The organism is Mycobacterium sp. E2733 (assembly GCF_001667585.1).
Taxonomy (GTDB): Bacteria; Actinomycetota; Actinomycetes; order Mycobacteriales; family Mycobacteriaceae; genus Mycobacterium.
Genome location: NZ_LZJZ01000024.1, coordinates 1 through 54,544, shown reverse-complemented (window position 1 = coordinate 54,544; position 54,544 = coordinate 1). Strand labels below are relative to the sequence as shown.

The following is a 54,544-nucleotide window of genomic DNA, read 5'->3' as shown; positions in this document are numbered from 1 at the left end:
GACAGCTCCGGGTGTTGGTGCAGATTGCAGTAGAAGTCCTCCTGCCAGTCACGCGCGTCGCGCAGCCCCGCAAGCACCCGCGTGGACACCGAGTTAGTGGCTGTCGCCATTCTTGAAGTCCTCCTCCGTCTGGTGGGCCCCTGGCGTCGACCGGCGGGACTGACCCCGGGCCAAAACGGTTGCCGGCGACCAGGCGCCCACGGCGGGCAACGTCCAGCCACGCCACTGCGCGAGGGCGCACAACACCGTCCCGGTCAGTGCGCCCACCAACAGCCCGGGGGTCGGATGGTCGCGGTAGTTGAAGAGCACCAGCACGCCGCTCGCGGCGAGAGCGCACGTGGCGTACAAAGTGTTCCCACCGAAGATGCCTGGCACGCGACGCATCACGATGTCACGCGTCGCTCCCCCACCGACCGCCGAGATCGTGCCCAGCAGCAGCGCCGCCAACCAGCCGAGCCCCACGGCGAGCGTCTTGTGCGCACCGGTTGCCGCCCAGCACCCCAATGCCAGCGCGTCCACGACCGGCCACACCCAGTTCCACACCCGGCCCTCGACCCGGAAAACGAAGGCGATGGCCGCTCCCGCCAGTGCGGTCAACAGGTAGGCGTAGTCGGTGAGCGCGACCGGGGTGCCACGCTGCAGCAGAGTGTCGCGGATCATGCCGCCACCCAGGCCCGACAACACGGCGAGGGCCGCGAAGCCAACGGGGTCCAGCTTCTCCTTGCGGGCGACCACGCCGCCCAGCAGGGCGTTGCCGAACACCCCAGTCAAGTCGACCGCACGGAACAAGTCCGCCATTGTCAGGCCGGCTAGCGCCACACCGAAACCCCTTTCCCCGAAATGCACGGGTCAATCTCGCGTGTACCCACACGGACTCGGCCGACGCACCGGCGCGGGCGACCGTGCCGGTGTCCGCCGGAAGTCACTAAACTCTTTGCGGGGCAACAATTTTCGTGGCATAGCGCTAGGGCTGACCGGGCTTGAGCCGAACGAACAGGGCGTCGGCTTCGGTCAATAGGGTGTCGCCGTCGGTGAGCCGGCCGGAGACGAAGATCTTGCGCCCGTCCAACCTGTCCACCCCCGCATCGAACTGCAACTCCTTTTCGATGGGCACGATGTTGTGGTAATCGATCCTGAGGTAGGCGGTGCGCTAGCGTCGGCTCCCGGTCAGAAGAACCGCCGTCAGGCCGAGCACGGTGTCGAACAGCATGCCGAGTGAGCCGCCGTGCACCGCGCCGTTGCGCCCCAGATGGAACCGGGCGAAACGCGCCCAGCCGTGCACGCGGCCGTCGTCACCCTTGCGGGCAGACATTGGAACCGTCAGGACGTTGCCGCGCATCGGCAGGTCCATCCGGCGGCCGGAGGGCGCCGCCCACTCATCGGCGTCGTACGGGGCGAGCAGCGCCGACAGCTTCTCCAGCTGATTCGCCGCCTCGGTGATGACTTCGTCGGGGGCGTCTACGGCGCGGGCGTGGTCCTGCAGCTTGCGCACGGCGTCGATGAACCGGCCGTAGTCGGGGCCGCCCTTGGTCGTCGGCTCGGGGGGGTTGAACCCGCCGCCAGGGTGCCTGGCCTGTCCGCTGGTCACCGGGACACCGTATCCGGCGGTCAGACGGTCTTCTGACCTCCGGCGGTCGACAGCGCCTCGAACTCCTCGTCGCTCAGCTCGATCTCGGCGGCAGCGACGTTCTCCTCCAGGTGCGCCACCTTCGATGTGCCGGGAATCGGCAGCATCACCGGCGACCGTTTCAGCAACCAGGCCAGCGCCAGTTGCGACGGGCTCGCGTGGTGTTCGCCGGCGATGCGCTGCAGCGGGCCGTCGGGCGCGGCCAGCGGCCCGGCAGCCAGCGGGAACCACGGGATGAAGCCGATGCCCTGGCGGGTCGCGGCGTCCAGCAGCGGTTCGGCGCCCCGGGCGGACAGGTTGTACATGTTCTGCACCGACACGATCTCGCTGGTCCGCTGGGCCTCCGTGAGTTGGTCGACGTTGATCTCGGACAGGCCGATGTGGCGGATCTTGCCCTCGTTCTTCAGCGTCAGCAGCTCGCCGACCTGATCGGCCAGCGGGAAGTCGGGATCGATGCGGTGCAGCTGGAAGAGGTCGATGGTGTCGACGCCGAGGCGCCGCAGGCTCATCTCGCACTCCTGGCGCAGGTAGGTCGGGTTGCCAAGCGGGATCCAGACGTCCGGTCCGGTGCGCAGCAGCCCCGCCTTGGTCGCGATCACCAGGCCCTCGTAGGGATGCAGCGCCTCCCGAATGATGTCTTCGGATATGTAGGGGCCGTAGGAGTCCGCGGTGTCGATGAAGTTCACGCCCAGTTCGACGGCGCGGCGCAACACCCGGACGCATTCGTCGCGATCGGCGGGCGCGCCCCAGACTCCCTTACCGGTCAGGCGCATGGCGCCGAATCCGAGCCGGTTGACGGTCAGGTCGCCGCCGAGGGTGAAGGTTCCGGACGCTTGTGCAACGGTTTTCGAGTTCTGTGCGGTCACTTTTACGACCGTACGCCGGAAATGTCGTCGCGCATCTCGGCGTGGCAAGCTGGGCAAGTGGACTTAGGAGCGCTCGAGGAACTCCCGTTGACCTACCCCGAGGTTGGAGCGACCGCGTCGGGCGACTTGCCTCCGGGTTACGGCCACCTGCACACGGAGAAGCAGATCGGCACGGGTCAGCAGCGCTTCGAGCGGGCCGCCGACGCCGTCATGCGCTGGGGCATGCAGCACGGGGCCGGGCTGGGCGTGCGGGCCAGCTCCGACGTCGCGGAGGTCGGCACCGTTGTGATCGTGCGCATGGGGTTTCTGCCCGCGCCATGCCGGGTGGTGTATGTCGTCGACGAGCCCGACATCCGTGGATTTGCCTACGGCACCTTGCCGGGGCATCCGGAGTCCGGCGAGGAGCGCTTCGTCGTCCGGCGTGACCCCGTCACCTCCGCGGTGTTCGCGGAGGTGACGGCGTTCTCGCGGCCCGCGACCTGGTGGAGTAAGGCCGCGAGGCCGGTGGTGTCGGTTGCCCAGCGCGTCATCGCGAAACGCTATCTGCGCGGGGTCTGAGCCGGCCGGCTATCGGCGCCCGATGCTGCCGGCGTGCACGCCCTGCGCCAGCCGGGCGAGCGCGATGGCGCCGACCAGCAAACCGAAGTCGCGCAGTGCGACGTCGTAGAAGCCCGGACCGGTGACGAGGTCGAGGATGATTCCCGCCAGCCACGCCGCGACCACCCATGCGCCGAACCGCGGTACGACGGCGACCAGCACGCCGGCCACGATCTCGATGACGCCCACCAGATACATGCATTGATCGGCGGTCCCGGGCACCAGGTCGTTGATCCAGCCGGCCAGGTACATGCTCCAGTGATGCGGGTGGGTCAGGACGTTGAAGAACTTGTCCAGCCCGAAGACGATAGGCGCGACGGTGAACACGATGCGAAGGGCGTAGTACGCCGACAGTGCCGGGTCCTTCAGCTGGGCAGCGAGTGCGGGATTCGCGCGGGTAGTGGTCATGGATTCCTCCTTCTAACAGATAATAATCTGAACGTTAGAACCTGTAGACTGTAGCGTCAAGAGTTTTATCTGTTAGAAATGGCTGTTGACGTGGACGACGACTCCCTGGAGCGCGACGCCGCCGGCATCGGGGCGCTCGCCGATCCGGTGCGCCGCGAGCTCTACCGGTTCGTGTGCGCCCAGCCGGCACCGGTGAGCCGCGACCAGGCGGCCGACGCGGTCGGCATTGCCCACCACCAGGCCAAGTTTCACTTGGATCGGTTGACCGCCGAGGGCCTGCTGGAGAGCGACTACGCGCGCGTGACCGGCCGATCCGGGCCGGGCGCCGGACGGACGTCCAAGCTGTATCGCCGGGCGGGCCGCGACATCGCGGTCACCCTTCCCCAGCGCGAGTACGAACTGGCGGGACGGTTGATGGCGACGGCGATCGCCGAGTCGTCCTCAACCGGTCAGCCCGTTGTCGAGGTCCTCAACGGGGTCGCGCACGAATACGGGCGGACCATCGGCGCCACGCCGCGCCGGCCCGCCAGCGCGGCCGCGGGACTCAAGCTCGCCGTCAAGGTATTGAGCAGGTACGGCTATGAGCCCCGCGCCGTCGGTCGCAGGATCGAACTCGCCAACTGCCCATTCCACGCGCTCGCGCAGGAGCAGACCGAGCTGGCCTGCAACATGAACCACGCGCTCATCACCGGCCTCGCCGATGCCCTGGCGCCGCACGGACCCGACGCCCAACTGTGCCCCGGGCCGGACCGCTGTTGCGTCGTGCTCACCCCCGGCGACGGCTAGGCCGACGCTAGGAGCCCCAGGTGCTCAGCAAACGCTCTGCGCCCGAACACATTTCGTCAATCACCTCGGCCACCGACGCAGCGTCGGCAATCATCCCGACGCCCTGACCGGCGTCCACGGGGGCCACGCGGCGGTCGTCGGCGGCGATGGATGCGGCGAGGTCGTCGCAGGCCTGCCGGTTGATCGTGTCCTCTTTGCCCGACCATCGCTCGACGAAGTCGTTGGTCAGCACCCGGGACGGGAATCGCGCGGGCCACGGCCGGGCCTGGGCGACGTCGAAGGCCCGGGTGACCGCGGTGTCGGTGGCCCGGGCCGCGATCAGCGCGCGGCGGCTGCCGTCGCCGGAGAGCGACTCCGGACACGCGGCCAGGCGGGTACCCACCCAGGCCCCGCTCGCACCGGCGGCCAGCACGGCGGCCAGGCTGCGCGCCGAAGCGACACCGCCGCCCGCGAGCACCGGCAGCGAGACGGCGTCCAGCACGGTGTCGAGCAAGGGCAGCGTCGCGAGCTTCGTCTCGCCGTGACCGCCGCCCTCCGAACCCCGGGCGACCAGAATGTCGACGCCGGCATCGGCCGCCTGCCGCGCCCCGACAGCGTCGTATACCTGTGTGGCGGTGGCGATCCCGGCGTCGTGCGCCTTCGCGACCCAGGACCAGTCGGTCCCGAAACTGACCGACAGCAGGGCCGGCCGCGCGGCCAGGGAATCCTCGAGCAGCCCCGCCTCGGTGCGCATCACCCAATCGACCAGGCCGATACCGAACCTTCCCCGCACGTGCTGCAGCTGGGTTCGCAGCAGGTCCCTCGTGGCGACGCTGCCCATGCCGACCATGCCCAGGCCGCCGGCCGCCGTGAGTGCCGCGGCCAGCCGACCCCCCGCGACGCCCCCCATCGGCGCGTTGACGATCGGTACCCGCAGCCCGAATTCCCTTGACCAGGGCGTCGAAAGCATCCGGCTAGTGAACCGAGGGAATGGTCTTGAGCACGGTCAGCATGACCACCGAATCCTCGACCGCAAGCAGGGCGTGCCGTTGCGCCGGAATCGCGACATAGTCGCCGGTCTTGCCTTCCCAGGCGTCACCGTCGGCGGTCAGGCGGACGTGGCCCTGCAGCACCTGCAGCGTTGACTCACCGGGGCTGTCGTGTTCGGAAAGCTCATGGCCGCCAAGCAATGCCAGCACAGTCTGCCGAAGTTCGTGGGTATGGCCACCGTGAATGGTGTGGGCGGCCCGGCCGCTGTGCGATTCCTTGGCCTCGGCCAGCTTTTCGGACGCGAGGCTGGTCAACGAGATCGATTCCATAGCTTGAGTCCTTTGCGGTTGAGCGGACGCGATCAGGCCGTCAATAGCAGTATCCCCGCAACGACTAACGCGATTACCTTGACCACCTCGAAGCCGACGTACACGTAGTGGGCTCGGGAGCGCGGTCCGGCCGACCCGGCGAGCACGCTGTCCGATCGGCGGGTCAATCGGGGGCGTACCGCGATCAGCTGCACGGCCAGCGCGCCGGCAGCGACGAAAACCGCGGCGGCGATGCCCGTGGTCGTCAGGCCCCCGGCCACGATCGCCACGAGGACCAGGGCGAAGCAGACCTCGACGGTGTTGAGGGCCCGAAACACCAGCCGACCGATGCCGAGCCCGATCTGCAAGGTCACGTTGGGCGCGTGAAATTTCAGCGGGGCTTCCAGGAACGAGATCGCCAGCACCATGCCGAGCCACACGAAGGTGACCGCAACGGCGATCGCCGGTCCCGTGCTCATTTGGCCGCCTGCTGCGGCGCCAGATGCGCCACGCACAGATCCGGTTCCACGAAGGCGTCGAGCCGATCGACCGACACCGGCGCTTCCCAGGCTTCCATGGCGCCTTGCATGAGGCCCAGGTGCACCGGGCACACGACGGCGGTCCGGTTCTCCGCCAATTCCAGGAACGGGCAGTGCCGCAGGCCCACCTGTTGCTCCCCGTCGGCCGCCCGGCGCTCGGGCGCGAAGCCCAGCTCGTCGAGCATGTTGACCAAGTGGTCGATGGCGTCGTCGGCGCTGGCGGGTTTCGCGGGTACCGCTTCCAGGCTGCCATCCAGTTTGTGCCCCCAGGCCCGGCCCGCGGCCAACGCCTTGGCGCCGGCATCACGCTCTCCGGCGAACGCCACGGCCAAGATCTCGGCAAGCAGGCGATAGTGCCGCGTGCCGCCGCGATCCATCTGCCGGACCGCACGGAACATCAGCGGCGGGCGACCCGGCCCCTTGCGGTCCAGCTCGACGTGCTCCACCTGCCCGTCACCGACCAGGCTGTCGAGGTGGAAGCGGACGGTATTGGGGTGTACGCCCAGCACGTCGGCGATCGCGGCGATGCTCATGGGCTCGGGCGACGCCCGCAACACCCGCAGGACCTCGCGGCGGCGGCTGGCCGATTCCCCGGTCGACGTCGGCGACAACTTCACGCGACCCTCACGCTCCCTCTGCTTGGTCGGCCGTCGGCTGAGCGGCCACCAAAGGCGTGTCTACACCGAGCGGACCGATCTTGGCCGCCCCACCCGGGGATCCCAAGGGCGCGTCGCGACCCGGCAGCGTTTCGGCGAAGAACGCCTCATTGTCGGCCAGGTACGGTCTGAGTTCCTCAGGCAGGTCGTCTTCGTAGTAGATGGCCTCGACCGGACACACCGGCTCGCACGCGCCGCAGTCCACGCATTCGTCCGGATGTATGTAGAGCGCGCGGCCGCCCTCGTAGATACAGTCGACGGGACACTCCTCCACGCAGGCGCGGTCCATCACATCGATGCACGGCTTCCCGATTACGTACGTCATGGGCTAGAGTTTACACAACATTGCTTGTAAAAACGAGAGCGTTTGGGAGAACCGTGAATGCCCTTCTGAAATCGCCTGCGCGGCAGGCGGTCTGATGATCAAGTCACGATCCGATTCGCGACCTTCCCTGCCTGCGGCGGGCCGCGCCGACGACGCTGTCGCGGGCCATTGGCTGCTGGCCCGGCTCGGTAAACGCGTCCTGCGACCCGGCGGCGTCGAGCTCACCCGCACCCTGCTGGCCCGCGCCGAGCTGGCCGGCGCCGACGTGGTCGAGCTGGCCCCGGGCCTCGGCCGCACCGCCACCGAGATCCTGGCCCGCCACCCACGGTCGTACATCGGTGCCGAGGGGGATCCCGACGCGGCCACGGTGGTTCGCGGCGTGCTCACCGAACTCGGCGTCGAGAATGGCGCGGTCCGGGTCACCGATGCGGCGGCGACCGGATTGCCGGACGCAGGTACGGATGTCGTCATCGGGGAGGCGATGCTGACCATGCAGGGCGACGCGGCAAAGCACGCCATCGTCGCCGAGGCGTCGCGCGTGCTACGGCCGGGGGGCCGGTATGCGATCCACGAATTGGCCCTGACCCCGGACACGGTCTCGGAGGAGGTCAGCACCGACATCCGGCAATCGCTGGCCCGTGCGATCAAGGTGAACGCGCGGCCGCTGACGATCGCGGAATGGTCGCGGCTGCTCGCCGGCCACGGGCTGGTGGTCGACCACGTCGCGACCGCGCCGATGGCGCTGTTGCAGCCGCGCCGACTGGTCGCCGACGAAGGGCTGCTGGGGGCGCTGCGGTTCGCCCGCAACGTGCTGGTCCATCGGGACGCCCGCAAGCGGGTCCTCACGATGCGCCGCACATTCCGCCGGCACCGCAAGCAACTGACCGCGGTCGCCATCGTCGCCCACAAACCCTGAGTGACATGGCCTAAATGCTCTGCGCCGAAGTCGGTTTCGCGTCTTCCGGGTGGGCGAGCCGATAAACCTCGATGAGCCGCGCCACGTCGGTGGGCGTCACGATGCCGACCACCTCACCGCCGTCGAACACCAGGGCACGGCTGCGGGGACCGGCCGGTGCCATCCGCTCCAGCAGGGCGGTCAGCGGCTCCTGCGGCGCGCCGGACGGCACCTCGTGCAGCGGTTGGGCGACCTCCGCCACGGTGCTGGTGGCCCGCTGGGCGGGCGCGACCTCACGTAACCGCCGCAACGTGATCAGACCGGTGATCGACCCGCTCCGGTCGACGACCGGATACGCCGAGTGCCGGTCACCGAGCACATAGCGCTGGACGAAATCGTCGACGGTGATCCAACCGGGAGCGGTATGCGGCCGGGCGGTCATCGCGTCGGCGACGCGTACGCCGGAAAACATCTGCTGGGTCGATATCCGGGTCTCCTCTTCGCGACTGGCGGCGAAGATGAACCAACCGATGAACGCCAGCCAGACACCGCCGACCAAGCCGCCCAACAAGAATTCGGCCAAGCCCAATGCAATCAGGATGAATGCGACCACCCGTCCGGCGTGAGCCGCGCCGATGCTGGCCCGCACGCTGTCCCCGTGGCGGCGCCACAGGATGGCCCGCAGCACCCGACCACCGTCCAAGGGTGCGCCCGGCAACAGGTTGAACAACCCCAGCAGCAGGTTGATGACGGCCAACCAGGAAGCGACGCCGACCGCGATGGGAGCGGCGCGCACAGTCTGCAGGGCCGCGACCAGCCCGCCGAACGCGGCCGCCAGCGCGAGGCTGGTTGCGGGGCCGGCAATGGCGATCCGGAATGCCGCCTTGGGTGTCTTCGCCTCGCCGCCAAGGGTGGTCACGCCGCCGAACAGCCAGAGCGTCACGCTCCCCACCGACACCCCGGCGCGGCGGGCGACGACGGCATGTGCGAGCTCGTGCGCCACCAGCGAGGCCAACAGCACCAGCGCGCCGCACGCTCCGGCCAACCAGTAGGCGCCGTGCGAATATCCCTTGGCGGTTCCCGGCAGGGTGCTTGCCAGGCTCCAGGTGAACAACCACAGGATGACCAGCACGCTCCAGTGGACCTTCACCGGAAATCCGGCGATCCGCCCGATTGGGATCGCATCGCGCACCGCAAACCTCCAGAACCGTTGAGGCGAGACGGTACGGCTGCCGCCTCTTGCTCGAAAGTAGGGCGCCGCCGTGGCCGTCGCTAGGGCCGTAGGACCCCGCGCGGGCGGCCAATCGACCCGCTTGGGGCACGGTCAGAATTCGCACCGGCGTCCCAGGCAACCGCCGCTGAACGTGGCATCGGCGGCAAGCAGGGCCTGGTTGGAGCCGACGTATGTGAGCACCTGGCCGGCCCGGGTGCCGTAGCGGTAGACGGTGATGCCTTTCACCCTCGCCTTCCACGCGGCCAGATAGATCGCGCGGACATCGTCGACCGTCGATTCCGCCGGCAGATTGACGGTCTTGGACACCGCGGCGTCAACATGCCGCTGCACCGCGGCCTGCATCCGCAGGTGCCAATCCGGGGTGATCTCCGCTGCGGTGGGGAACGCCGCGCGAACCTCCGCCGGTACGTGTCGAGCCTCGCGCACGCCGCCGCGCCGGGCGATCTCGGCGATCAGGTCGGGATGGTAGAAACCCCGGTCGCGGGCGAGCCGGTCGAAACACGAGTTGACTTCGAGCAGGCGTCGCCCGATAACGGCACGCACGTAGGCGATCGCGAACATCGGCTCGATCCCCGCGCTGGTCCCGGCGATCAACGAGATGGTGCCGGTCGGCGCGATCGAAGTGAGCTGGGCGTTGCGCCGTGGCACCGATCCCGTAAACCGGCTGTCCGGGAAGGCCGGAAACGGTCCGCGCTCTTCCGCCAGTCGCTCCGAGGCGGCGTGTGCAGCCCGGTTGACGGTCCGGGCGATCCGGCCGGCCAGGCGAACCCCGCGCTCGCTGTCATACGGAATGCCCAGGCCCGCCAGCATCTCCGCCAGGCCCATGACGCCCAGCCCGATCTTGCGGGTGGCTTTGGTGGCTGCTTCGACTTCGGGGAAGGGAAAGCGCGTGACGTCGATGACGTCGTCCAGGAAGCGCACGGCCAGTTCCGTCACCGCTGTGAGCCGATCCCAATCGACGCCGCCGCCAGTGACCATCCGGGCAAGGTTGATCGAACCCAGGTTGCACGATTCGTAAGGCAGCAAAGGGACTTCCCCACACGGATTGGTGGCCTCGATCCGGCCGAGCGCCGGCGTCGGATTGGCGCGGTTGATCGTGTCGAGGAACACCAGTCCGGGGTCGCCGCATTGGTGTGCGGCCTCGCAGATCGCGGTGAACAGATCGGCCGCGGGCACGGTCGCGACCGTCGTGCCCGTCCTCGGGTTGACCAGCCGATGGCTGCCGCCGCGCCCGACGGCGCGCAGGAACCGATCCGTTACGCCCACCGACAGATTGAACTGGTTGAGCTCGCTCGGCGCGCCGGACTTGGCGGTGACGAAGTCGTAGATGTCGGGGTGCGATACGTCGAGCACCGCCATCGACGCGCCGCGCCTGCGACCACCCATCGAGATCACCGCGGCGGCGTGATCGAACAGCCGAAGGAACGACAGGGGCCCGCTGGCCGTCCCGCCGGTGCGGGCCACCGAATCGCCGGCGGGTCGTAGGTGGGTGAACGCGTAGCCGGTTCCCCCGCCGGCCTGGTGTATGTCCGCGCTCTGCGCGAGCGCGGTGAAGATTGAGTGCAACGAATCAGCAACTGGCAGAACGAAACACGCGGAAAGCAGCCCCAGTTCGGTGCCGGCGTTCATCAGCGTCGGCGAGTTGGGGAGAAACTCGAGGCCACGCAGCAGCGCCGAAAACCGTTGAGCCCACACCGCCGAGGACCCGGGCCGGAATTGCTCTTCGGCCCCCGCGACATGGTTCGCGACGCGGTCCATCATTTCGCCGGTCGATTCAATGGGCCTGCCGCGCTCGTCCCGCAGCAGATAGCGCTCGCCGAGCACCGTTACGGCGGCCACGCTCAATTTGAGTTCGTCGCGCACACCGATCAGCTCTTTGGTCGCACGCAATTCGGCATGGTGCCCGCGGTAGACGGCGTAAGCGCGGGCAACGCCGTCCAGGCCGGCCGCCGCCAGCTGCGCCTCGACCACATCTTGGATCTCCTCGACCCCCGGAATTCCCCGCCGGGCCTGACTCGCCAGCGCATCGGCCACGGACTTGGCCAGCCGGCCGGGTAACTCCGGCTCGCAGTGTCCGACCTCACGGGCGGCCCGAGCGATCGCCGTCTCGATGCGGCCCACATCGAAAGGCACCAGGCGTCCGTCCCGGCGCCTGATGCTCGACGGCCACCGCGCGGATCGCGCTTTCCCGACCATCGTTCGAGTATCCCCGTCACACCCAAAAGTCGTCGTCCAAAACGAGATAAGGACTTCCGCCCCTACCGCGGCATCGGCTCGCGTGGTCGGATCGAAGACGTCCATTTCAAGTAAATGACACCTGGAGAAGACAATGACGACCAGCCTGCCCGCGACGCAGAAGCCGCACATGCTGTTCCCCGAATTCGCGGATTTCTTCTCGGCGTTCCCGTCGTTCGCCGGAATCCGCCCGATGTTCGACACCCGCCTCATGCGTCTGGAAGACGAGATGGTCGACGGCCGCTACGAGCTGCGCGCCGAGATTCCCGGCATCGACCCGGCCAAGGACGTCGATATCACCGTCCGCGACGGTCAGCTCACCATCAAGGCCGAGCGCAGCGAGAAGAAGGAGTTCGACGGCCGGTCGGAGTTCTCCTACGGCTCGTTTGTCCGCACCGTGTCACTGCCGTCGAATGCCAACGAAGACGAGATCAAGGCCACCTATGACAAGGGCATCCTGACGGTCTCCGTGCCGGTCTCACAGCCCGCATCCGAGGAAAAGCACGTAAAAGTGGCGGCGAAATAGCCGGCTGAAGCCGGGGCCCGGGCGCTGTCGCCCGGCCACCGTCGCCGCTGTGCGCGCCGGCTCGGTGATGACTTTGGACCCTATCCGCAATCTGCGCGTGACGAAATAATGGCGACGTCTGACGTAACTTGGCTGGTGCGGTTGCGGCTGAACGAAGGAGCATGGCGGCTATGGGCGGTATTCCAACGTTGTCGTTGACCGACTCTGACGTGGACGCCCTGGCTTCGGAATTCCTGCAATCGCGATATCTGGGCCCGATCTATGCCGACTGGTCTCCCGATCGCCGCCTCGACACGTTCCTGCGGCGCCGCGGCCTGTCGCGCGTTGCCGACGACGGCGACCTGTCCAACACCGTCTTGGAACGCATCATGGCCCACGTGGGCCGGGCCTCGCAGCGGGCGCGAGGCTGACGCCTCGGCGCCTCGCGGCGCCGGGACTCAACTGGCAATGCCTACTGCCGCTTCGAGCTCGGCCAGGCACTCCTCGGTCGACGGTATGAATGTCTCGATATCGGGCACCACGTCGCGGCCGGCCGCATAGCCGAACCCGATCCGGTCGGCGTACGCGCACGTCGTGATGTTGAGTGCGTGACCGTCGTAAACCGTCGACACCGGATACATCTCCTCGATTCGGGCGCCGTTCCAATACATTTCGCCCACCGGGCCGCGGACGTGCGAAATGGGCAGGTTGTATCCGGTACGGATTTTCGGCGTGAACGGCAGCAGCGGGCCGATTGCCGTCGCGGCGATGCTGCCGGCATTCGTCAGCAGTGACGCCGCCGCTCCCCGTTTGGCCACCCAGTGCTTTCCCTCCGACATGGACCGATGGATCGCATTCAGCCTGGCTAACGGGTCCTCCAGATCGGTGGCCAGCGGACACATCCACAGTCCGAACCTGTTGCCGTGCTGGTCATTTCGCGTCTCGTGCTCGGGGTCGCGCACCGTGATGGGGCACGCGGCCACCAGCGGGAGGTTGGGCAGTTCTCCGCGGTCGCTCAGCCAGCGCCGCACAACGCCGGCCGCCACCGCGGTGAGCACGTCGTTGCCAGTAACTCCGGCCGCCTGCCGCACGGCTTGGATGCGATCTTTCGCACAGCTGCTCGCGGCAACGGCGCGCTCGGGGCCCACCCGGCCGTTGAACCGGGTGTATGGGGCCCCCAGGGGCAGCACCGTGGTGTGCCCGACCAGGGCATCGAGCACCGTTGCGACCTCGCCGGTGGCCACCCGCCCGATCAGACCCACACTCGACGCCGCCGCACCGGTCAGCGACCGCAGGGGCGCGACCAGTCGAGACACCAACCCGGCCGAAGCCGGCGGCGAGGGCTCAGGACGGCAATCGGCGTAAAACGGCGGCATCGACCGGCGGGCGGGATCACTGCTGAGCGCGTCGGTGATCATCTGAAACCCGGCCACCCCGTCGGTCACGCTGTGATGCACCTTGATGTAGAAGGCAAAGCGGCCCCCGTCCAGGCCGTCGATCAGATACGACGTCCACATCGGCCGGCTCCAGTCGAGGCGCAGGGCGTCCAGCTCGCCGATCAGCCGCCAGAACCCGTCGCCGGACACCGTGCGACGTTCGCAATGTCGGCTGACATCAACGGGATCCATGTGCCGCCAGACCCACATGCCACCGGTCTCCACACCGCGATGCGGATACCTGCGCAGCCTCGGGTCGATCGGGTCGTTCCGGCCGAGCGTCGTCCGATGCAGCTCGTCGACGTAATGGGGCCCGGCGTCGTCGGGTGGCGACAGGATCAGCACGGCGCCGACGTGCATCGGGTTGGAAACCCACTCCGCGGTCATCATCGCCGCGTCCAGCGGATCCAACGGATTCATCCTCCACCTCCGCTACTAAGCGGGGCGGTCGCGCCTGGGCACCGCCCCGTCCAGAAGACCTGACTGCTGCAACGCCGCCTCGAGGAACCGCTGTACGGGTCGCGCGCGGAAGAAGCCGGTATGTCCGCCGCGGTACCAGACGATTTCGGGCTTCCCCCAGTGTTCCCAGAGGCGGACCACCTGCTCGCGCGGATGCACCACCTGATCGGCGACGCCGGCGTAGATGAAGCGACCCGGCATCGGCACGAGCGGAGGGAGCGACAGGGGCGACGTCATCCGCCCGATGGGCTCGGCGGCTTCGAACGTCTGACGGCGCGGGTCGTCGGGGCCGAGCCCGGAGTGCCGACTCAGCAGCCCGACCAGGTCTGCGACCGGGACACCCAGAATCGCACAGGTGAGCCCGGTTTCGAGGCTGGCGACCAACGCGGTGATGTAGCCGCCCAGCGACAGACCGTTCAACCCGATCTGCGATTCCGGCTCTTCCCGGCGTATCCAGGACAAGAGCCGACGGATGTCCCACACCGCCTGCGCAGTCGCGTGCACATCGTCGAGGATGTCCTCTCCCGGAAACACCGCGCCCTTCGGCAGGCCCCGGGAGCGGGGGCCGTGCATCGGTAGGACCGGCATGACGACGTTCAACCCGAGATCTTCGTGTAACCGCCAGGCCCGGAACAAGGCGAGATCCAGGGCGGCCCGGCCCATTTCGGTTCCGTGCACGCACACCAGCCACGGGCGTGGTTGCGGATGGCGCAGCAACAGGGCGTACTCGCGATCGTTGGCGGTGTAGCCCGTCCAGCGCTGCGCGCCGGGTTCACCCGGCCGGGGCAGGTATCCGCTGTCGAAGAAGATGCGATAGTAGGACCGCCGGCCCGCTTGGACCTTTCGCACCACGACGTCCGAAAGTGGCGGCGGAGTGCCGAAGAATCTTTTTGGATTGGTCAGCCATCCCCGCTTACCGTAGAACTTCAGTCCCGCCGTCACCTCGCTCGTGATGCGTTCGAACTCCTCGGGGCGGCTGACCGGGCGCCGTGCCTTCAGGCCCAACAGGACGACTTCGTCGCGGAACGCCTGGGCGGCCAGGGCGAGCGTGGGTCGCGCGATCGGAAGCTCGTCGGGCGCTTGGCCGAGATATTCGCGCCACGACTCGGCGAGGTATCGACCGGTGCTCGTGAACGGTTTGACGGCACTGCCCAGGCCGACACCCGCGGGTGGGCTCAATGGCAAAGCGCCTGGGCGTCGAGAGGCGCCGTTGTTGGTGGGTACCGCCATGGTGGCAAATTAGCAGGCGCCGAAATCGGCGGGTTAGGGACTTACGGCCCGGTCGGGGCCGCGAAAGTCCTTGGCCGGCAAGCCGAGGGCAGGCGGCCGGTCTGGGCCATATGACCGGGGGCGAAGGGCCTTTTGTCACTCGCGCCGACGTCCGGCCAGTCGTAACCTCGGAGCGGTCACAAGCATCTCGGGAACCCTTGTTAGGAGTGAGATCATGACCGAGGCACCGCACAAGACCGAGCCGCGTTGGGCCGAGCTCTCCGACGACGTGCTGGAATCGGTCGAATCGGGCCGCAAGCACGCCATCGAGGCCGTCCGCAAGTTCGTCGACCAGATCAGTCCCGTGCTCCCCGAGCAGTCGCGACGCAAGACCGTCGTCGACGCCGCCCTGGACCTGGCCGACGACCTGGTCACCGCCCGCATCGAATTCTTCCGCAACGTGGTGCGCAGCGCCGGCCAGGCGGTGAGCAAGCACGACGAATAGATCGCTGCCGCAGCCTATTCGACGTCCGACTCCCCCGATAACACCAGGACGGAGTGCCGCACCGCGTGCTGCAATTCGACTGCGGCGGTCCAGCTGTCGCCCGAGGGCCTGATCGGCTCACCCACCGTGATATCGATCGATCCGTGTCGGGGGAAATGATGCTCCGGCCGCAGTATGGTCCGGGTCCCGCGAATCCCCAACGGGGTGATGGCCACGCCGGTTCGGGCGGCCACCACGAAGGCGCCCATGTGGAAAGGCCGCAACCCGGGGGCGCGGGCCAGTCGGCCTTCCGGAAAGATGACGAGCGACTGGCCGGCACGCACCAGATCGGCCAGCCGGTCGGTGTCCGCCACGCCGTGTTCACGTTCGTGGCGTTCCACGAACTGGTGGCCCAGCCGCCTGAGCACGAATCCGTTGATGCCCTGATGTTCAAGGACTTCGGCGGCGACGAAGTGAAACTGCTGCGGCATTTCCGACGCCAGCGCCAGCGGGTCGATCCAGCTGGGGTGGTTGGCCACCGCGATCGACGCGCCTGCGGGGAAAAGGTCGAGGCCGTGCACGGTGATCGCCGTCCCCGTGAGGCGAGCCAGCAACCGGACCGCGGCGCGGGCCACGCGCCACCGCCAATCCGCCCGCGGGAGTAGCAGCAGCAAGGCGGCAACCGACAGCCCGAGGATGGTGTACACGGCCCACGCGTAGCCGGCGAAGGCCACGTCGCCCGCCGCACGACGAGCACGGCGCATTGAAGGCAGCGCGCCGCGAATGCGAAGCCGTGCCAGTTCCCACCACAACGCCCGTGGTCGTGCACCGATCTTGCCGGCCTGGTAGAGGGCCCGGCTGGCGGCCCGCCTGATCTTGCCGCTGGACGTCTTCAGGACGGTGCGAGGTGGCGCCAGCACCACATCGTCGGGCGCCACCCCGAGCAAATCGACTGTAGTGGCCGCGATTTCGGAGCGTAGGGCGGCGCGCGCATCGTCTCGGATCGCTCGGGCCTCGGCCATGACCACGAGTCGCTCGGGGCCACCGGAGGGATCGGGCGAAGCGAACACCGCCACACAGCCCTTGCGGACACCCTGGATGTTGCCAACCGCCTCTTCCAGTTCCGCGGGGTGCAGGTTGCGCCCGGCCCGGATGATCAAGTCTTTGATACGGCCGGTGACGTACAGCTCGGCCTCAACCGTGTACCCGAGATCGCCCGTGTCGAGCCAGGCGTCGTGAAACAGAGCGCGCGTCGCCGCCGGGTTGTTGAAATAGCCCGCGGTCGCCGAGGGACCGCGGAACTCGACGCGGCCCTCATGGCGGTCACCCAGCTCGTTGCCGGCCGCGTCGACGATGCGGATTTCGTGACCGGGCAGGGGTTGGCCGCAGGCGACGAATCGAAGGTCCCGCTCTCCGGGCTTGGCAGGCTCGGCCTGCCCCGACCTTACGAAGGTGTCTCGGCGAATTCGGTCGATGACCGGTCCGCGGTTCAACGGGGGGAACGCCAGCCCCACCGACGACTCGGCCAGCCCATAAACCGGCGTCATCGCCTCCCGGCGAAAACCATACGGAGCGAAGCGATCACCGAAACGTTCGATGGTCGCGGCGCTCACCGGTTCGGCGCCGTTATAGGCCAGCCGCCAGCAACTGAGGTCGAGCCCCTCGATCTCCTCGTCGCGAATTTTCGACAGGCAGAGTTCATAGGCGAAGTTCGGGCCGGCCGACATGGTGGCACGGTTGGCATGGATCGCCCACAGCCATCGCGATGGGCGGATGAGGAACGCCTGCGGGCTCATCACCACCAGCGGGACACCGAAGTACATGCAGCCCAACCATGCGCCGATCAACCCCATGTCGTGATACAGCGGCAGCCAACTGACGAACGTGTCCGACCCGGTCGCCCCCGCGGCCCGACCCATCGCCCGGATGTTGGCGAGCAGGTTGCGATGCGTCAGGGCGACCCCTTTGGGCTGCCCGGTGCTGCCCGAGGTGTACTGCACCAGCGCCAGATCCTCGGTCCGCGGCCGGGGAAGGGACGGTGGCGCGTGTTCGCCTGCGCGCGTGAGTGATTCGGGAACGACGACATGGCGCAGGCTCTCGACGTTGGAGCGCAGCAGGTGGCCCAGGGCGACGGCCTCCGGCACCGTGACGAGCATCGTGGCGCGCGCATTGGCGAGGATGCCGGCGGTGCGGCGCAGATGATCCGCCAGCTGGGACGGTCGCGCGGGTGGGTAGACGGGGACAGGCACCGCGCCGGCGAGGATGACGCCTGCGAAGGTCACGAAATACGCACGGCAGGTCGGCAGCATGATGGCGACAGCGTCACCCGCCACGACGTCGTGCGCGATCAGTCCGGCGGCCACCGCGGCCGCCTCGTGGTGCAGGTCCGCATAGCTCATGTCGGCGCTGTTCCGGGGGTCACCAGCGTCGTCGAGAATGCGGATGTGGGTGCGGCCCGGGGTCGCACCGACATGCCAGTTGAGGGCGTCGTTGAGGGTCAGCGCCGACTCGGGCGCCGGAGCTGGCGACACGGTGGCCGGAAGTGAAACGACGCCACGGTCCTCCCGCATGGCGGGGTGACCCCGACCCAGGGCGGGGTTGAGCGCGGCCACCAAATCGCGCGGTGTCTCCGCCCTCGCCAAGGTGTGGGGCGGGAGCGCCACCCCGAATTCGTCCTGCACGCGTAGCAACAATTCCGCCAGTTCGAGGCTCCCGATGCCCAGGTTGTCGAAGGAGCTGTCAAGCGTCACCGAGGGCGGCACCGCCTGCGAGTGAACCTCTTCGACGAGGCCGCGCACCAGCGCCAGGACGGGAGGAGCGCAGTCTTGGTTTGCCATCGGTCGGCGCGACTCCTTCGACTAGCAAGCAGAACCCATGTTGTGGGCGAATCCAACTTTCCGGTAAGGGCGCAAAGCCATCAGATGGCGGGGCATTTGTCACTAGCAGCCGCTAGTCGAACGCCTGGATCACCTGCCGGGCCACCTGCCGGATCTGCTCGAGCACAGCGCGGTCGAGGGGCAAGTCACGAAAGCGCGGTATCTCCCCCATCGCGGCGACCACGCCCGGCTCCTCGCGCGCCCAACGCGCGTCCACCTTGTCACCCAGCGCACGCGCGGGCGGATTCTCCGCCAGCACCCGGCCATGGAATCGCTTGATGCCGTCGAGGCGCGCCGCGACAGCCAGCGCGCCGAGCAGGAGCGTACCGATCCCACGGCCCTGGTAGCCGTCCGCCACGGTGAGCGCGACCTCTGCCGAGACGGGGTCGTCTTGGTCCCGGACGAAGCGGGCATCGGCGACCACCGGCCCTGCCACGCCGTCGGTGACTACCCAGACGAAGTGGTCGACGTAGTCGACCTCGAACAGATAGGTCAGGCGCGCATCGGTCGGGGTGCCACCTTGGTATCGCCGGTACAGAGTCTCCCTCGAGAAGGAACCGCTGCTCTTGAACCGCTCCGCGTCGCCGGGCAGGACGGGGCGCAGCAAGAGCGCCGCGCCGTCGCTGCACGACACCGGAATGGGGGCGATGTACGCGGCCAACCGCTGCCGCGCGGTACGCAGCATCCGGTCGGCGACGACCGGCAGGGCCAGCATGCGGTCGAAGGCCGCGCTGTATCCGGTGTAGCCGCGCACGTCGTCCAGCGCGGTCACCGTCGCCGTTCTGGTCGCGTGCCGCAGCAACGCGATCTCGCCGATGATCGTCGCGGACGACAGCTCGGTGGCCGTGACCCGGTCCTTCGGGCCGACGTGCCTCACCGCGACTCGACCGGACGCAATGATCGCGAACGACTCCGCCCGTTCCCCCTGCCGCATCAGGACCTCTCCAGCGGCGGCGTGCAGGGGCTCGAGCAGGGCGGCCAACTCCGTAAGGTCCTCCGCCGCAATGTCGGCGAACACGGGCAGCGCCGCCAACTCCTCGGCGCGGACAACGCTCACGCCTTCCCACCCGTCGGCCGGAGGTTTCGGCCCGAATCACGCCCGGATTGCGAATCCATTGCTAAATCGGTCATCTCGCCAATTTCGTAATCCGGCGCCCGCGAAACGAGTAACGTAGCGATGCACCCTCTCGGGATGCACGGTACGCGACGACCACCGCCATCACCGGAGAAGTAAGTAGGTGACCGTAGTGACAAAAGACCCTGTCGGACTAGGACTTCGGCAGGCCGGAAGCAAGACAAAAGCCTTTCGGTAGTCGTGCTCTTCGCCTCTACGGCCGGACTTTCGGGGCTGGTCGGATGGATCGTTAAGGCTAGCGGGGAGGGACCATGAATACAGCGAAGTGGCGGCAGCATTGGCCCCAGCGCAGGTCGACAGCCACGATCTATCAGCTGACCGATCGCCTCCATGAGGGACATGTTGCCCGAGTTCCCGCCCATCAGATACCCGCGACCGTGTCCGCCTGGTTGGCGGAGCTCGGCGCCCACAGCCCGTTGGTCGACGACCTGGAGCGCGCGGTCGAAGGCGGCGATTGGTCCGCGGCACACGCTCTCGGTGAGTGCCTCTCCATCGAAATAGCCCTGGCCGACTGACGGTCGCCACGGACACCGACGCTCCGGGGACGTTTGCCGACCCCTACATGACTTTCGTCTCTATCAGGTAGCCACCACGCTCGGCAGGATCGAACGGTATACCGGTTCGCCCACGTCATCCCCCTTTCGAGAGCAATGGAATCGCGTCATGAAAGCACCACTGGCCTCAATGGAGAGGCCCGATCTCCGCAAGATCGAGAACCGCGCGCCGTCGGTGGCACAGATGTTCGTCAACCGCGTCGCCGCCACACCGCACGCGGAGGCCTTCCGCTACCCGCAAGACCACACCTGGGCGAGCGTGACCTGGCAGCAAGTCGGCGAACGCGTCAACAACCTCGCCGCGGGTCTGATCTCGCTGGGCATCGCGCCTGAGGATCGGGTCGCGCTCGCCTCGGCGACGCGCTACGAGTGGGTGCTCGTCGATTTCGCGATCATGTGTGCCGGCGCCGCCACCACCACCGTGTATCCGACGACGAACGCCGCCGATGTCGCCTACATCGTCGCCAATTCCGGGAGCCGGGTGGTGGTCGCCGAAGACCAGGCCCAGCTCGACAAGCTGGTCGAGCACCGGGCCGAACTACCCGACGTGAGCAAGGTCGTCGTCATCGACGGCAACGGCGACGGCGACTGGGTGATCTCCCTCGCCGACCTGGATCTGTTGGGCAAGCAACTGCTCGCGGACACACCCGACGCCGTCAACGAGCGGGTCGCAGCCGTCGGCCCGGAACACCTGGCCAGCCTCATCTACACCTCCGGCACCACCGGGCGGCCCAAGGGCGTGCGACTGACGCACGGCGCGTGGACGTACACGGCCGCGGCCATCGATTCGCTGGACATCCTCGGACCCAACGACCTGAACTTCCTCTGGCTGCCGCTGGCGCACGCGTTCGGCAAGGTGATGCTGGCGTTGCCTCTGCAGATCGGCTTTCCCACCGCCATCGACGGCCGTGTCGAGCGGATCGTCGACAACCTGGCCGCCCTGCGGCCCACCCTCATGGGCGCGGCACCACGCATCTTCGAAAAGGCGCACGCCCGCGTCCAAGACATGGTGGCCGAACAGGGCAGGCTCACGAAAATGATGTTCGACTGGGCGATCAGGGTCGGCGTCAAGGTGTCGGAAGCCCGACAGACGGGCAAGAAGCCGTCCCTTCCAACATCGCTGGCCTACAAGGTGGCCGACCGGCTCGTGTTCACCAACATCCGCGAGCGGTTCGGCGGGCGTCTGCGTTTCTTCGTCTCCGCCGCCGCCGCGCTGGACCGCGACGTCGCCCAGTGGTTCGACGCCGTGGGCATCATCGTGCTCGAGGGCTATGGCCTGACCGAGACCGCGGCGGCATCATTTATCAACCGCCCCAGCGCTTATCGGCTCGGGACGGTCGGCTGGCCGTTCCCCGCCACCGATGTGAAGATCGCCGACGACGGCGAGGTCTTGCTCAAAGGTCCCGGGCTGATGACCTCCTACCACGACCTGCCGGACGCCACCGCCGAGGCGCTCGACGAGGACGGGTGGTTCCACACCGGCGACATCGGAGAGGTCGACCACGACGGATTCCTGCGGATCACCGACCGCAAGAAGGACATGTTCAAGACCTCCCAGGGCAAATACGTGGCCCCGTCGGCGATCGATGCGCGGTTCAAAGGCTCCTGCCCGTACGTGAGCGAGCTCGTGGTCTACGGCGAGGGCAAGCCGTACTGTGTCGCCCTGGTCGGCCTCGACAGCGAGGCGATCACCGACTGGGCCGGCAAGAATGGTCTGGCGGGCAAGTCCTTCGCCGAGATTGCCCATGACGACAAGACACAGCAGCTGATCGCCGGATACATCGACGCCCTCAACACCGAACTGAATCGATGGGAACAGATCAAGAAGTTCACCATCGCCGACCGCGAATTGACCGTCGATTCGGGCGATCTGACCCCGAGCATGAAACTGCGCCGGAAGGTGGTCATCGACAAATTCGCCGACCGCCTCGACGCCCTCTACGAGCATTGACGACCGGGCCTTCGCCCGGGACCTAAGACCCGCGGCTGGGGGCTAACGACTCTCGTGTAGCCGGGCCCACCGTTCATACGGTGGGCGGATATTGGCAAAGGCAACAGTGGAGAGTGATGGCATGCAATCGGATCGCCTCAGGTGGCTGGTAAAAGCGAAAGGCCCATTCGCCTCGGTATATTTCGACGACTCGCACGAGACCCTGGACGCCGCCGAGCAGCTCGAAGCGAAGTGGCACGGTATCCGTCAGCAGTTGCACGAAATGGGCGCTGACGGGGAGATCGTCGGCATGGTCGAGGATGCCGTGCTGCATCATCGACCGGCCGTCGGACGGCGCGGCCGAGCGGTGCTCGCTACCGCCGAACATGTACTGATCAACGAGCACCTGATCAACCCGCCGCCCGCCACGGTGATTCGGGTGTCGGATTATCCCTACCTCGTGCCGTTGATCGACTCGGAAATGCGGCGTCCCACCTACGTGTTCGCCGCGATCGATCGCGCCGGGGCGGACATCAGCCTGTATCGAGGCGGTTCCGTCAGCTCCGAAAGCGTTGAGGGCGGCGGCTATCCGGTGCACAAGCCGACGACGGCCGGCTGGAACGGCTACGGCGACTTCCAGCACACGACCGAGGAAGCCATCCGAATGAACTGCCGTGCGGTCGCCGACGAGCTCGCGCGCCTGGTGGACGACGCGGATCCCGAAGTGGTGTTCTTGTGCGGCGAAGTCCGTTCGCTCGCCGATCTGGTTGCCGAATTGCCCGAGCGGGTCGCCGAACGGGTGTCGCAGTTGCACGCCGGGACCCGCAAAAGCCATTGCGACGACCAGGAGATGAGCGAGCTGACGGGCCAGGAGTTCGCCCGGCGTCGTGCCATCGAGATGTCCGCCCTGGCCCAACGATTCGAAGCGGAGATCGGCCGCGGATCCGGGCGCGCGACCGAAGGCCTCTCCGAAGTCTGCAGGGCGCTTCGCGACGGCAACGTCGACACGCTGATCGTCGGCGAGCTCGGCGATGCCACCGTGGTCACCGGTAGGGCACTAACCACGATCGCGGCCGACGCCGACGCGCTGTCCGAACTCGGCGAACCGGTGTCACGCGTGGCACGGGCCGACGAGGCCTTGCCGTTCAACGCAATCGCGGTGGGCGCGTCGTTGGTTCGGGCCGGTCAGCTGATGGCACCGGCCGAGGGCGTGGGCGCGCTGCTGCGGTACGTCGCCGGCGACCAGGCTCGCCGTCGCGGCGCGTAGCGCGCACCGCTTGCGCTGCGAGGAAAGAAGTTTGGAGCGGCGGTCCCGGACGGGGGGATTGCCGGGACCGCCGCGGCTTCAGTTGGTCTGTTGCGTTCAGCTCGCCGGTGTGATCAGCCCGTAGTGTCCGTCGTAGCGGTGATACAACACGCTCCCGCGGTCCCGGGCAGTGTCGACGAAGAACAGGAACGGCAGGCCCAGCAGCCCGATCCGCTCGATGGCCTGCTGGACGTTCAGCCGCGGCGCCGGCTGCGGACTGATGGTCAGCGGTAACTGGAACGGCGCCAGCTCGTCGGCAGATGCCGGATTGATTTGGGCCAGGCGGTATTCGGTCGGGCCTTCGCGGTATAGCACGCTGTCCTGCCGCGTGCCCTCCTCTGTGAAGAGGTGGAAGTCGTAGTCCAGCTGCTCCATCTCGAATGCGGCCTCTTCGACCGTGCAGGTGGGAAGGCTGTACGACTTGTGCCGCATGATCCGGCGTTCGCTTTCCGGTCGCGGGAAGTACTTCGGCCGGTGGTTCGGTTCGGTTTCGTGCCGCCATTCATGCGGACGGGGCACGCCGCCTCGCTTGGCTTCCCAGTGCTCGGCCGCGCGCTCCAGTTGGCGACGCAGTCGCGCCTCGAGTCGATCGATGGCTTCCCGCGCGGTGACGCCTTCGACCTGTGCGCGCACCGGCCGGCCGTTGACGTCCAGGGTTGCTTGCGCGATCACCCGGCGAGCCACCGCGGGGTCGCCGTGCTCGGCAAGCCTGACGTGGGCGTGCAGCACCGGTTCGTGGGCAAGGTGGCCGAGATCGCCGATCTTCGTGCGCGCGTACTCCTCGGCGTCGGGCAGTTGGCCGCGCGTCGTTATCTGGACGTCGAAGGCGGCCGGTAAATCAGGTCGTTGTCTCATGGTGGCTTTCGTGGTTCGTCACTGATCGCTCAGTGATGCAGGCCTGTGACGGGTTCGTGGGTACTGGTTTGGATATCGACGGATGTCGCAGCGAACAGCTGATTCGCCAGGTCGGACAGCGCCCGGGCGATCGCGAGCTCGTCGCCGATCGCGGCCACGGGCGGGTCGGCCGGGTCGAGTCGCGCCAGGCCGACGCCGACCAGGGTCTTGCCCGCCCAGGACAGCCGCGCCTTCGCTCGGGTCTTTTCGTCGCGCTCTTCGACCAGCACGTCGATGCGGCATGTCTTGGTGCCGTCGTCGTTCTTTGTCATCCCCAGATGCGACCACTCCGCGCCAGGGCCCGAGTAGGGGCGGAAGTCCCGAATCGTGAGGTCGTTCGTCGGCCGCGCGGCGAAGCGGGTCGACGCGTTGAAACGGCCAGCAAATGTGTTGACGCGCACGAAAATAATGTCGAACTTAATCGACATTGTTGCTGGGCTTAATCGGCAGTTTCGTTCGCGTATATCGGCGTGCCCAACAGTAGCGGGCGTGTCCGACGTCCCGACACAGACCAAGTACCTGCATGCCTCGCGGGGCCGCCGGTCGTCTCCGCACTCGGGTGACGACCGCGAACAGGCGATACTGGCCACGGCCGAGCGCCTGCTGCAGGAACGGCCGCTCGCCGACTTTTCCGTGGACGACCTAGCAAAGGGCGCCGGGATTTCGCGTCCCACCTTCTACTTCTATTTCCGATCGAAGAACGCGGTGCTCCTCTCGCTGCTCGATCAGATGAACGCCAAGGCGCATGCGGCCCTCAGGTCGCTCGGCGGCATATCGACCGACGACCCCGCGGAGCTGTGGCGGGCGCGTATCGAGGCGTTCTTCGAGGTGTCGGGCTCTCACCCGGCGGTCGCCGTGGCGGGCGCCTCGGCGAAGGCGACCAACCCCGAGGTGCGGCAGCTGTGGTCCACGCTGATGCAGAGGTGGATCTTGCTGACCACGGCGGCCATCAAGGCGGAGCGCGGGCGGGGCGCCGCCCCCGACAGCATCCCGGCGGAGCAGCTGTCGGTGGCCCTGAACATGTTGAGTGAGCGGGTGATGGCCGCGACGTTCACCGCCGAGGACGAGGCGATGCCCGAGGACCGGGCGATCGACACGTTGCTGCACATCTGGCTGGCCAGCATTTATCAGCGCTGACCGAGCGCCCGCCGGGCGCGGTCCAGGCTCTCGTCGATCAGCCGGTCCACGGCGCCGAAGTAGCTCGGCGACGCCGGCTTTCCCGCCAAGTCGGCGATCGCCGTCTGCTCCCCCAGAACGTCTGCCGCACGGAGATTTTCGGACATCCGGTCGGCATGCACCACCAGCCCCGCCAACAGCTCGGCGCATTGGGATCCGGCGACGACGGTGCGCCGGGCCAAGGTGCGCAGGGTGTCCCACTCGGCGTGCCAGGCGCCGTCGGGCCGCTCGTCATTGGCCAGCGCCGCGGCGGTGTGCAGGGTCGCCGCCAGCTGCGGCGCGGAAAGGGCCGCCCGGCGGATGAGGATGGACAGCACCGGGTTTCGTTTGTGCGGCATCGATGACGAACCCCCGCGATTCCGGCCGGCCGGCTCGGTCAGTTCGTCGATCTCCGGGCGGGCCAGGGTGACGATGTCCGAGGCGATGCGGCCCCAGGAGTCGGTGCAGCCGACGAGCGCGTCGGCTGCGGTGGTGACCGGTGTCCGCGTCGTGTGCCAGGGCGATCGGACAGCCAAGCCCAAAGCCGTTGCCGCGCTTTGCACCAGCCCGACGCACACCTCGACGGGGTCGGCGGCGTCGGTGAGCAGCGCCGCCAGCTCCGTGCCGGCGGCCAGCGTCCCGGCGGCCCCGCCGATCTGGATGGGCCAGGCCACCGCGGTCAGCCCGTCGAAGGCGTCGACGACGCCGTTCAGCCAGCCGGCCGCCTTCGCCCCGAACGTGGTGGGCGCGGCGTGCTGGGTGAGGGTGCGCGCCACCATGGGCGTCGACCGGTGCCGCGTGGCGAGCTCGGTCAGCGTCGAGATCTGTGCCGCAAGCCGCGCCGTCAGGTCCCCGACGACGTCACGCACGCCGAGCATCAGGCCGGTGTCCAGGACGTCCTGGCTGGTGAGTCCGCGGTGGATCCACGGCGCGACGGCCGGCGCCGCGCGCTGCCGCAGCAGGGCCACGAGCCCGATGACCGGGTTGCCGCCGTCCTCGGCGGCGGCTGCCAGGGATTCACAATCGTTGGGGGTCAACAGCATTGGCAGGTCTGCCCCGGCGCACTCGGTTGGGGCAAGGCCTTCGGCGACGAGGGCGTCCAGCCAGGCGCCTTCCATCACGACCATCGATTCCAGCAGCGCCCGATCCGTCATGTGCTCCCCGGCGCGGTGATCTCCAGGCCACAGCAGGTTGGTCATCGCCCACCGTCCCGGTAAGTCAGGAACACGGTCTCGCGCGGTCCCTGCAGGTGAATGTCGAAACGGTAAGCTCGGCAATCGTTTTCGGGTACACACAGCAGGGTGCCGCGGCGCTCGGCATCGAGGATCACCAGCAGCGGGTCGGCGGCCAGGTCGCCGTCGGGCAGGTAGGCGCGGGTGAACAGACGGTCCAGCAGGCCCCGCGCGAACACGGTGAGGGCGAAGAACGGCGGCCGTCCGGCGCTCGCCGGCCCGGGCGCCACGGTGGTGAATCCGTACCGGCCGGCGGCGTCGGTCGCCGACCGGCCCCAGCCCGTGAACGTCGCGCCATCTCCGTGGTGGCGGCGCAGCGAGCCGGCCTGCCGCGGGATGCGGCCGGTACCGTCCGGTTGCCACAACTCGACCAGGGCGTCCGGTACTCCGTCGCCGGCGCCGTCGTAGACCGTGCCGTGTAGCCGCACGGCATCCGGATGGCCGTCGTCGACCAGGGCGCTGTCCCGGGGATAGGGCAACCCGAGGTCCAGGAATGGCCCGACCGTTTGCCCTGGGGTGCAAGCGTATTCAGTCATCGGCATCCTCGATCGCGGTTTGGGCGCCACCGGTCAGGACGATGTCCCATCGATACCCGGTCGCGTACTCCGGCTCGGTGAGGTCGTGGTCGTAGCGGGCGATCAGCCGTCGACGCGCGGCGGGGTCGAGGACCGACTGAAAGATCGGGTCCAGGCTGAACAACGGGTCGCCGGGAAAGTACATCTGGGTGACCAGACGCTGCGGGAAAGCCGTCCCGAAGAGGGAGAAGTGGATGTGCGCCGGGCGCCACGCGTTGCGGTGGTTGCGCCACGGGTACGGGCCGGGCTTGATGGTCAGGAAGCGGTACGACCCGTCCGGTCCGGTCAGACACCGGCCGGCGCCGGTGAAGTTGGGGTCCAGCGGAGCCGGGTGCTGGTCACGCTGGTGGCGATAGCGGCCACCGGCGTTGGCTTGCCAGATCTCGATCAGCTGACCCGCCACCGGTTTGCCCGAGCCGTCGAGCACCCGCCCGGCGACGATGACGCGTTCGCCAAGGGGCTGGCCCGGATGGCCGGCCGTCAGGTCAGCCTCGAGGGGGCCGACGTCCTGGTGGCCGAAGCACGGCGCCCACCGTTCGACCCCCTCGGGATCGACCGGCACCAGAGGTTGTTCGGGGTGGCGCAGGATGGTGCTGCGGTAGGGCGGGTAGTCGAGCCGGGGCTGCGCTTCGCTCCCCCGGTATTCGGCTGCGATGCTGGCGATCTCGGCCGTGATGTCACCCTGAGACGCGAGACACTCGGGGTTCATGAGCCGTGACGCTACTCTCGATGGCCCCGCACACCGCGCAAATCGGCGGCGCGGCCGGAGTTACAGCGAACGGACCAGCGCGGCGCGGCCCTTGGTGCGCATTTTGTAGAGGGCCGACCCGCGGTACTGCTCCATTTTCGCGGCCATCTTGTTGCCCAGTTCCTCCAGCTCCGCGTCGGTGATCCGGACCTCGGGTGGAGCCGGGATCATGTCACGCTCCTCTTCGTCGGCGTGGGCCTCCAGCACCGTCTTGAAGGAGTTCCATTCGTCCTCGTAACCCGGCGCGCTCTGCGGGGTCCTGAGCAACACAGAAAGCTGGTCTACCACCTGGCGGTGCTCCGCGTGAGCGACGGCGATCAGCTTGGTGGCGTCTTTTAGGGCCGGGTAGTACAGGTCGTCCTCGATGCGGAAGTGAATGTCGAGTTCGATCAGCATATCGTCGAAAAGGGCATGCCGCTCTTCGCTATTCACCGGCGCCTCACTGACCTTGCGGCCGAGGCCCTTGATCACGATGTGGTGTTCTTTCAGCACCTCGTAGGCGTTCACTGCGCTTTCCCTCCTCCGATTCCCACCGCCGCACCGAGCCCGGGCTCGGGTTCGCCCCGAACTTCGACCACTCCGTCGACCACCCTCGCCTCGTAACACGGCAGCGGGGCCGCCGCCGGGCCACGCAGAACATCGCCCGACTCGGCCGCGAACCATGAACCGTGCCAAGGACATACGAGGCGGCCGCGGTCGATCCAGCCATCGGCCATGGGGGCGGCCAAGTGCGGGCACAACTCCCCGAACGCCGCGACCTCCCCGGGGTTGGTCTGGCACACCACCAACCCCACCCCGTCGACCTCGACACGCACCGGCTTCCCGTTCAGCGAGCTCGCCGGCAGCACGGGCGTCCACTCCGCTTTGCGCAGCCGTGCGCCCGACTGGTCGATGCCGATGCCGGACTCGAACACCAACGCGCCACCGAGGTAGCTGCCCGCGACGGTGATGCCGTAACCGAGCGCAGTGAGCGCGATGCCGCGCCCGTGGCGGCCCCGGCGGCGATCCCACCAGGACTGCGCGTACAGACCGGTGGCCACCAAATTCACCAGGCCGTGCACGGCGCCGACCCGGCGATCGGATTCATGGGTGTGCTGCCAATCGGTGACACCCGTGATGGCCGACCCAATGCTGGCCAGGATCCCCACCCCAAGCGCGCGGGACGCGAACTTCGACGCGTCACGGACTTCGGTGGCGGGCCGGCCCGGCAGTAGGCTCAACGCGTCCAACGCGACGGTGGTCCCCAGCGCGCCGCTCGTCAACGACGCCAGCGGCGGGTGAACCGGGTGGCCGAGCCACACTCCGTGCAGCGCGTTGGTGACGGTGTTGCGGGCGCCGCCCAGGCCGTTGAAGGCGAAGCTCAGCAAGTGTTCGAACCGATAGCTCGGCCGATCCAGCCAGTCTTGACGCCCGATGGCGGACACCACTCGCGATCCGAGTTTCTGCAATCGACCATCCAGTGATCGAGCAGCCATTGCACCAGCCTTCCTCAAATACGTCGCTAAACGACCATAACGCACGCAGAATCAAACTATTTACCCGTTGATTACCGCACGCTCACATGCGCAGCGGAACTGACGTGACCACCGTAGCCCGGGCTTCCGGCCACTTCGTTGTCAGAAACCTGTGAGTTACCACAAAGCCTTCTCGTAAACGCCTGACCGCGGATCGGGCCAGGTGAGCGGGGGCGCACACGGCCGATTGACCGCCGGCGGGTAGATGCGGGATTCTACTTAGCGGAATACATCTCTGCAGAGCAGACAATTGGAGGACGAGGGGGTCACCGTGACGGTCCATCGCGACGGCCTGTTCGCCAGTGTCCGCGACGGGATGATCCCCGCCCACATCTACAACGACAGTGAGTTGTTCGCGCTGGAGAAGGAGCGGCTGTTCTCGCGGGCGTGGATTTTCGTGGCCCACGAGTCCGAGATTCCACAGGACGGCGACTACGTCGTGCGCCGGGTTCTCGACGACTCCTTCATCATCAGTCGCGACGCGAATGGGCGTGCACGCGCCCTGTTCAATATGTGCCTGCACCGCGGCATGCAGGTATGCCGCGCGGAACTGGGAAACGCCTCCAACTTCCGCTGCCCCTACCACGGCTGGACCTACCGCAACGACGGCGCCCTGACCGGCCTGCCATTCCACCGGGAGGCCTACGGCGGCGAGGATGGGTTCGCCAAGAGCGCCCAAAGCCTGCTCTCCGCACCGCAATTCGCGAGCTACAACGGCCTGCTGTTCATCAACATGGACGCCGGCGCCGAACCGCTCGAAGATTACCTCGGCGACTTCAAGTTCTATCTGGACTTCTACACCAAACAGAGCGCCAACGGGCTGGAGGTGCGGGGGCCGCAGCGCTGGCGCATCAAGGCCAACTGGAAGATCGGCGCCGAGAACTTCGCCGGCGACATGTACCACACGCCGCACACCCACGCCTCGATCGTGGACATCGGCCTGTTCCGCGAGCCGAAAGCGCAGAAGCGCAAGGACGGCGCCACCTACTGGGCGCACCGGGGCGGCGGCACCACCTACAAGCTTCCGCCGGGAGGCTTCGACGAGCGGATGCGTTACGTCGGCTATCCCGACGACATGATCGGCCGGATGAGGGACGTGTGGACGCCGCGACAGCAGCGAATGGTCGGCGAGGACGGCTTCATGATCTCGGCGGCCACCTGCTTTCCGAACCTGAGCTTCGTGCACAACTGGCCGAAGGTGCAATCCGGTCGGGAGGACCGGAAAACAGAAGTCCTGCCCTTCATCTCGATCCGGCTGTGGCAGCCGATAAGCGAGAACGAAACCGAGGTCTGCTCGTGGTTCGCGGTGGACTCCGCCGCTCCCCCGCAGTACAAACAAGACTCGTACAAGGCCTATCTGATGTGTTTCGGTTCGACCGGCATGTTCGAGCAAGACGACGTGGAGAACTGGGTGTCGCTGACTACCACCGCCGGCGGTTCCATGGCGCGGCGGCTGCTGCTGAACAGCCGGATGGGCCTGCTGCCCGACGGCAGCCCGGTGGTCGAGCCGCTTACCGCCGAGGCGTTCCACGGGCCGGGCCGCGCGCAGGTCGGTTATAACGAGCACAATCAGCGCGCGATGCTGAACATGTGGGCCGATTACCTGCAGGGGGCCGGTGCATGAGAAAGGCATTGCCATCATTGCCGTTTCATGATGTTCGGCACCTGCAGGCCCATCAGTTCCTGGTGGACGAGGCCTACCTGCTGGATGCACAGCAGTACGAGGCGTGGCTTCAGACGCTGACCGATGACGTCCGCTACCTGATGCCCGTGCGGGTCACCACCGCGCGCGGGGCCGGGTTCGACGTCTCCCCGGGGATGGCGCATTTCGACGAGGACAAGTATTCGCTGACCCAGCGGGTTGCGCGGATGGCCACCGAGCACGCCTGGGCCGAGGATCCGCCGTCGCGGCTGCGTCACTTCGTCACCAACGTGCGCACCTTCGAGTGCGACGACCCCGCCCAGCTGCTGGTCGAGTCGGCCGAGCTGCTGTTCCGCAGCCGGGGCGACGTGAACGAAAGCGCCTTGCTGTCGTGCGGCCGCGAGGACTTGCTGCGCTGGTGCGATGATCGCTGGAAGCTGGCCCGCCGCAATATCATTGCCGACGAGTCGGTGCTGCGGATGCAAAACCTGGCGGTGTTCCTGTGAATGACGAACTGCAGCGGCTCCTGGACGGCGCGGTCGGCGAACCGCTCGTCGTCGCAAACGAATTCACCGAGGTGGTGGTGCGCCGGGTCGACACCCGAAACGGGTCGAGGCTGCTGATCGGCGCACCGCGATCCGGGAAATGGATCACCTTGGACGCCCTCGAGGTCGAGGCCCTGACTTGGCAGAACAGCCGCACCCTGGCGGCGATGGTGGGCAATTCCCACGCGCCGCTGCTGCCCGATGAAGCCGAGGAGGGCGATGACCGGCTGGCTTGAGGGCAAGCGCGCGCTGGTGGTCGGCGCCGGTTCGGGGATCGGTCGGGCCGTGGTGGACGCGTTCCGCACCGAGGGTGCGAAAGTCGCTGCGCTGGAACGCGATCACGAAAAATGTGCGACCCTGCGCCGGCAGTTGCCCGATGTTCCGGTCGCCGAGGGCGATGCCACCACCCGGGAAGCCAATGACCGAGCGGTCGCCGCTGCGGTGGACGCCTACGGCGGATTGGACACGCTGGTCAACTGCGTCGGAGTCTTCGACTTCTATCGGGGCATCGGCGACATCGACGCCGATGACCTTCCCGGCGCGTTCGACGAGATGTTTCGCACCAACGTGCTCAGCCACCTGCAGTCCGTCAAGGCGGCGCTCCCCCGGCTGCGGGAAGGGACCGAATCCTCGATCATCCTGACCGAGTCCGCGTCGTCGTACTACCCCGGGCGCGGCGGCGCGCTGTACGTGTCGTCGAAATTCGCCGTCCGCGGCCTGGTGGCCGCCCTGGCCCACGAGCTGGCGCCGCACATCCGGGTCAACGGGGTGGCACCGGGCGGCACGCTGGGCACCGACCTGCGCGGGCTTGCCAGCCTGGGGCTCGAGGGCGTCCGCCTGGACGACACCCCAGACCGGGCGCGGGAGCTGGCCGCGCGCACGCCGCTGAACGTCGCACTCTCCGCGGCAGACCACGCGTGGAGTTTCGCGTTCCTGGCCTCCGACCGCGCCCGCGGGATCACCGGCGAAACCGTCCGTCCCGACGGCGGATTCGGGCTGGGCGCACCGCGATGAACTCCCTCGACGAGCAACGTGCGCTGGTGGCGCAAGGCTGCCGGGTGGCCGCGGCCCGCGGCCTCGTCGACGGGATCCTCGGCCACCTGAGCCTGCGGGTCGACCACGAGCGCCTGCTCGTCCGCTGCCGCAGCGACACCGACACCGGGGTGGCGTTCACCCGGCCCAGCGACATCCGGCTCATCACCTTCGACGGCGGCGCCGGCGCCGACGGCGAACTCGACGGATACCGCGTGCCAAACGAACTGCCGATCCACGTCGAAACCATGCTGGCCGATCCACGGCACCGGGCCGTCGCGCATCTGCACCCGCCCGCCGTGGTCGCCGCCGACCTGGCCGGCATCGCGATCCGGCCGATCTACGGCGCCTACGACATTCCCGGCGCGTGGCTCGCCCGCGGCGGCGTGCCGGTCTACGAGCGCGCCGTGCTGATCCGCACCTCGGAACTGGGCAGGGACATGGTGGCGGCCATGCGTGGGCGGCCGGTGGTGATCTGCCGCGGACACGGCATCACCAGCGCCGCCGCCACCATCCCGGAGGCGGTGCTGCAGGCGATCAGCCTCGACGCGTTGGCCCGAATGTCGTTGCGGGTGCGCGGCGCCGGGGGCAACTTGCGGGATATCGACGACGCCGACTGGGCCGACCTGCCCGACCTGGGTCCGTCGTTCACCGCCGAGGCCGCCTGGCGTCACGAGGTGGCCCGGTTGTCGGCCGGCTGAGCTCGCGTCACAAGTTGGTATCGGCGCGCGAACATTCGCCCGGCCTGGCGGGTTCCCGGTAGCTGCGCACTTAGTCTGTCCAGCTAGCTGAGCAATTTTGTTTTGCGGCGCCCCGGGGTCGGCGCCGCCTTCGAGGAGTACTGACGTGGCCGATTTGGACCGGCGCCGGTTTCTGGTCGCGCTGGCCGCGACGGTGGCCGTCACCACCGGCGGGCCCGACGCGCCGCTGGCACGCGGGGATGTTCCCGGACCCGCGCCGTTGTCCCCCCCGCCGGACCCTCAATCGCGTGTCGCACTGCCCGGCGGCGCTGTGCTGAAACGGCTTCCGGGCAACGGCAATCTGCTGGCGTGGACGGTCGACGACGGCGCCAACACCGATGTGGTGCGGCTCTACACCCAATTCGCCAAGGACACCGGTGTGCGGCTGACCTATTTCGTCACCGGCGGCTATCACTCGTGGACCGACAATGCCGGCCTGCTTCGACCCATGGTGGAATCGGGGCAAATACAGCTGGGCAACCACACCTGGACGCATCCCGACTTGACCAGACTGTCGAAGGGCCAAGTCGCCGAGGAGATCTCCCGAACGCACGCGTTCCTGCGAAATACCTATGGCGTGGACGCCGCCCCCTACCTGCGGCCCCCATATGGGCATCACAATGCCGCGGTCGCTGCGGTGGCCGCCGATCTGGGCTATCAGGTGACCGCGTTGTGGTCCGGCGATTTACGGGACTCGGCGCTGGTTTCCGAAGACCAGATCGTCAGAATGGCCTACCAGTCGTTCGTTCCGCAGAACATCGTGATCGGCCATCTCAACCACCCACCGGTCACCCATGTGTACGGACAGCTCGTGGAAATCATCCGAGCGCGCAAGCTGCGCACCGTGACGCTGGACGACGTGTTCCTGCGCCCGGAGTTCCCGCACCGATGACGTCTGACGCGGCGTCTCAGCCCAGTTGGTCGCCAATCTCCTTGGCCGCCTTGCCTAGCGCCGCGGCCACCGCGGCATAGCGCGAGGCACCCAGCCGGTTCTGCGGCGCGGCGGCGTTGAGCGCGAGCCGCAGGCCCGGCGCTCGCGTGGGTATGAGCACCGCTATCGAAGCGACGCCTTCCTCGCTTTCCTCGCGGTTGATGGCGTAACCGCGCTCGCGGATGGCGGCGAGCTCGGCCTCCAACTCGGTCCGGCTGCCGATCGACGAGGACGTGATGCGTTCCAACCGCTCGTTTGGCAACAGCTGACGCAGTTCCGGCTCGGGCAGCTGCGCCAGCATGACCTTGCCCGTCGACGTGCAATGCGCCGGAAGGGTGCGGCCCAGCCGGGAAGCGACCCTGACCGCGGCCGGACCTTCGACGGCGGCGATGAAGCGGACGCTCGCGCCGTCCAGCATCCCGACGTGGATGGTTTCCCGCAGCTGCTCCCCGAGGCTTCGCATGGTCGGGGTGGCCGATCGCTGGATGTCGGTGCGGCCGAAGACCGCGAACGCCACACCGGTCAACGCCGGACCGGGCAGGTACGCCTTCGACACCGGGTCTTGCCGGACGAACCCGCGGTAGGCCAGCATCGCCAGCAACCGGTGGGCGGTGGACGACGCCACGCCCAGATAGCGGGTCGCCTCGCTCAACCGGATCTGGGGTTGTTCGCCCAACAACAGCAGCAGCTTGAGTGCATTGTCGACCGACTCGATCGGATACTGCGGCGCAAGCGAATCGGCGGCCGCCGCCTCGGCGTCCTGCGCATCCCGCTCGCGCTTTTTCGGCATGACAGTGAAGTTACCCGGACGCGACACCAAGGGGTTGCGACTCACAGCAAACTGAGAACGTCGCGCCCAGTAGCCCCGCCCCAATCACCACGGCCGTGGTGACCGCGAGGCACGATCCTTATGAGGCGAGTGAGCGGCCACGCTAAACACACCGGGGGCGCAATCGCTATTACTCTCGGCTTCGTGCGCGGGGCTATTCCGTCCGGATATCGCCGTTACGTCGCCATCGGGGACAGTCAGACCGAGGGCTTGTGGGACGGCGACGACGTCGTCGGTCTCCTCGGGTTTGCCGACCGGCTCGCCGTCATGCTCGATTCGCTCTATCCCGGCCTGCACTACGCCAACCTGGCGATCCGTGGCAAGCGGATCGCCGACGTCTTGTACGAGCAGGTCCCGCAGGCGCTCGCGATGCAGCCGGACCTGATCACCGTGTGCGCCGGGATGAACGACGTCATCCAGCCGGGGCGCTCCTTCGGCCCCGCCCTGGCCGAACTCGAGTACGTCTACGCCGCGCTGGCCAGATCCGGCGCGACGGTGGTGACGACGACCTTTCCCGACGTCGCGCAGTTCCTCCCGCTCGGGCGCCTGGTGGCGGGGCGTCTCGCCCGCATCAACGCGACGATCAGGGCGGCCGCCGACCGCTACGGGTTCGGGCTGGTCGACCTGTACAACGCGCCATCCATGCGCGAGTTGGACACCTGGGCCGTCGACCGGGTGCACGCCTCCACCAAAGGACACATGCTGTTCGCCGCCGCGGCCGCCGAGGCCCTGAATCTGCCTGGCAGCAGCCACGATTGGGCCCACGCCAGCCCCGACGCCCGACGGCGGTCGCTCGGCGGCGGCGCTTACGAGCAGTTGCGCTGGACGCAGGACAGTTTCTTCCCGTGGATCTGGCGGCGGCTGCGCGGCCTGTCGTCGGCCGACGGTCGGGAACCCAAACGGCCGCGGCTGGAGAGCCTGAGCGCGCCGAGCCGACCGGCCGACGCGAAGCGGCGGGTTTAAGGCGCGCTCCGCGGCACAGTCAGGCATGCTGGACGCATGGACGTGGAGGCTTTGCTGCACGCGATCCCGCCGCTCGCGGTCTACCTGGTGGTCGGCGGGGTGGTTGGGCTCGAGAGCCTGGGCATCCCCCTTCCCGGTGAGATCATCCTGGTCAGCGCGGCGCTGATGTCGTCGCATGACGACCTGCCCGTCAACCCCATCGGGGTCGGCGCCGCGGCGGTGATCGGCGCCGTGGTCGGCGATTCGATCGGCTATTCGATCGGACGCCGGTTCGGCATGCCGCTCTTCGACCGCCTTGGCCGACGGTTCCCCAAACATTTCGGTCCCGGACACGTCGCGTTGGCCGAAAAGCTGTTCAACCGCTGGGGAGTCCGGGCGGTCTTCTTCGGCCGCTTCATCGCGCTGCTGCGGATTTTCGCCGGGCCGCTGGCCGGCGCCTTGAAGATGCACTACCCGCGCTTCTTGGCGGCGAACGTCTCGGGCGCCATCTGCTGGGCCGGTGGCACCACCGCGCTGGTGTACTACGCCGGCATGGCCGCCGAGCGCTGGATGGAGCGGTTCTCCTGGATAGCCCTGGTCATCGCGATCGTGTTCGGCCTGATTGCCGCCTTCGCGCTGCGCGAACGCACCTCGCGCGCCATTGCCGAGCTCGAGGCCGAGCACTACCGCAAGGCCGAGAACACGGCGGCCGACGCGGCTTGAGACCGCGGCTAGCTGGCCGCCTCGCCGAGATCCTCCGGCGCGACCGGCCGGTGCTCTTCGATGAGAGCGACCGCCATCCCGCGGGCCCGCAACGCCGCATCCACGTCGCCCACGGCCGCCAGCACGATGGCGCCCTTCATCAGGATGTGCCAGGACGAGGCGAAGTCCTCAACGTCGATCAACCCCGCGGCGACGGCGCGCTGGCGCACGATGTCGCGAACGTGGTCGATGTGGACGATGCAGGCCTGCCCGGCCGGGGAATCGGGTCCGAGCTCCAGCAGCACGTTGATGAACGAGCATCCCTCGTAGCCGTCGCGCAGCTGAATCCAGTCGTGCATGACGTCGAAGATCGCGAGCAACTGCTCCTCGGGCGTCTCGCCCCGCTGGCGGGACTGCTCTTCAATCAGGCCGTGCGTCCACACTTCCTCGCGCCGCTGCAGCACGGCCAGCACGAGGTCGTTCTTGGTGGCGAAGTGCCGATACAAGGTGGCCCTGGCGACACCGGCCCGGTCGATCACCTCTTCGGTGCCGACCGCACGGATTCCACGCCGGCTGAACAGCTCATATGCCGCGGCGAGGATACGTTCACGAGCCGACGCGGCCGGCGTTCTGACATCGGAAGTTGCCATTGCAACCCACAACATACTCTTAGCTGGCACAGGTAGACAGACAGACCTGTCTTGTTATAGAAATGAGATTCGCATTCCGCGAAAAAGTCTGTCTTCAGACGGCAGGACGGGCACCCATCGCAGCGTCGTAGACGCCGGTCGATTAGGAGTCCACGATGAGCTCGGCCATTGCAGAACCCATGACAACTACCCACCTGATGCTGAGCACGAAGCTGGTCTACGAGCTCGGCGATCCCAACAGCACGCTGCGCGCGTCAGCCGATCGCAGCGGCCCGGCGGTACTGATCTATGCGGGTGGGGAGATCGACGCGTGCAACGAGCACACGTGGCGCCAGTTGGTCAGCGAAGTCGCCGGCATCGTCATCGCGCCGGGCCCCCTGGTCGTCGACGTCACCGGGCTCGAATTCATGGCCTGCTGCGCGTTTGCGGTGCTGGCCGACGAGGCGAAGCGCTGCAAGGATCGCGGCATCGAGTTGCGCCTGGTGAGCCGCGAACCGATCGTCTCGCGCGTCGTCGACGCGTGCGGCCTGTCCGCCCTCCTGCCCACCTACCCGAGCGCCGATTCCGCGCTGGCGTCCGCGGCCCGTTGGTGACCGGGCAACGCAGTTACTGATCGGGCCTCTGCGGCTGGATGAGCGACCCTCCCACTTTCGGCGCGGAGGAAGAATTCCTCCTCGTCGACCCGCGAACCGGCGAACCGGCTCCGCAAAACGCCGATGTGGCCGCCGAGGCCAACCGCCTTGGCGTCGAGCTGCAGCTGGAACTGAGCAGCTGCCAGGTGGAAACCACCTCGAGCGTGGTGGCGACCGGCGCGGAACTCGGCGAGGAGCTGGTCCGGCTGCGGCGCACCGCCGCGCAGGCCGCCGAGGCTGTGGGGCTCCGGCTGCTCGCCGCCGGGCTCCCGCCGGCCACACCGCGTGAGTTTCCCGTCACCGACACTCCCCGCTATCGCCGGATCGGCGCCGAGTACGGGATGGTGGCGCACGAACAAGGCATCTGCGGATGCCATGTGCACGTCGCGGTTCCCGACCGGGCGGCCGCCATCCACGTCAGCAACTGGCTGCGGCCGTGGCTGCCTAATTTGCTTGCACTGTCGGCGAATTCGGCGGTTTACCGCAGCGCCGACAGTGGTTACGCGAGCTGGCGCAGCGTCCTGTGGCGGCGCTGGCCGGTGGCCGGGCCGCCGCCCTTCTTCCCGTCGCCCGACGACTACGACCGCACGGTGCGGATGCTGATCGACAGCGAAGTGATCCTGGACCAGAAGATGGTCTATTGGGACGTGCGCCCGTCGGAGAACTTCCCGACGATCGAGGTGCGGGTGGCCGACGTGCCGGCGACCGTCGCGGAAACGGTGCTGCTCGCCACGCTGGTCAGGGCCGCGGTGATGACGGCGCTCGACGCACGTGGGCGCGGGGACGAGCCCGGGCGGCTTCCGCCGGCGGCCCTGCGCGCGGCGTACTGGAAGGCCGCCCACGACGGGCTCGCCGGGCGCACGCTCGACCTGATCCACGGCCGGGGAGCCGTGTCCGCGCGCGAGCAGTTGGGCGCGCTCGTGGAACGCGTGCGGCCGGCGTTGGAGACACTCGGCGAATACGACCGCGTCGTGGGCGAACTCGACCGTGTCACCGCGCAGGGTAACGGGGCGATGCGTCAGCAGCGGGCGTGGCGCAGGCGGGGCGAGGTGATGGATGTCATCGACGACGCCGCCGCCGCCACGTTGAGCTGAACCCCTTGGAGCACATCCGTTCCCGTCATGCCACGGCGAGGAGTCGGTACAACCCGATCAGGCCGACCACCACGATCGTCGTGCGCAGCGCGTTACCCGACAACCGGCGCCCGTAGCGCGCGCCGATCAGCCCGCCGAGTAGCGAGCCCACCGCGATCAGCCCGGCGGCGGGCCAGCTGATGCGGTCGAAGGCGACCAGCGTATAGGCAATCGCGGCAACGACATTCACCACGAGCGCCAGCAAGTTCTTGGCGGCGTTCATCCGCTGTACCGACTCCGGCAACAGCGCGCCCATCAGGCCAACCAACAAAATGCCTTGCGCGGCAGTGAAATAACCGCCATAGACGCCGACGGCGAACGTGCCGAAGGCCAGGACGGCCATGCGGCGGGGGGTGATGTGCTCGGGCGAGCGGCCCGCGACCTCGGCGCGCCGACCCGTCCATGCCTGAATCCGCGGCCCGGCGACCACCATGATCAGCGCCAGGACCAACAGCACCGGCACCACTTCGGCGAAGACCTTCTCCGGCAGATGCAGCAGCAGGAAGGCGCCCAGCACCGCGCCGCCCAGCGACGCCGGAAGCTGCCAACGCAGCCGATTCCATTGCCCCCGCAGTTCGGCGCGGTAGCCCCAGGTGCCCGACACGCTGCCGGCGACCAGACCGATCGCGTTCGACATGGTAGCCGTCACCGGTGGGTAGCCGAGGGCCACCAGCGTGGGGAACGTGATGAGGGTGCCGGACCCGACGAGCGCGTTGATGGCGCCGGCGCCGAACCCGGCCAAGCAAATCAGGATCATGTGGGAATGCGACACTGAAGAAAAACCTTAGCCTGCCGCCGGTTTCGGCACGCGAGCGGCCGGTGGGTTCCGGCTCCCCCGTCAGGCCGGCGGCGCTTCGGCCCCGCGGTCGACGCCGGTGCGTAGCTTCACCGACGCGGAATAGGCCAGCGTTCGGAAATGCAGCACCGGATCGTCGGAGGGCTCGATGCCGTCGGTGACCCGCATCGGGTCGAAAACGACGATGTCACCGCCGTGCTCGCGCTCGGTCTCCGGGCCGGTGATCTCGAGGGTGCCGACGGTCGCGATCTGGGTGCTCTGCCAGGGCGCCGACGGGTCGACCGTCGAGTCGGTAGGCCCGCCGATCTGCACGCGGTAGTGAAACCGCACCGGCCCGCCGTCCAGGCGCGCGTTCAGCTCGTCGGTGAGGAAGTCCGGGCCCTCGCCGTGCGCCGACGCCGCCGACAGGTAGCTTTCCGTTGCGGCCGGAACCAGGTGATAGCGAACGAATCTGGCGCTGCCGTCGGCGGCGACCCAGCGGAACGCGTGCAATCCGTGGTATTCGACGGTGGCGTAGCTCGCCGGGATCTTGTTGGCGTCGCGCAGCACCGGCAGCGCGCCGAGCAGCCGCGGGTGGGTGAGGAAGTGTTTGGCCATCCGCAGCGGGGTCGTCAGGCCGGGCCGCATCGCCTTGAGCAGATCGACGAATCCGTCCGGCGTGCTCGAGACGAACAGGCGCGCGGTCTGCGTCGACACGTCGGTGGTGGAGCCGTCGGGCAGGGCGAACTTAACCGCCATCCCGCGGATGCCCGGCACGTTGTCGCGCTGTTTGGGGTTGCCTGCGCCGTTGGAGAAGCGGATTAGCGCCGGGATCTTCGAGCCGTCGAGATGCTTTGCACGCGTGAGCATCACCGCATCGGGTGTCGCGGTGAACGTGCCGCGGTAGAGCGTGCCTTTGGCGTGCAGCGCGCGACAGCCGGGCTGCGCACCGCCGGTGCCTCGAATCGCCTCGATCGCCTCGTCGGGAGTGACCATGCGCGAATCTTAAGGCGCTAGGAGGGAAAGCCGAAGAGTTTGACGACACCGTGATCGCGGCCGGCGGTGTAACCGCCGTCAACGGCGATCGCCTGGCCGCTGACGAACGAGGCGTCGGGCGACAGCAGGAACGCCGCCATGGCCGCGACCTCCTGCGGCTGGCCCAGCCGTTGCAGGGCATGTTCGGAGGTGATGGACTGCAGCGGGCCCTCCATCCCGGGGAGACCGAATACGCTTTGGGCCATAGGTGTTTCGATGAACCCGGGACAGATGGCGTTGGCCCGGATGCCGCTCGGCCCGTAGTCGAGCGCGATGTTCTTGGTGAGCAGCACGACGCCGCCCTTAGCCGCGTTGTACGAGCTGCCGCCCGCCGTGCCTTCCAGGCCCTCGACGCTGGCGACCGTCACGAGCGAACCCCGTTCGCCGTCGACGCGGGGTTGCTCGATCATCCGGGCCAGCGCCGCCTTCGCGACCAGAAAGGTCCCGGTGAGGTTGATCCCGATGACCCGGTCCCATTCGGCACGATCGAGCAGGTGGACCGGGCCGCCCCCGGCGACCCCGGCGGCGTGCAGGACGCCGTCGAGGCGGTCGGGCACGGCGGCCAGCACCGCCGCGATCGCGGCTTCGTCGGTCACGTCGGCGGTCACGAACTTGAACCGCGGGCCGAGGTCGGGCGCAGCGGCCAGGTCGGCGCCGATCACCGTGCCGCCCTCGGCCAGTAGGCGCCTCGCGGTCGCCAGGCCGATTCCGGACGCGGCGCCCGTCACGACGAAGGTGCGTGAGCGGGCACGGTCTGGGTTCGCCATGGCAGTCATGTTGGCACACCGGGACGCTCGCGCGGGGGCAAACTTTCCCGCCGCGCCAGCCCGGGCTTCCCCCGAAATGAGTGAGCTATCAGCAAATAGTCGCTCAGGTCTTGGACACCGCCTGCTTACGGGACGATCGTTAGAACCAGCGGGCGAATGCTCCGTTCGCCCAGGCCTGGACCAGGAGCTAGCGCATGTTCTCGTCGACACCGAAGCCAATCCGTCCGCGACGGATCGCCATCGCCGAAGTAATGGTGGCCGCCGCCATGACGGCCGCCCTGGCCGTGATCGGGGGCACCGCTGCACCGTCGGTGCGGCTCACATCCGCCGAGCCGATCGCGATCGCCCAAGGCGTCTCGATAGTTCCCGCACCCGGCTGGACGCTCGGGCACCGCGGTCCGAACTGGGTGGCGCTTAACAACGCCGACCTCAGCGCGCAGCTGCGGGTCACGGTCAAACCGGCCGGCGGGACCAATGCCGTCGCGGTGTTACAGGCCGACAAAGAGCAGTTGGCCGGCAACGCAGCGGCCGTGTTGGGCAACGAGCGGGACCTCAGCGAGGCGCACACGAGAACGCTGCCGGGTCCGAAATTCCAGCAAGAGGCCTCCATCGACTACACCGCAGACGTGCTGGCACCCGAGGGCGCGATTCCCGTCATCGGCACCTTCACCGAGCTGCTGAACACCTCGAACCAGCTGTCCGCCTTCGTCGACTACCGCCAAAACAACAACGCGCCCCCGCAGGCCGCCGGCGACGGCGGCATGATGATCGAGTCCATGTTCTGATCGCAGACTGGAGCAAGACGACTCGGAGGGGTTCATGCCACCAGGCGACACCACGGCGAACACGACGGAGACGCTCGCCGGATTCGTCGACCGGCACGCGCAGCAGCGGCCCGACGCCATCGCGATTCGCTACGACGAACGGCAGTGGTCCTGGGCGGACTGGGCCGCGCGGATCCGTCGCGCGGCCGGTGCACTGCGCGACGCCGGCGTGCAGCGCGGGCAGTGCGTGGCGTTTCTGGACAAGAACCACCCCGCCTGCCTGGAGGTGTTGTTCGCCGCCGCGTCGATCGGCGCGGTGACGACGGTCGTCAACTGGCGCATCACCGGCGAGGAACTTGTCCACGTGCTCGACGACAGCGGCGCGCGGCTGCTTTTCGTCGGTGCCGAGCTGCAGGCCGCGGCCGAGGCGGCCGCTCAACGGGCGCCGGGAGTGCAGCGCATCGTCGTCGTGGGCGACGAGTACGAATCCCTGCTGGCCGCGGCGGCGCCCACGCGCAGCGACGCCCAGGTCGACGAGACCGCGCTGGTGATCTACAGCTCCGGCACCACCGGGCGGCCGAAGGGCGTGCTGCTGAGCCAGCGCGCGCTGGTCAATCACGCGGCGAACCTGGCGCCGGCGTTCCCGTTTGATGACGGCGACGCAAACCTGGTCGCCATGCCACTTTTCCACGTGGGCGGAATCGGGTACGCGCTCTTCGGCATTCGGGCCGGTGCGCCGACGATCATGACCCGTGAGCCCGACGCAGCCGCCCTGATGGGCGCGGTGCGATCCGGCGCGACCCACGCGTTCTTCGTTCCCCCGGTGATCGCCCGGTTCCTCGACGCCGGCGAAGCGGCCCACGCCGTGTTCGCGGGCCTGCGCTACATCGTGTACGGGGCCGCGCCCATGCCGTTGCCCCTACTGCATAGGGCGCTGTCCACCTGGCCCGAGACGCGTTTCGTTCAGGTGTACGGGCAGACGGAACTGTGCGGCGCGGTCACCGCCCTCAGCGACGCCGATCACCGCGATTCCGCTCGCCCGCAGCTGCAGCTGGCGGCCGGAAAGGCGGTGCTGGGCACCGAGATTCGGGTGGTCGATCCCGACACGGGCGCACCGGTGCCGGTCGGGGAGGCCGGCGAGATCTGGGTGCGAAGCAACCAGAACATGAGCGGTTATCTGAACCGGCCGGAGGCGACCGCCGAGACGATCACCGACGACGACTGGGTGCGCACCGGTGACGTCGGCCGCCTGGACGCCGACGGCTACGTGTACATCGAAGACCGGCTGAAGGACATGATCATCACCGGCGGCGAGAACGTGTACGGGCCGGAGGTGGAAAGCGTGCTCATCGAGCATCCGGCCATCGCCGACGCCGCGGTGATCGGGGTGCCCGACGACTTCTGGGGGGAATCGGTCAAGGCCATCGTGGTGGCCACGGGCGAGATCGATGCCGACGACGTCATCGCGTTCTGCCGTCAGCACCTCGCCGGCTACAAATGCCCGCGAACCGTGGACTTCGCGGAATCGCTGCCCCGTAATGCCAGCGGAAAAATTCTCAAACCCGATCTGCGCGAACCATTTTGGCGCGACCGAGCCCGTGGCATATGAGCGCTTTGGTGGACGCGCAGCGGCGCGCCTGCGCGGTCAGCGTGCTGGGTGGCCCGACCACCGTCGTCGACATCGCGGGTCACCGGGTCGTGATGGACCCGACGTTCGATCAGGCCGCGATCAGCGACCGATTGCGGGCCGCCCCCCATGGGGAGTGGATCGACTTATAGCCGCCCCTCGGCGCGCAGGTCCGGGTGCACCCAGTCGGGCGAGCGGCGCTCCTTGAAGGCACGGAAGCCTTCCCGCGCCTCGGCGTCGCTCAGGCTGCTGGTCATGCCGATGCGGTCGTAGAGGCCCAGGTAGCTGTCGATGCTGGACTTGATGACACCGCGGGCACGGGGCGCCGTGCGGCAGCACTGCGCGAGCAGGTCTTTGGCCGCGTCGAGCAGGCTCTCGTGCGGCACGACGCGCGTGACCAGGCCCCAGTCCAGGGCCTCGACGGCGGTCAAGACCCGCCCGGTGAACATCAGGTCGCGGGTGCGCACCGGCCCGATGACCCGGGTGAGCATCTGGCTGTAATAGGTATCGGCGTACCCGCGGAAAAGCTCGGGCACTCGAAAGGTGGCCCGGTCGCTGACCACCGAAAGATCGCTGCAGAGCGCGATCTGGAACCCGCCGCCCTGGCACAGGCCGTTCACCGCCGAGACGATGGGCTTGGCCGACGTGCGCACAGTGTCGAACGGGGTGACGTCCATGCCCAGCGCGCCGCCGAAGGTGATCCAGTTGTCGGTGGCTCCCCCGCCGCCCATGTCACCGCCGGGCGCGAACACGTCTCCGGTCCCGGTGATCAGCAGCCCGGCAAGTTCGGGGTCCTCGTTGACACGCCCCACGGCATAACGGATTCCGAAGTACATCGCGGGCGTCAGGGCGTTACGCGCTTCGGGACGGTCGATGGTGCACACCGCGATCGACCCCTGACGCTCGAAGGTGAGGTATGGCGTGCCGAGCCAATCCCCTTCTGGCGGGCGGGGGGCATCGTGCGAGGTCGGGGGAACCTGGGCCACGGGACTCCTATTACGTCGGTCGCTACTGTCGCTCTTACAGTAGCGGCGGCGGCCGCCTAGAGATACGCCAGCGTGGCCGTCCCGGTGGTCGCGGCCGCGTCGGCGATCACTTCGGCCAGCTTCACCTGCAGTGTGGCCGTGGCCTCCCCGACCGGCTTCTCGCAGAATCGGCAGGTCGTCTTGAACTGCGGCTGGTCGTCTTCGTCCGGCCAGAACCGGCGCGGCCCCACCATGGCGCCGGGATCGTACTGAACGGCCTGATGCGGGGCCTCCTTGAGGATTCTGCCCACGGCATGACCTTGCCCGCACTCTAGTTTCAGCGTGCCCATGCCCTCTTGGTTGCCTACCATCGCGTCCCATCCTTTGAAATTTTGTGAGTCCCGCTTTGCCGACCGGCCGTTAACCTGATTGCCCCGAAAGAATTCGGATCGCGCATTCTGACAGCTCGCGGGCTGCAGCGGTGGTCTTGGCGCAGGCCAGCATCTGCACGCCCCGCCCAGCCTCGATCTCGACTGGGCTGAGAAGGATGACGCCCTCCTCCTGCCTTCCCGGCCTGAAGAGTAGATCGTCGAGAATGCGGACCGCCTCGGCGAAACGCCGCTGCGGTTGGCTCTCTCCGACACGTTGTGCCACTACGAATTTCGCTCCGGCGGGGTCCCGACACAGTCGGTTCACGATCGTCATCGGGATGGAGACACCGCCCCAGCGACCGTTGCACTCGATCCAGTGTAAAGCCGCGGAGTCGAAACTCCGCCCTATCAGCAGCGCATCCAGACTGCACCGACCGAAATATCCCAGCAGTTGCAACACTGTCGCCAGACGCATCGCGTCATCGGCCAGTTGGTATCGCCAGCGCTCCGGAAGCTCCGCCGGCACCGACCCAACAAACGTCCCCTCAGTACCCAGCAATTGCTGCTCGAACAGGCCCTCGATCAGGGGCGGTCCGTCACCGAGGGCCGGGATCCACAACTGCACACAGGGACTGCTCAACGCCGGCGCCTCCCATAACCCGACAAGCAGCGGATAGACGTCATACCAGCCGAGCGCATGCAGGGCGGCGAGAATGTACTCCTTGACGACGGACAGGGTAGCTCCGGCCACTTCAGTTGCGGCGACGCTTATGTTCCCGGCCCCGCCCGAGCTGTAGGGAACCTTCACCACCACTCGCGCAGCCGATTGAGCGAGCGCACGAATACGATGGGCGAGCGCGGCTGGACCATACGCGGCTAACGTCGGAGGAAGAGCGTTCTCGCCAAGCACCTCGCTGATCAGTCGTGCGAACCAAAGCTTGTCGTTAACCCGCCGCGTGAGCCGCGGCGGTGAGCTCGCAACACGAACCTCGAGGGTCGCTGCCTCGGCGACGGCTGCGGCGAGTTGCCACGCGCTGCCCATGCCGATATGAGGGACGATGGTCAGGCTGCCCTTTCGCCTCGTCGCTTCCAAGATTTGCGAGAACGCCTCGTCATCAAGCCGACAGCGCACCGCCAGTGGGAGCAAAGGGCTGCCCCCGCCACAGGGCAAGTTGAGGCCAACGACCGGTCCGGCCCCCAGGAGATGTGTGCGGTAGCGCTCAAAATCGGAATGCGGCTCACGGCCGAACGCCACGAGGTCATCGCGCCGCGCGAGAAGGGAAAGCCGATATTCATAGGTCGGTGCCTTATCCGGCGTGGAAAGGCCGATCTCGCGCGTATCGCCGATGACCAGCCACGGGCCCGTTGACATGCCTGGCCGCACGCGGTTTCCGAACGCGTCGGTGGCCGCCAGGGCCGGATCCTCTGCAGCCAACTTCTGGGCTACCACTTGGAGGTGGCGCAGCTGGTGCTCGTCAAGCGTTGCGGCAATCCGGGGGATTACCGGAAGCAGCTGCGTGTCCATCGCATACGTGCTTTGTTCATGCGTACCGCGAGTTTAGCTCGACAATCCGTCTGGCATATGATGTCTCCCGCACCAGGGCCGAACCCATTGAGCGCCAGCAATTTACAGCGGCTCGCTCTCAAATCTGAAGTCTTCGGTCACCCGGTACACGGAGTGCTCCGGGACCTGACACCAATGCTCATGGCTGATCGGTTCGGAGGCGACAACGACCGCACGGTAGAGCCGGTCGGTGTCATGGCGTATGTGCGGGAAGCCGCAGATTTCGCAATCATGCACCCCTTTACGCTCGAGATAGTAGAGCGTACGTCCGATGCGACTGCCGACCATCTGTTGGCCGTCGGTCAGGATGACATTGAGACCGATCGGTGCGGTCGGCTCAATTTCGCAGCACCACTGCGCGATTTGACGGATTCCGTCGCGTAGCACATGAACCAACGGGCGCTCTGGCGAGCGCGCTTGCAGGGTGCGCACGTAGTGGAAGACGTGTTCGCTGTCCGTGTCACCACGGATCGCACCGCGTCGCTCCTGCGACAATTGCTCGAGCAACCGCGGGCGCAGCCGGTCGAAGCCGGGAACTGTGCCGTTGTGAATGAAAGCCCAAGGGCCATCGACGAAAGGATGGGTGTTTTCAATTCTGGGAGCACCGACGGTTGCGCGGCGCACGTGGGCGAGCACCTGCTGCGAGAATATTCGCGCAGCCGCTCGCCGGAAGTGCTCCCCTTGATAGGCCGCCCAGGCTTGCCTCTCGACATACGGACAATGGTCTTCATAGGTCGCAATACCCCAGCCATGTGCGTTCCCCCGGCCGCTGACATCCTCACGGCTCTGCACCATCAGGGCATTTTGCGCGTAGACGAGTGTGCACTCCACCTTGGTGGGCTCATTGGCGCGAAAACCATAGAGGCGACACATTCTTGTGATTGCCTTTCTCGAGCGCAACTATACTGTCGTCAATGTCAATGGCGATGGCGAAGTTTGCTCTGTGACAAGCGCTTGGCGGTCATCGGACCTGGCCGAAGCGTTCAGGGAAGACCACGCTGTCCTTGGGCGCGGCCTGCACGAGGTCTCTGAACATCTCAGAGCAGGCAACGATCAGGCGGCCAAGGCCCGTGGCGAGCGCATCGACCGCGAAGCCGGCGCGCACATAGCGTTTGAGGAGCAGTTCTTCTATCCAGCCTTGCGTCGCATGCTCGGCGATGCAGAGGTCGACGGTCTGTACAACGAGCACCGCGAAGGCCTGTCGGTCATCAAAGCCCTCGCGCAGTTGCCAGAAGGTGCGGGGTTGACCGAAGCCGACCGTCGGGCCTTGCTGCAAGCCTCGGAGTCGACCGAGATCCATGTTGCGGAATGCGGCGAATTGTTCGGCGTCATGGGCCGCATCCCATCAGAGGAGCAGAAGGCACTCTATGGAGAGCTCCTCGCTTTGCGTGAAGAATCGCCGCGGTGGACCGAGTTCGCTGCAAGAACCAAAAACAATTGAATTTGAATTACCCACTTTTTCGGCGGCGAGCTTCTGCAATTCGTTGCGTTCCGCTGAGCCGTCTTCCCGGCCGGCGGTGTCGTGCCGATTGACTCCGCTGGAGGAGCCCTAGCGCGGTCGATAGTGGTCGACCCGGACACGACGGGACGCTGTTACCCGATCTCATCCACTGAGCGGGGCCGATGCAGCAGCGGAACGCAGTCAGCTCTAGCTTCGATCAGTCAGACATCGGTCGCAATCTGGATCGGACCTCGTCGGATGCTTAGGCGGGCACTCGACCGACAAGTGGCTCGAGAAGTGGAATGCTGACTGCCAAGGCAAAGAATTGAGGACGACATGCCAGCCGACACGGTGGACACCGAACTCATTGAGGAGGCGGTGCGGTCAGCATGCCGTGCGCCGTCACTGCATAACAGTCAACCCTGGCAGTGGGTGGCCGGCGGCGGTCAACTGGAGCTCTTCCTCGATGCAAGCCGGGCGATGGTTTCCGACCGGTCCGGCCGCGAGGCGCTGATCAGCTGTGGCGCTGCGCTCGATCACCTTCGAGTGGCGCTCGCGGCAGCGGGGCGGCGAGCCCGGATCACCCGATTCCCCGACTCGAAGGATCAGAACCACCTGGCGGCCGTCGACTTCACCCCGGCGGGAACGGTCACCGACGCTGGGCGGCGTCGCGCCAGCGCGATCTGGGCCCGCCGGACCGACCGATTGCCATTCATCGCGCCGATGAACTGGGAAGCGTTCGAGCCGACGCTGCGCGGCGCCATCGACAACGACGCCGTGCACTTGGACGTGATGGCCGACGACATGCGCGACAGGCTGGCGCAAGCATCGCGGGTGGCCGAATCGGTGCGCCTCTATGACAGCGCCTACCAAGAGGAACTTCACTGGTGGACAGCGCCTTTCGAGGCGGCCGAGGGCATTCCCTACAGTTCGCTCGTGTCGCCGGCCGAAAGGCAGCGCGTCGACGTGGGGCGGACGTTCCCGATGACCCATAACCGTGAACGGCGCACCGACATCCCTGAAGACGAATCGACGATTCTGATGCTGTCCACCGACCACGACAGTCGGCTCGGCGCGTTGATGTCCGGCGAAGCGCTCTCCGCGGTGTTACTGGAATGCACGATGGCGAACCTGGCGACGTGCCCGGTAACTCACGTCACCGAACTGAAGGTCACGCGCGAGATGATTGCGGACCTTCTCGACGAGAACCGGCGGCCGCAGGTCCTGGTCCGCGTGGGTGTGGCGCCCGCGGCGGCCGAACCACCCACGCCCACGCCGCGCCGACCGCTCAGCGAAGTCTTGCAACTGCGGGGCTGAGCACCGTCCCCACGCCCGATGGGCCTGCATCTTTACTTGTGGTCCCGGCTGGGATCGAACCAGCGACCTTCCGCGTGTGAAGCGGACGCTCTCCCACTGAGCCACGGGACCTGCGCCGAGAGGCGAACGACGTCGAAGATTAGCACGAGCCCCGCCTCGACAGTACCGGCCGCCTGCGCGTCCTCGGTACGCCGCGATAGCCTAGACGCGGTCCATACCAAGAAATTTGTATGTGCCCGCTCACGTCGACTATCGTCGTGCTTCGCACCGGGCGACGATCTCGTCCGAGGCGCGCGGATGTAGCGCAGTTGGTAGCGCATCACCTTGCCAAGGTGAGGGTCGCGGGTTCGAATCCCGTCATCCGCTCGAAGGTGCAAGTGGCATCAATCCAGCGGTGGAGTGGCCGAGTGGTGAGGCAACGGCCTGCAAAGCCGTGCACACGGGTTCGATTCCCGTCTCCACCTCCAGCTTTTGACCCCGGCGCGATTAGCTCAGCGGGAGAGCGCTTCCCTGACACGGAAGAGGTCACTGGTTCAATCCCAGTATCGCGCACCAAAGTTTGTGCATGTTAAATATGGTTTTCTGGTCTGAGTTTTCGATGCGTGAACTGAACGTGAACTGACTGACCTCGGAAGCGCCTACGAGATCGTTGGAAGTCAGTGGAACCAAACCGTCCCAAACCCCGCGTCTAAATAGATCGTCAGGCCGCCCCTACTCTCAGATGTAGGTGTGGCAGCCGAAGCGCATAATCGAACATATGTTCGATTCATGGGAGTCTTCGGACGAGTACGCCACCTTGTACCGCCTCGACCGGGAAGTGCGCGTCGATGTTGCCCGGATCTTTCCCTCGAAGGCAAAGCGCAAGGACGAACTGCCCATGTGGGTCAAAGCATTTGGGCTACACCTCGAGCCAACGATGATGGCGCGGCAGATCGCATGGATACGCACATCGAACGGAGGTTGGCTGGCAGCCGTTAGATGCCTGCGACGAGCGGCAACGGACGGTCGCGGCTGGCTATGAACCTGTGGTTGCCGGCAGAGGTCGTACGACCCGACCAATGACGCTGCGAAGCGCCTGGAACCGGAGCGTCCTAGGGGGAGGCCGAATGGCAGTCAGCAGCTTTTGATTCCGAACCCTATTAGCAGAGCTTGGCTTGTGCAGCGAGCCGAACATCCTGGGCTGTTCTCGAGTCGATTGGCGCTTCGTCTCTAAGCGCAGCCTCTGAGACGCATGACCGTAGTTCACGGTAGTTAGCTGTAGCTGTGGGCACGGCGTGAGCACCCGACCGGCAGACGACCACCTAAAGACCGCAAGAGAAACTTCGCGGCATGCCGATGCGCTTGGAGGACGGCCACGGCCAATGCCCTGTGGGTTATTCAGTCTGAAACTGTTCTAGCTGAAGCGCGCAATGTGCTTCATATCAGATGGGGTGCTACTGCATTAGTGGTCGACTTCGCCCGTTATCTCCAGCGGCGACAGTTGGCTACTTTTGGCTTCAAGTTGGGACGCGATCCGGGCAAGTTGCACGGCAAGATCCTTCTCTCGGGCCGAATCAGTCTTAGCACTGACCGCTTCGGCCTCCTCGTGTAGCCGTCTGAGATCCTCGTGCAGCTTGGTCGCCGCTTCGACTGAGCGTTTCAGCTCCACTTCGAGTGCTGCTTGTGCTGCCTTAGCCCGAGCATTTCGACGCCATGTCAAAAACGCGGAAACGCCGGCTCCCGCGGCGGCGCCCACGAGTGGGATCCAGGTTAACTCCAGCATCATTCGTCCTTGGCCCACACGTTAGTCGCCCCGAAGAAGATAATCACAGCGAACGTGCCTAGCGTGATGACGCCAGGCTCGCACTTGCTGCTGTTGTCGTCCTCGTTCATCAAGGAGACCATTGCATAAAGCCATCCACCGCAGACTGCTAGCAAAAAAGTGATACCAACCCGCCACAGATCTCCGGCGGAAAGTTGGGTCGTTCTACGCACCAGAAGGTCTCCGGCCGCGCCCAGTGCCAACACGAACCCGACAGTGATTAGGTCGCCCCCGGACACTACCTCCCAACCATGTGCGCGATGCGAAAAAACCAGCTTCAGGGCAATCCACAGGATCGGCACCAACGAGGCCAAAAGCCCAAAGACCAGCCAACCCTGGAATCGCCGCTTGCGCTCGGCGTCAGTCTCAGCCAAGGAGCCCCCTCTGAGTCCGTCCACGCTCCCCCTTATGCCTGAAATATGATCACGAACAGCTCCGTATGGGAAGTAGCTGATACGGCCAGTTCTACGCCGAACCGCAATTAGCGCACCGCAGCCGGCCCGGCGAGGACACGGCAGTCGCTGCGTAGCGGCGGCCCGTACGTCACCGCGCCGCACGCCAGGCATGTCCAGTTCGTATGGCCGCCAGGACAGACAAGAGCATGGTTGGTGTCCGACGAGCGCCCGGTTCTATCCAAGCCGATGGCCGCATGGGCACCGCTCCGGTGGGCGGGCCATCCAACGGCCATCCGTGTAGCGGACAGATTCGCCAGCTGCGGGCATGATTTCACGGTAGGCCCGTCAGCCTTCGCCTGTCGCGCCGCTGGTTGCTCTCAGGGTGACCTGGCGCGGGCCATATAACCCGAGTACGGCTGGATTGGCGCTCCACGTGGTAGAACGCATCAGATGTACGTGCCGGACTTTCCTCCGGCGTTTGGATGAATCACTTGATACTCGTAGGTCCACGACGTGTCACGGGTATCGGGATCCACGATCACACCGCCCCGGTTCTTTAGGTTCACGACCTTGTTGTCGGGACCCACCAGCTTTTGCGCTGCCTCGGTTATGAGTTCCTCGATCTCCCAAGATTGGAGCCCGTCGGGCAATCGGACAGTGATCGTGTGCAGGTTATCGCTCATGCCGTCCATCATGACTTTTGGTCGGCGGCTTTCTCATCGAACCGGGCCGAAACGTCAGTGATGCAACCGGTATTTTCACAAATCCCGATGTAGGTAACCACGGAAGCGTTTACGCTCCCATCGGCGTATCGGGCTACGTCCACCTAACACAGGAACGACACCTAACACCGAGGGTCGACCGACGAACTAGGAAACGTGTGAAGCCCAACCAACACCCGCAGTCATTGCCTCCCCCTACGTGGTGGCCAGACCCCGCCGGCACCAATCGGCTCCGCTGGTGGGACGGCTCAAGATGGACCGACCATTACGCGCAAATTCCTGCGCCACAGCCCCCCGCGCCGGCCGTGCCCGCCCTGCCTGCCACGCATAATTCATCACCGATCACCGCCTACCCGCTCCAACCGGCCGCAAAGTCGGCGACGCCCCGTGCAAAGGGCGAACGGTGGAAGCTCATCTCCACTTGCCGATATTGTCGCTGCGGCGACGCTTGAGGACCCCCGCCATCCTCTTGAAGAGCAGATCGAGGTTGTCGGGGAGACCTACCAAATCAAAGGCATTCGCCGCGTTTTCGAGGAAGCCGGTATGCCGATCACCGAACGTGGCGTAACCCTCCAGTCGGTCCGCTGCATCCTCGTCCCCGAACCGTGGAACGAGCACGACGCGAACGCGGTCGCCGTGATGATCGGACAGAACCCGGTCGGCTACCTCGCCGCTGATCTCGCTCCGTCATACACCTATGGCCTGCAGCGCATCGCGAGGACCGGCCGCCTGGCAACAGGTGAGGCGAGGATTTGGGCAAAGAGCGACGACGGGATCATCCGGGCTCGTGTGACAATCCTCATTCCGGAGGCTTCCCAATTCGACTAGGTGAGCGTGGCCCAGGCGAAACGAATCCTGTTGACTTGCTGAAGGCTTCGACGAACTCAACGCAATGGTCGGGCTCATGGCATAGCCTCCCGACTCATGAATCGCTGGACGTTGACCGGATCCATATCTGCACGTCTAGATCGCAAGCCAGGGGGCTCTCGTTGGTGATGCCGGCTGGTATCCGGACCGCCATCGGCGCATCCTCCGCCCCTATTTCGATGGCACAGAGTGGACGGACCACTGGGAACGCCTCGATGAATATCGCCGCCCCCTGACGGTCCAAGACCGGATATAGCGCCCTAATGCTGATGCTGGATAGGAATAAGCCATGTACATCACCGGCGTGTCCTGGCGGCGCGTTACCCCTACCGCCGCAATGAGAACCAGTTCGTCATTACTCCGCGTCTGAACAGTTTGATGGGGTCGCCCCCGTTGCCGCGGGTCCCGGCGCCGTCCTTCGCCCTGGCGACGCACGCAAGAAGCTCCGTTGCACACGGACTTTCCTACGGGTGCTCCTGAATAACGCACTCCACAATCCGATTCGCCAAGCGCGGGTCGAATCCCATGTGCGAGACCTTCTGCGCTTCAGCAGCCGGAGAAACACCGGAGTTGAGATCCTGCTCAATAACCCCAATGAGCTGCTGGTTCTGGTAGTCGTGCTCCCACAGCGGGACTTCCGTAACGCTTCCCACGCAATTACCGTAGCCGCTGAGGTCGGCGTGAGCAGGTGCGCTCATCAGCCCAGCCGGCCCGATGAACAGGACGGCGATGGCTATGCCGAACGCCGTGGCGACTTGCATGGAACGCATGGTCACATGGATACCCAGCTATAACGTTGGACAATCAGCAACCGATTCAGTGCTGGGCTGTATCGCGCACCCAGCGAACGCTCAGCTCAACGGTGGTTTTTGCATCGGTTTTGCGAGAGTGCGGGCTA

61 protein-coding genes, 4 tRNA genes and 3 pseudogenes (1 of these 68 cut by a window edge) are annotated in these 54,544 nt (G+C 67.0%); 31 read left to right on the top strand and 37 right to left on the bottom strand.

The window, feature by feature from the left end; genetic code table 11:
- The 4 genes and pseudogenes from A5678_RS05620 to A5678_RS05605 all read right to left on the bottom strand — a co-directional run.
- Positions 1–77, bottom strand: partial view of an amidohydrolase gene (locus A5678_RS05620; protein WP_197502044.1) — the start only. It extends 1,162 nt beyond the left edge of the window; only the first 77 of its 1,239 coding nucleotides appear in the window; its start codon is at positions 75–77; the stop codon falls past the left edge of the window.
- Between the two features lie 16 nt (positions 78–93).
- The gene (locus tag A5678_RS05615) at positions 94–819 is read right to left on the bottom strand and encodes a trimeric intracellular cation channel family protein (RefSeq protein ID WP_068039686.1); all 726 of its coding nucleotides are present in this window, start codon (positions 817–819) and stop codon (positions 94–96) included.
- Between the two features lie 145 nt (positions 820–964).
- Positions 965–1,588, bottom strand: a pseudogene (locus tag A5678_RS05610) (PaaI family thioesterase).
- 20 nt (positions 1,589–1,608) lie between these two features.
- Positions 1,609–2,493, bottom strand: a complete 885-nt coding sequence (locus A5678_RS05605) for an aldo/keto reductase (RefSeq protein WP_068039683.1) — start codon at positions 2,491–2,493, stop codon at positions 1,609–1,611.
- A gap of 57 nt (positions 2,494–2,550) precedes the next feature.
- Here A5678_RS05605 and A5678_RS05600 point away from each other — a divergent pair, with 57 nt between their 5' ends.
- Positions 2,551–3,051: a DUF1990 family protein gene (locus A5678_RS05600; RefSeq protein WP_068039678.1), complete on the top strand. Its 501-nt coding sequence runs from the start codon at positions 2,551–2,553 to the stop codon at positions 3,049–3,051.
- 9 nt (positions 3,052–3,060) lie between these two features.
- Here A5678_RS05600 and A5678_RS05595 read toward each other — a convergent pair whose 3' ends face one another.
- Entirely contained in the window at positions 3,061–3,498 is a 438-nt protein-coding gene (locus tag A5678_RS05595) for a DoxX family membrane protein (protein ID WP_068039676.1), read from the bottom strand.
- A gap of 78 nt (positions 3,499–3,576) precedes the next feature.
- Between A5678_RS05595 and A5678_RS05590 the strand changes: the two genes are divergently transcribed.
- Positions 3,577–4,284 (top strand): metalloregulator ArsR/SmtB family transcription factor, encoded by a 708-nt coding sequence (locus A5678_RS05590; protein ID WP_197502042.1) that lies wholly within the window; start codon positions 3,577–3,579, stop codon positions 4,282–4,284.
- A gap of 7 nt (positions 4,285–4,291) precedes the next feature.
- Here A5678_RS05590 and A5678_RS05585 read toward each other — a convergent pair whose 3' ends face one another.
- The 5 genes from A5678_RS05585 to fdxA are packed head-to-tail and all read right to left on the bottom strand — an operon-like array spanning position 4,292 to position 7,081.
- Positions 4,292–5,233: a nitronate monooxygenase family protein gene (locus tag A5678_RS05585; RefSeq protein WP_068039670.1), complete on the bottom strand. Its 942-nt coding sequence runs from the start codon at positions 5,231–5,233 to the stop codon at positions 4,292–4,294.
- A 4-nt stretch (positions 5,234–5,237) separates the two neighbouring features.
- Complete coding sequence (locus A5678_RS05580) at positions 5,238–5,582, bottom strand: cupin domain-containing protein (RefSeq protein WP_068039668.1); 345 nt, start codon at positions 5,580–5,582, stop codon at positions 5,238–5,240.
- 32 nt (positions 5,583–5,614) lie between these two features.
- Positions 5,615–6,040, bottom strand: a complete 426-nt coding sequence (locus A5678_RS05575; protein ID WP_068039665.1) for a hypothetical protein — start codon at positions 6,038–6,040, stop codon at positions 5,615–5,617.
- Entirely contained in the window at positions 6,037–6,717 is a 681-nt protein-coding gene (locus A5678_RS05570) for a metalloregulator ArsR/SmtB family transcription factor (protein WP_068039662.1), read from the bottom strand. The genes A5678_RS05575 and A5678_RS05570 overlap by 4 nt, the downstream gene beginning before the upstream one ends.
- Before the next feature lie 7 nt (positions 6,718–6,724).
- Entirely contained in the window at positions 6,725–7,081 is a 357-nt protein-coding gene (gene fdxA, locus A5678_RS05565) for a ferredoxin (protein WP_068039659.1), read from the bottom strand.
- 94 nt (positions 7,082–7,175) lie between these two features.
- Between fdxA and A5678_RS05560 the strand changes: the two genes are divergently transcribed.
- Positions 7,176–7,997, top strand: coding sequence for a class I SAM-dependent methyltransferase (locus tag A5678_RS05560; protein ID WP_068039653.1), 822 nt, complete (start codon positions 7,176–7,178; stop codon positions 7,995–7,997).
- 10 nt (positions 7,998–8,007) lie between these two features.
- On the opposite strand, the gene A5678_RS05555 is transcribed toward A5678_RS05560, so the two are convergent.
- Positions 8,008–9,168, bottom strand: a complete 1,161-nt coding sequence (locus tag A5678_RS05555) for a site-2 protease family protein (protein ID WP_068039649.1) — start codon at positions 9,166–9,168, stop codon at positions 8,008–8,010.
- 132 nt (positions 9,169–9,300) lie between these two features.
- Positions 9,301–11,406, bottom strand: a complete 2,106-nt coding sequence (locus A5678_RS05550; RefSeq protein WP_197502041.1) for an adenosylcobalamin-dependent ribonucleoside-diphosphate reductase — start codon at positions 11,404–11,406, stop codon at positions 9,301–9,303.
- A gap of 133 nt (positions 11,407–11,539) precedes the next feature.
- On the opposite strand from A5678_RS05550, the gene A5678_RS05545 reads away from it, so the two are divergent.
- Together A5678_RS05545 and A5678_RS05540 are read left to right on the top strand one after the other, a co-directional pair.
- Complete coding sequence (locus A5678_RS05545; RefSeq protein WP_068039646.1) at positions 11,540–11,971, top strand: Hsp20/alpha crystallin family protein; 432 nt, start codon at positions 11,540–11,542, stop codon at positions 11,969–11,971.
- Between the two features lie 194 nt (positions 11,972–12,165).
- Positions 12,166–12,381: a hypothetical protein gene (locus A5678_RS05540; protein WP_197502043.1), complete on the top strand. Its 216-nt coding sequence runs from the start codon at positions 12,166–12,168 to the stop codon at positions 12,379–12,381.
- Between the two features lie 27 nt (positions 12,382–12,408).
- Here A5678_RS05540 and A5678_RS05535 read toward each other — a convergent pair whose 3' ends face one another.
- Both A5678_RS05535 and A5678_RS05530 read right to left on the bottom strand, forming a co-directional pair.
- Complete coding sequence (locus tag A5678_RS05535) at positions 12,409–13,806, bottom strand: wax ester/triacylglycerol synthase family O-acyltransferase (protein WP_068039640.1); 1,398 nt, start codon at positions 13,804–13,806, stop codon at positions 12,409–12,411.
- Positions 13,807–13,821: 15 nt separating this feature from the next.
- A complete protein-coding gene (locus A5678_RS05530; protein ID WP_068039638.1) occupies positions 13,822–15,075 on the bottom strand; it encodes a S9 family peptidase in 1,254 nt (417 codons plus the stop codon).
- Positions 15,076–15,289: 214 nt separating this feature from the next.
- Here A5678_RS05530 and A5678_RS05525 point away from each other — a divergent pair, with 214 nt between their 5' ends.
- Positions 15,290–15,559: a hypothetical protein gene (locus A5678_RS05525; RefSeq protein ID WP_067205764.1), complete on the top strand. Its 270-nt coding sequence runs from the start codon at positions 15,290–15,292 to the stop codon at positions 15,557–15,559.
- Positions 15,560–15,573: 14 nt separating this feature from the next.
- Here the strand turns inward: A5678_RS05525 and A5678_RS05520 are convergent, their stop codons facing one another.
- A complete protein-coding gene (locus A5678_RS05520) occupies positions 15,574–18,375 on the bottom strand; it encodes an AMP-binding protein (protein WP_068039635.1) in 2,802 nt (933 codons plus the stop codon).
- 112 nt (positions 18,376–18,487) lie between these two features.
- Positions 18,488–19,471 (bottom strand): GNAT family N-acetyltransferase, encoded by a 984-nt coding sequence (locus A5678_RS05515; protein WP_068039632.1) that lies wholly within the window; start codon positions 19,469–19,471, stop codon positions 18,488–18,490.
- Positions 19,472–19,800: 329 nt separating this feature from the next.
- Between A5678_RS05515 and A5678_RS05510 the strand changes: the two genes are divergently transcribed.
- The 3 genes from A5678_RS05510 to A5678_RS05500 all read left to right on the top strand — a co-directional run bounded on the left by A5678_RS05510 (position 19,801) and on the right by A5678_RS05500 (position 23,300).
- Positions 19,801–20,064, top strand: a complete 264-nt coding sequence (locus tag A5678_RS05510) for a hypothetical protein (RefSeq protein ID WP_068039629.1) — start codon at positions 19,801–19,803, stop codon at positions 20,062–20,064.
- A 148-nt stretch (positions 20,065–20,212) separates the two neighbouring features.
- Positions 20,213–22,054 (top strand): long-chain fatty acid--CoA ligase, encoded by a 1,842-nt coding sequence (locus A5678_RS05505; protein WP_068039626.1) that lies wholly within the window; start codon positions 20,213–20,215, stop codon positions 22,052–22,054.
- 121 nt (positions 22,055–22,175) lie between these two features.
- Entirely contained in the window at positions 22,176–23,300 is a 1,125-nt protein-coding gene (locus A5678_RS05500; protein ID WP_068039623.1) for a Vms1/Ankzf1 family peptidyl-tRNA hydrolase, read from the top strand.
- A gap of 96 nt (positions 23,301–23,396) precedes the next feature.
- On the opposite strand, the gene A5678_RS05495 is transcribed toward A5678_RS05500, so the two are convergent.
- A complete protein-coding gene (locus A5678_RS05495) occupies positions 23,397–24,194 on the bottom strand; it encodes an HPF/RaiA family ribosome-associated protein (RefSeq protein ID WP_068039620.1) in 798 nt (265 codons plus the stop codon).
- 29 nt (positions 24,195–24,223) lie between these two features.
- On the bottom strand, positions 24,224–24,505 hold the full coding sequence (locus A5678_RS05490) for a DUF1876 domain-containing protein (RefSeq protein ID WP_068039775.1): 282 nt from the start codon (positions 24,503–24,505) through the stop codon (positions 24,224–24,226).
- A 217-nt stretch (positions 24,506–24,722) separates the two neighbouring features.
- On the opposite strand from A5678_RS05490, the gene A5678_RS05485 reads away from it, so the two are divergent.
- Complete coding sequence (locus A5678_RS05485) at positions 24,723–25,370, top strand: TetR/AcrR family transcriptional regulator (protein WP_068039617.1); 648 nt, start codon at positions 24,723–24,725, stop codon at positions 25,368–25,370.
- Here the strand turns inward: A5678_RS05485 and A5678_RS05480 are convergent.
- From A5678_RS05480 to A5678_RS05460, 5 genes and pseudogenes are all read right to left on the bottom strand, one after another.
- The gene (locus A5678_RS05480) at positions 25,361–26,587 is read right to left on the bottom strand and encodes a lyase family protein (protein WP_068039614.1); all 1,227 of its coding nucleotides are present in this window, start codon (positions 26,585–26,587) and stop codon (positions 25,361–25,363) included. The genes A5678_RS05485 and A5678_RS05480 overlap by 10 nt on opposite strands.
- On the bottom strand, positions 26,584–27,156 hold the full coding sequence (pcaG, locus tag A5678_RS05475) for a protocatechuate 3,4-dioxygenase subunit alpha (RefSeq protein ID WP_068039611.1): 573 nt from the start codon (positions 27,154–27,156) through the stop codon (positions 26,584–26,586). Before pcaG ends, A5678_RS05480 begins: the two co-directional genes overlap by 4 nt.
- Positions 27,149–27,926: pseudogene (pcaH, locus tag A5678_RS05470) on the bottom strand (protocatechuate 3,4-dioxygenase subunit beta). The gene pcaG and the pseudogene pcaH overlap by 8 nt, the downstream one beginning before the upstream one ends.
- Positions 27,927–27,964: 38 nt before the next feature.
- Positions 27,965–28,450 carry a hemerythrin domain-containing protein gene (locus tag A5678_RS05465; protein ID WP_068039605.1) on the bottom strand — a complete coding sequence of 162 codons (486 nt, stop codon included), beginning with the start codon at positions 28,448–28,450 and terminating at the stop codon, positions 27,965–27,967.
- Entirely contained in the window at positions 28,447–29,418 is a 972-nt protein-coding gene (locus tag A5678_RS05460) for a Rieske 2Fe-2S domain-containing protein (protein ID WP_068039603.1), read from the bottom strand. The genes A5678_RS05465 and A5678_RS05460 overlap by 4 nt, the downstream gene beginning before the upstream one ends.
- A gap of 355 nt (positions 29,419–29,773) precedes the next feature.
- Here A5678_RS05460 and A5678_RS05455 point away from each other — a divergent pair, with 355 nt between their 5' ends.
- The 6 genes from A5678_RS05455 (at position 29,774) to A5678_RS05430 (ending at position 34,308) form a co-directional block, all read left to right on the top strand.
- Positions 29,774–31,081 carry an aromatic ring-hydroxylating dioxygenase subunit alpha gene (locus A5678_RS05455; RefSeq protein ID WP_068039774.1) on the top strand — a complete coding sequence of 436 codons (1,308 nt, stop codon included), beginning with the start codon at positions 29,774–29,776 and terminating at the stop codon, positions 31,079–31,081.
- Positions 31,078–31,605: a 3-phenylpropionate/cinnamic acid dioxygenase subunit beta gene (locus tag A5678_RS05450; RefSeq protein ID WP_068039601.1), complete on the top strand. Its 528-nt coding sequence runs from the start codon at positions 31,078–31,080 to the stop codon at positions 31,603–31,605. The genes A5678_RS05455 and A5678_RS05450 overlap by 4 nt, the downstream gene beginning before the upstream one ends.
- Positions 31,602–31,880 carry a dihydrodiol dehydrogenase gene (locus tag A5678_RS05445; RefSeq protein WP_068039597.1) on the top strand — a complete coding sequence of 93 codons (279 nt, stop codon included), beginning with the start codon at positions 31,602–31,604 and terminating at the stop codon, positions 31,878–31,880. Before A5678_RS05450 ends, A5678_RS05445 begins: the two co-directional genes overlap by 4 nt.
- On the top strand, positions 31,864–32,658 hold the full coding sequence (gene hcaB / locus A5678_RS05440) for a 3-(cis-5,6-dihydroxycyclohexa-1,3-dien-1-yl)propanoate dehydrogenase (RefSeq protein ID WP_068039593.1): 795 nt from the start codon (positions 31,864–31,866) through the stop codon (positions 32,656–32,658). The genes A5678_RS05445 and hcaB overlap by 17 nt, the downstream gene beginning before the upstream one ends.
- On the top strand, positions 32,655–33,377 hold the full coding sequence (locus A5678_RS05435) for a class II aldolase/adducin family protein (RefSeq protein WP_068039591.1): 723 nt from the start codon (positions 32,655–32,657) through the stop codon (positions 33,375–33,377). Before hcaB ends, A5678_RS05435 begins: the two co-directional genes overlap by 4 nt.
- Before the next feature lie 154 nt (positions 33,378–33,531).
- The gene (locus A5678_RS05430; RefSeq protein ID WP_068039773.1) at positions 33,532–34,308 is read left to right on the top strand and encodes a polysaccharide deacetylase family protein; all 777 of its coding nucleotides are present in this window, start codon (positions 33,532–33,534) and stop codon (positions 34,306–34,308) included.
- Positions 34,309–34,324: 16 nt separating this feature from the next.
- On the opposite strand, the gene A5678_RS05425 is transcribed toward A5678_RS05430, so the two are convergent.
- On the bottom strand, positions 34,325–35,137 hold the full coding sequence (locus tag A5678_RS05425) for an IclR family transcriptional regulator (RefSeq protein WP_068039588.1): 813 nt from the start codon (positions 35,135–35,137) through the stop codon (positions 34,325–34,327).
- Between the two features lie 183 nt (positions 35,138–35,320).
- Here A5678_RS05425 and A5678_RS05420 point away from each other — a divergent pair, with 183 nt between their 5' ends.
- Both A5678_RS05420 and A5678_RS05415 read left to right on the top strand, forming a co-directional pair.
- The gene (locus A5678_RS05420) at positions 35,321–36,139 is read left to right on the top strand and encodes an SGNH/GDSL hydrolase family protein (protein WP_156746774.1); all 819 of its coding nucleotides are present in this window, start codon (positions 35,321–35,323) and stop codon (positions 36,137–36,139) included.
- A 36-nt stretch (positions 36,140–36,175) separates the two neighbouring features.
- Positions 36,176–36,841: a DedA family protein gene (locus A5678_RS05415; protein ID WP_068039585.1), complete on the top strand. Its 666-nt coding sequence runs from the start codon at positions 36,176–36,178 to the stop codon at positions 36,839–36,841.
- Positions 36,842–36,849: 8 nt separating this feature from the next.
- On the opposite strand, the gene A5678_RS05410 is transcribed toward A5678_RS05415, so the two are convergent.
- Positions 36,850–37,470, bottom strand: a complete 621-nt coding sequence (locus A5678_RS05410) for a TetR/AcrR family transcriptional regulator (RefSeq protein ID WP_068039582.1) — start codon at positions 37,468–37,470, stop codon at positions 36,850–36,852.
- A 155-nt stretch (positions 37,471–37,625) separates the two neighbouring features.
- Between A5678_RS05410 and A5678_RS05405 the strand changes: the two genes are divergently transcribed.
- Together A5678_RS05405 and A5678_RS05400 are read left to right on the top strand one after the other, a co-directional pair.
- Entirely contained in the window at positions 37,626–38,063 is a 438-nt protein-coding gene (locus A5678_RS05405) for an anti-sigma factor antagonist (protein WP_068039579.1), read from the top strand.
- A gap of 38 nt (positions 38,064–38,101) precedes the next feature.
- Positions 38,102–39,196, top strand: a complete 1,095-nt coding sequence (locus tag A5678_RS05400) for a glutamate--cysteine ligase (protein WP_068039577.1) — start codon at positions 38,102–38,104, stop codon at positions 39,194–39,196.
- A gap of 25 nt (positions 39,197–39,221) precedes the next feature.
- On the opposite strand, the gene A5678_RS05395 is transcribed toward A5678_RS05400, so the two are convergent.
- From A5678_RS05395 to A5678_RS05385, 3 genes are all read right to left on the bottom strand, one after another.
- Positions 39,222–40,007, bottom strand: coding sequence for a sulfite exporter TauE/SafE family protein (locus A5678_RS05395; protein ID WP_068039574.1), 786 nt, complete (start codon positions 40,005–40,007; stop codon positions 39,222–39,224).
- A gap of 66 nt (positions 40,008–40,073) precedes the next feature.
- Positions 40,074–41,006 carry a catalase family peroxidase gene (locus A5678_RS05390; RefSeq protein WP_068039571.1) on the bottom strand — a complete coding sequence of 311 codons (933 nt, stop codon included), beginning with the start codon at positions 41,004–41,006 and terminating at the stop codon, positions 40,074–40,076.
- Between the two features lie 17 nt (positions 41,007–41,023).
- Positions 41,024–41,821: an SDR family NAD(P)-dependent oxidoreductase gene (locus A5678_RS05385; protein WP_197502039.1), complete on the bottom strand. Its 798-nt coding sequence runs from the start codon at positions 41,819–41,821 to the stop codon at positions 41,024–41,026.
- A 302-nt stretch (positions 41,822–42,123) separates the two neighbouring features.
- On the opposite strand from A5678_RS05385, the gene A5678_RS05380 reads away from it, so the two are divergent.
- From A5678_RS05380 to A5678_RS28295, 3 genes and pseudogenes are all read left to right on the top strand, one after another.
- The gene (locus A5678_RS05380; RefSeq protein ID WP_156746775.1) at positions 42,124–42,597 is read left to right on the top strand and encodes a hypothetical protein; all 474 of its coding nucleotides are present in this window, start codon (positions 42,124–42,126) and stop codon (positions 42,595–42,597) included.
- A gap of 34 nt (positions 42,598–42,631) precedes the next feature.
- Entirely contained in the window at positions 42,632–44,185 is a 1,554-nt protein-coding gene (locus A5678_RS05375; RefSeq protein WP_068039566.1) for a long-chain-fatty-acid--CoA ligase, read from the top strand.
- Between the two features lie 8 nt (positions 44,186–44,193).
- Positions 44,194–44,295 (top strand): annotated as a pseudogene (locus tag A5678_RS28295) (MBL fold metallo-hydrolase); the annotation flags it as partial.
- A gap of 54 nt (positions 44,296–44,349) precedes the next feature.
- Here A5678_RS28295 and A5678_RS05370 read toward each other — a convergent pair.
- The 4 genes from A5678_RS05370 to A5678_RS05355 all read right to left on the bottom strand — a co-directional run bounded on the left by A5678_RS05370 (position 44,350) and on the right by A5678_RS05355 (position 47,976).
- A complete protein-coding gene (locus A5678_RS05370; protein ID WP_068039563.1) occupies positions 44,350–45,189 on the bottom strand; it encodes an enoyl-CoA hydratase/isomerase family protein in 840 nt (279 codons plus the stop codon).
- A 56-nt stretch (positions 45,190–45,245) separates the two neighbouring features.
- The gene (locus A5678_RS05365; protein ID WP_068039560.1) at positions 45,246–45,539 is read right to left on the bottom strand and encodes a hypothetical protein; all 294 of its coding nucleotides are present in this window, start codon (positions 45,537–45,539) and stop codon (positions 45,246–45,248) included.
- Between the two features lie 49 nt (positions 45,540–45,588).
- Entirely contained in the window at positions 45,589–47,064 is a 1,476-nt protein-coding gene (locus tag A5678_RS05360; RefSeq protein ID WP_082945404.1) for a hypothetical protein, read from the bottom strand.
- 102 nt (positions 47,065–47,166) lie between these two features.
- A complete protein-coding gene (locus A5678_RS05355) occupies positions 47,167–47,976 on the bottom strand; it encodes a class II glutamine amidotransferase (protein ID WP_068039558.1) in 810 nt (269 codons plus the stop codon).
- A gap of 4 nt (positions 47,977–47,980) precedes the next feature.
- Between A5678_RS05355 and A5678_RS05350 the strand changes: the two genes are divergently transcribed.
- Positions 47,981–48,544 (top strand): hemerythrin domain-containing protein, encoded by a 564-nt coding sequence (locus A5678_RS05350; protein WP_068039555.1) that lies wholly within the window; start codon positions 47,981–47,983, stop codon positions 48,542–48,544.
- A gap of 336 nt (positions 48,545–48,880) precedes the next feature.
- Positions 48,881–49,861, top strand: coding sequence for an NAD(P)H nitroreductase (locus A5678_RS05345; protein ID WP_068039552.1), 981 nt, complete (start codon positions 48,881–48,883; stop codon positions 49,859–49,861).
- A 39-nt stretch (positions 49,862–49,900) separates the two neighbouring features.
- Here A5678_RS05345 and A5678_RS05340 read toward each other — a convergent pair.
- Positions 49,901–49,972, bottom strand: a tRNA-Val gene (locus A5678_RS05340).
- A gap of 182 nt (positions 49,973–50,154) precedes the next feature.
- Here A5678_RS05340 and A5678_RS05335 point away from each other — a divergent pair.
- The 4 genes from A5678_RS05335 (at position 50,155) to A5678_RS05320 (ending at position 50,882) form a co-directional block, all read left to right on the top strand.
- Positions 50,155–50,227 (top strand) — tRNA-Gly (locus A5678_RS05335).
- A 27-nt stretch (positions 50,228–50,254) separates the two neighbouring features.
- Positions 50,255–50,328, top strand: a tRNA-Cys gene (locus tag A5678_RS05330).
- Positions 50,329–50,341: 13 nt separating this feature from the next.
- Positions 50,342–50,416: transfer RNA gene (locus A5678_RS05325), tRNA-Val, on the top strand.
- Positions 50,417–50,618: 202 nt separating this feature from the next.
- A complete protein-coding gene (locus A5678_RS05320; RefSeq protein ID WP_082945408.1) occupies positions 50,619–50,882 on the top strand; it encodes a hypothetical protein in 264 nt (87 codons plus the stop codon).
- A 420-nt stretch (positions 50,883–51,302) separates the two neighbouring features.
- Here A5678_RS05320 and A5678_RS26975 read toward each other — a convergent pair whose 3' ends face one another.
- The 3 genes from A5678_RS26975 to A5678_RS05305 form a co-directional block, all read right to left on the bottom strand.
- Positions 51,303–51,623: a hypothetical protein gene (locus A5678_RS26975; protein ID WP_156746773.1), complete on the bottom strand. Its 321-nt coding sequence runs from the start codon at positions 51,621–51,623 to the stop codon at positions 51,303–51,305.
- Positions 51,623–52,036: a hypothetical protein gene (locus tag A5678_RS05310; protein WP_156746772.1), complete on the bottom strand. Its 414-nt coding sequence runs from the start codon at positions 52,034–52,036 to the stop codon at positions 51,623–51,625. Before A5678_RS05310 ends, A5678_RS26975 begins: the two co-directional genes overlap by 1 nt.
- Before the next feature lie 467 nt (positions 52,037–52,503).
- The gene (locus A5678_RS05305; protein WP_156746771.1) at positions 52,504–52,740 is read right to left on the bottom strand and encodes a hypothetical protein; all 237 of its coding nucleotides are present in this window, start codon (positions 52,738–52,740) and stop codon (positions 52,504–52,506) included.
- Positions 52,741–52,937: 197 nt separating this feature from the next.
- Here A5678_RS05305 and A5678_RS28290 point away from each other — a divergent pair, with 197 nt between their 5' ends.
- Together A5678_RS28290 and A5678_RS27470 are read left to right on the top strand one after the other, a co-directional pair.
- Positions 52,938–53,231 carry a DUF2510 domain-containing protein gene (locus tag A5678_RS28290; protein WP_197502038.1) on the top strand — a complete coding sequence of 98 codons (294 nt, stop codon included), beginning with the start codon at positions 52,938–52,940 and terminating at the stop codon, positions 53,229–53,231.
- Positions 53,167–53,607 carry an HIRAN domain-containing protein gene (locus A5678_RS27470; protein ID WP_068039542.1) on the top strand — a complete coding sequence of 147 codons (441 nt, stop codon included), beginning with the start codon at positions 53,167–53,169 and terminating at the stop codon, positions 53,605–53,607. Before A5678_RS28290 ends, A5678_RS27470 begins: the two co-directional genes overlap by 65 nt.
- A 503-nt stretch (positions 53,608–54,110) precedes the next feature.
- Here the strand turns inward: A5678_RS27470 and A5678_RS05295 are convergent.
- A complete protein-coding gene (locus A5678_RS05295) occupies positions 54,111–54,407 on the bottom strand; it encodes a hypothetical protein (RefSeq protein WP_156746770.1) in 297 nt (98 codons plus the stop codon).
- Between the last annotated feature and the right edge of the window lie 137 nt (positions 54,408–54,544).

Coding starts and splice junctions, on each gene's coding strand:
- A5678_RS05525 (WP_067205764.1), top strand. CDS start 15,290: ATGACCGAGGCACCGCACAAGACCGAGCCGCGTTGGGCCGAGCTCTCC.
- A5678_RS05505 (WP_068039626.1), top strand. CDS start 20,213: ATGAAAGCACCACTGGCCTCAATGGAGAGGCCCGATCTCCGCAAGATC.
- A5678_RS05295 (WP_156746770.1), bottom strand. CDS start 54,407: ATGCAAGTCGCCACGGCGTTCGGCATAGCCATCGCCGTCCTGTTCATC.
- fdxA (WP_068039659.1), bottom strand. CDS start 7,081: ATGACGTACGTAATCGGGAAGCCGTGCATCGATGTGATGGACCGCGCC.
- A5678_RS05405 (WP_068039579.1), top strand. CDS start 37,626: ATGAGCTCGGCCATTGCAGAACCCATGACAACTACCCACCTGATGCTG.
- A5678_RS05385 (WP_197502039.1), bottom strand. CDS start 41,821: ATGACTGCCATGGCGAACCCAGACCGTGCCCGCTCACGCACCTTCGTC.
- A5678_RS05345 (WP_068039552.1), top strand. CDS start 48,881: ATGCCAGCCGACACGGTGGACACCGAACTCATTGAGGAGGCGGTGCGG.
- A5678_RS05355 (WP_068039558.1), bottom strand. CDS start 47,976: ATGTGTCGCCTCTATGGTTTTCGCGCCAATGAGCCCACCAAGGTGGAG.
- A5678_RS05530 (WP_068039638.1), bottom strand. CDS start 15,075: ATGGCGGTACCCACCAACAACGGCGCCTCTCGACGCCCAGGCGCTTTG.
- A5678_RS05375 (WP_068039566.1), top strand. CDS start 42,632: ATGCCACCAGGCGACACCACGGCGAACACGACGGAGACGCTCGCCGGA.
- A5678_RS05490 (WP_068039775.1), bottom strand. CDS start 24,505: ATGACAAAGAACGACGACGGCACCAAGACATGCCGCATCGACGTGCTG.
- A5678_RS05400 (WP_068039577.1), top strand. CDS start 38,102: ATGAGCGACCCTCCCACTTTCGGCGCGGAGGAAGAATTCCTCCTCGTC.
- A5678_RS05585 (WP_068039670.1), bottom strand. CDS start 5,233: ATGCTTTCGACGCCCTGGTCAAGGGAATTCGGGCTGCGGGTACCGATC.
- pcaG (WP_068039611.1), bottom strand. CDS start 27,156: ATGACTGAATACGCTTGCACCCCAGGGCAAACGGTCGGGCCATTCCTG.
- A5678_RS05480 (WP_068039614.1), bottom strand. CDS start 26,587: ATGACCAACCTGCTGTGGCCTGGAGATCACCGCGCCGGGGAGCACATG.
- A5678_RS05415 (WP_068039585.1), top strand. CDS start 36,176: ATGGACGTGGAGGCTTTGCTGCACGCGATCCCGCCGCTCGCGGTCTAC.
- A5678_RS05450 (WP_068039601.1), top strand. CDS start 31,078: ATGAGAAAGGCATTGCCATCATTGCCGTTTCATGATGTTCGGCACCTG.
- A5678_RS05590 (WP_197502042.1), top strand. CDS start 3,577: ATGGCTGTTGACGTGGACGACGACTCCCTGGAGCGCGACGCCGCCGGC.
- A5678_RS05320 (WP_082945408.1), top strand. CDS start 50,619: ATGTTCGATTCATGGGAGTCTTCGGACGAGTACGCCACCTTGTACCGC.
- hcaB (WP_068039593.1), top strand. CDS start 31,864: ATGACCGGCTGGCTTGAGGGCAAGCGCGCGCTGGTGGTCGGCGCCGGT.
- A5678_RS05550 (WP_197502041.1), bottom strand. CDS start 11,406: ATGGTCGGGAAAGCGCGATCCGCGCGGTGGCCGTCGAGCATCAGGCGC.
- A5678_RS26975 (WP_156746773.1), bottom strand. CDS start 51,623: ATGCTGGAGTTAACCTGGATCCCACTCGTGGGCGCCGCCGCGGGAGCC.
- A5678_RS05435 (WP_068039591.1), top strand. CDS start 32,655: ATGAACTCCCTCGACGAGCAACGTGCGCTGGTGGCGCAAGGCTGCCGG.
- A5678_RS05510 (WP_068039629.1), top strand. CDS start 19,801: ATGAATACAGCGAAGTGGCGGCAGCATTGGCCCCAGCGCAGGTCGACA.
- A5678_RS05495 (WP_068039620.1), bottom strand. CDS start 24,194: ATGAGACAACGACCTGATTTACCGGCCGCCTTCGACGTCCAGATAACG.
- A5678_RS05305 (WP_156746771.1), bottom strand. CDS start 52,740: ATGAGCGATAACCTGCACACGATCACTGTCCGATTGCCCGACGGGCTC.
- A5678_RS05365 (WP_068039560.1), bottom strand. CDS start 45,539: ATGGTAGGCAACCAAGAGGGCATGGGCACGCTGAAACTAGAGTGCGGG.
- A5678_RS05595 (WP_068039676.1), bottom strand. CDS start 3,498: ATGACCACTACCCGCGCGAATCCCGCACTCGCTGCCCAGCTGAAGGAC.
- A5678_RS05500 (WP_068039623.1), top strand. CDS start 22,176: ATGCAATCGGATCGCCTCAGGTGGCTGGTAAAAGCGAAAGGCCCATTC.
- A5678_RS05360 (WP_082945404.1), bottom strand. CDS start 47,064: ATGGACACGCAGCTGCTTCCGGTAATCCCCCGGATTGCCGCAACGCTT.
- A5678_RS05460 (WP_068039603.1), bottom strand. CDS start 29,418: ATGGCTGCTCGATCACTGGATGGTCGATTGCAGAAACTCGGATCGCGA.
- A5678_RS05535 (WP_068039640.1), bottom strand. CDS start 13,806: ATGAATCCGTTGGATCCGCTGGACGCGGCGATGATGACCGCGGAGTGG.
- A5678_RS05545 (WP_068039646.1), top strand. CDS start 11,540: ATGACGACCAGCCTGCCCGCGACGCAGAAGCCGCACATGCTGTTCCCC.
- A5678_RS05410 (WP_068039582.1), bottom strand. CDS start 37,470: ATGGCAACTTCCGATGTCAGAACGCCGGCCGCGTCGGCTCGTGAACGT.
- A5678_RS05390 (WP_068039571.1), bottom strand. CDS start 41,006: ATGGTCACTCCCGACGAGGCGATCGAGGCGATTCGAGGCACCGGCGGT.
- A5678_RS05560 (WP_068039653.1), top strand. CDS start 7,176: ATGATCAAGTCACGATCCGATTCGCGACCTTCCCTGCCTGCGGCGGGC.
- A5678_RS05575 (WP_068039665.1), bottom strand. CDS start 6,040: ATGAGCACGGGACCGGCGATCGCCGTTGCGGTCACCTTCGTGTGGCTC.
- A5678_RS05455 (WP_068039774.1), top strand. CDS start 29,774: ATGATCCCCGCCCACATCTACAACGACAGTGAGTTGTTCGCGCTGGAG.
- A5678_RS05425 (WP_068039588.1), bottom strand. CDS start 35,137: ATGCCGAAAAAGCGCGAGCGGGATGCGCAGGACGCCGAGGCGGCGGCC.
- A5678_RS05520 (WP_068039635.1), bottom strand. CDS start 18,375: ATGGCAAACCAAGACTGCGCTCCTCCCGTCCTGGCGCTGGTGCGCGGC.
- A5678_RS05580 (WP_068039668.1), bottom strand. CDS start 5,582: ATGGAATCGATCTCGTTGACCAGCCTCGCGTCCGAAAAGCTGGCCGAG.